At 71.4% G+C, this 56,346-nt stretch carries 56 protein-coding genes (1 of these 56 only partly in view); 20 read left to right on the forward strand and 36 right to left on the reverse strand.

Going from position 1 to position 56,346, the window contains the following annotated elements:
• Window positions 1-94: 94 nt before the first annotated feature.
• The 22 genes from ABT160_RS26610 to ABT160_RS26715 form a co-directional block, all read right to left on the reverse strand.
• Window positions 95-892 (reverse strand): peptidoglycan-binding protein, encoded by a 798-nt coding sequence (locus ABT160_RS26610; RefSeq protein ID WP_351650328.1) that lies wholly within the window; start codon window positions 890-892, stop codon window positions 95-97.
• Between the two features lie 81 nt (window positions 893-973).
• The gene (locus tag ABT160_RS26615) at window positions 974-3,043 is read right to left on the reverse strand and encodes a hypothetical protein (protein WP_502984304.1); all 2,070 of its coding nucleotides are present in this window, start codon (window positions 3,041-3,043) and stop codon (window positions 974-976) included.
• 42 nt (window positions 3,044-3,085) lie between these two features.
• Window positions 3,086-3,955, reverse strand: a complete 870-nt coding sequence (locus tag ABT160_RS26620; RefSeq protein ID WP_351650329.1) for a hypothetical protein — start codon at window positions 3,953-3,955, stop codon at window positions 3,086-3,088.
• Window positions 3,955-5,061, reverse strand: coding sequence for a hypothetical protein (locus ABT160_RS26625; protein WP_351650330.1), 1,107 nt, complete (start codon window positions 5,059-5,061; stop codon window positions 3,955-3,957). Before ABT160_RS26625 ends, ABT160_RS26620 begins: the two co-directional genes overlap by 1 nt.
• 12 nt (window positions 5,062-5,073) lie before the next feature.
• Window positions 5,074-6,057, reverse strand: coding sequence for a hypothetical protein (locus ABT160_RS26630; RefSeq protein ID WP_351650331.1), 984 nt, complete (start codon window positions 6,055-6,057; stop codon window positions 5,074-5,076).
• A 13-nt stretch (window positions 6,058-6,070) separates the two neighbouring features.
• The gene (locus ABT160_RS26635; RefSeq protein ID WP_351650332.1) at window positions 6,071-6,976 is read right to left on the reverse strand and encodes a phage distal tail protein; all 906 of its coding nucleotides are present in this window, start codon (window positions 6,974-6,976) and stop codon (window positions 6,071-6,073) included.
• Between the two features lie 3 nt (window positions 6,977-6,979).
• Window positions 6,980-9,391: a phage tail tape measure protein gene (locus ABT160_RS26640; protein WP_351650400.1), complete on the reverse strand. Its 2,412-nt coding sequence runs from the start codon at window positions 9,389-9,391 to the stop codon at window positions 6,980-6,982.
• A 232-nt stretch (window positions 9,392-9,623) separates the two neighbouring features.
• A complete protein-coding gene (locus tag ABT160_RS26645) occupies window positions 9,624-10,112 on the reverse strand; it encodes a DUF7426 family protein (RefSeq protein ID WP_351650333.1) in 489 nt (162 codons plus the stop codon).
• A complete protein-coding gene (locus ABT160_RS26650) occupies window positions 10,112-10,654 on the reverse strand; it encodes a phage tail tube protein (protein WP_351650334.1) in 543 nt (180 codons plus the stop codon). The genes ABT160_RS26645 and ABT160_RS26650 overlap by 1 nt, the downstream gene beginning before the upstream one ends.
• A gap of 12 nt (window positions 10,655-10,666) precedes the next feature.
• On the reverse strand, window positions 10,667-11,098 hold the full coding sequence (locus tag ABT160_RS26655; protein ID WP_351650335.1) for a minor capsid protein: 432 nt from the start codon (window positions 11,096-11,098) through the stop codon (window positions 10,667-10,669).
• The gene (locus ABT160_RS26660) at window positions 11,095-11,442 is read right to left on the reverse strand and encodes a hypothetical protein (RefSeq protein WP_267829502.1); all 348 of its coding nucleotides are present in this window, start codon (window positions 11,440-11,442) and stop codon (window positions 11,095-11,097) included. The genes ABT160_RS26655 and ABT160_RS26660 overlap by 4 nt, the downstream gene beginning before the upstream one ends.
• Complete coding sequence (locus ABT160_RS26665) at window positions 11,439-11,759, reverse strand: hypothetical protein (protein WP_351650336.1); 321 nt, start codon at window positions 11,757-11,759, stop codon at window positions 11,439-11,441. The genes ABT160_RS26660 and ABT160_RS26665 overlap by 4 nt, the downstream gene beginning before the upstream one ends.
• The gene (locus ABT160_RS26670; protein ID WP_351650337.1) at window positions 11,753-12,151 is read right to left on the reverse strand and encodes a hypothetical protein; all 399 of its coding nucleotides are present in this window, start codon (window positions 12,149-12,151) and stop codon (window positions 11,753-11,755) included. The genes ABT160_RS26665 and ABT160_RS26670 overlap by 7 nt, the downstream gene beginning before the upstream one ends.
• Window positions 12,152-12,153: 2 nt before the next feature.
• Complete coding sequence (locus ABT160_RS26675; RefSeq protein ID WP_351650338.1) at window positions 12,154-12,381, reverse strand: hypothetical protein; 228 nt, start codon at window positions 12,379-12,381, stop codon at window positions 12,154-12,156.
• The gene (locus ABT160_RS26680) at window positions 12,381-13,391 is read right to left on the reverse strand and encodes a major capsid protein (RefSeq protein WP_351650339.1); all 1,011 of its coding nucleotides are present in this window, start codon (window positions 13,389-13,391) and stop codon (window positions 12,381-12,383) included. The genes ABT160_RS26675 and ABT160_RS26680 overlap by 1 nt, the downstream gene beginning before the upstream one ends.
• Before the next feature lie 18 nt (window positions 13,392-13,409).
• A complete protein-coding gene (locus ABT160_RS26685) occupies window positions 13,410-14,108 on the reverse strand; it encodes a hypothetical protein (RefSeq protein ID WP_351650340.1) in 699 nt (232 codons plus the stop codon).
• A 244-nt stretch (window positions 14,109-14,352) separates the two neighbouring features.
• Entirely contained in the window at window positions 14,353-16,608 is a 2,256-nt protein-coding gene (locus ABT160_RS26690) for a phage minor capsid protein (RefSeq protein WP_351650341.1), read from the reverse strand.
• 16 nt (window positions 16,609-16,624) lie between these two features.
• Entirely contained in the window at window positions 16,625-18,106 is a 1,482-nt protein-coding gene (locus tag ABT160_RS26695) for a phage portal protein (RefSeq protein WP_351650342.1), read from the reverse strand.
• Window positions 18,090-18,527, reverse strand: a complete 438-nt coding sequence (locus tag ABT160_RS26700) for an HNH endonuclease signature motif containing protein (RefSeq protein ID WP_351650343.1) — start codon at window positions 18,525-18,527, stop codon at window positions 18,090-18,092. Before ABT160_RS26700 ends, ABT160_RS26695 begins: the two co-directional genes overlap by 17 nt.
• Before the next feature lie 66 nt (window positions 18,528-18,593).
• Entirely contained in the window at window positions 18,594-19,829 is a 1,236-nt protein-coding gene (locus ABT160_RS26705) for a PBSX family phage terminase large subunit (RefSeq protein ID WP_351650344.1), read from the reverse strand.
• Window positions 19,826-20,272 carry a helix-turn-helix domain-containing protein gene (locus ABT160_RS26710; protein WP_351650345.1) on the reverse strand — a complete coding sequence of 149 codons (447 nt, stop codon included), beginning with the start codon at window positions 20,270-20,272 and terminating at the stop codon, window positions 19,826-19,828. The genes ABT160_RS26705 and ABT160_RS26710 overlap by 4 nt, the downstream gene beginning before the upstream one ends.
• A 138-nt stretch (window positions 20,273-20,410) precedes the next feature.
• A complete protein-coding gene (locus tag ABT160_RS26715; protein ID WP_351650346.1) occupies window positions 20,411-21,814 on the reverse strand; it encodes a hypothetical protein in 1,404 nt (467 codons plus the stop codon).
• A 131-nt stretch (window positions 21,815-21,945) separates the two neighbouring features.
• Between ABT160_RS26715 and ABT160_RS26720 the strand changes: the two genes are divergently transcribed.
• Window positions 21,946-22,239, forward strand: coding sequence for a hypothetical protein (locus ABT160_RS26720; RefSeq protein ID WP_351650347.1), 294 nt, complete (start codon window positions 21,946-21,948; stop codon window positions 22,237-22,239).
• Window positions 22,240-22,282: 43 nt separating this feature from the next.
• Here ABT160_RS26720 and ABT160_RS26725 read toward each other — a convergent pair whose 3' ends face one another.
• The 6 genes from ABT160_RS26725 to ABT160_RS26750 all read right to left on the reverse strand — a co-directional run bounded on the left by ABT160_RS26725 (window position 22,283) and on the right by ABT160_RS26750 (window position 25,892).
• Window positions 22,283-23,059, reverse strand: a complete 777-nt coding sequence (locus tag ABT160_RS26725) for a hypothetical protein (protein ID WP_351650348.1) — start codon at window positions 23,057-23,059, stop codon at window positions 22,283-22,285.
• The gene (locus ABT160_RS26730; protein WP_351650349.1) at window positions 23,056-23,397 is read right to left on the reverse strand and encodes a hypothetical protein; all 342 of its coding nucleotides are present in this window, start codon (window positions 23,395-23,397) and stop codon (window positions 23,056-23,058) included. The genes ABT160_RS26725 and ABT160_RS26730 overlap by 4 nt, the downstream gene beginning before the upstream one ends.
• Window positions 23,394-23,579 carry a hypothetical protein gene (locus ABT160_RS26735; RefSeq protein ID WP_351650350.1) on the reverse strand — a complete coding sequence of 62 codons (186 nt, stop codon included), beginning with the start codon at window positions 23,577-23,579 and terminating at the stop codon, window positions 23,394-23,396. Before ABT160_RS26735 ends, ABT160_RS26730 begins: the two co-directional genes overlap by 4 nt.
• Before the next feature lie 238 nt (window positions 23,580-23,817).
• Window positions 23,818-24,636, reverse strand: coding sequence for a zinc finger domain-containing protein (locus tag ABT160_RS26740; protein ID WP_351650351.1), 819 nt, complete (start codon window positions 24,634-24,636; stop codon window positions 23,818-23,820).
• Window positions 24,633-25,025 carry a hypothetical protein gene (locus tag ABT160_RS26745; RefSeq protein ID WP_351650352.1) on the reverse strand — a complete coding sequence of 131 codons (393 nt, stop codon included), beginning with the start codon at window positions 25,023-25,025 and terminating at the stop codon, window positions 24,633-24,635. Before ABT160_RS26745 ends, ABT160_RS26740 begins: the two co-directional genes overlap by 4 nt.
• 579 nt (window positions 25,026-25,604) lie before the next feature.
• Entirely contained in the window at window positions 25,605-25,892 is a 288-nt protein-coding gene (locus ABT160_RS26750; RefSeq protein ID WP_351650353.1) for a hypothetical protein, read from the reverse strand.
• Window positions 25,893-26,087: 195 nt separating this feature from the next.
• Here ABT160_RS26750 and ABT160_RS26755 point away from each other — a divergent pair, with 195 nt between their 5' ends.
• Window positions 26,088-26,513 (forward strand): hypothetical protein, encoded by a 426-nt coding sequence (locus tag ABT160_RS26755; protein WP_351650354.1) that lies wholly within the window; start codon window positions 26,088-26,090, stop codon window positions 26,511-26,513.
• A gap of 1,679 nt (window positions 26,514-28,192) precedes the next feature.
• On the opposite strand, the gene ABT160_RS26760 is transcribed toward ABT160_RS26755, so the two are convergent.
• A complete protein-coding gene (locus ABT160_RS26760; protein WP_351650355.1) occupies window positions 28,193-28,411 on the reverse strand; it encodes a hypothetical protein in 219 nt (72 codons plus the stop codon).
• Window positions 28,412-28,419: 8 nt separating this feature from the next.
• Window positions 28,420-28,878: a hypothetical protein gene (locus tag ABT160_RS26765; protein WP_351650356.1), complete on the reverse strand. Its 459-nt coding sequence runs from the start codon at window positions 28,876-28,878 to the stop codon at window positions 28,420-28,422.
• Between the two features lie 176 nt (window positions 28,879-29,054).
• On the opposite strand from ABT160_RS26765, the gene ABT160_RS26770 reads away from it, so the two are divergent.
• From ABT160_RS26770 to ABT160_RS26780, 3 genes are all read left to right on the forward strand, one after another.
• Window positions 29,055-29,591 carry a hypothetical protein gene (locus tag ABT160_RS26770; protein WP_351650357.1) on the forward strand — a complete coding sequence of 179 codons (537 nt, stop codon included), beginning with the start codon at window positions 29,055-29,057 and terminating at the stop codon, window positions 29,589-29,591.
• A 206-nt stretch (window positions 29,592-29,797) separates the two neighbouring features.
• Complete coding sequence (locus ABT160_RS26775; RefSeq protein WP_351650358.1) at window positions 29,798-30,307, forward strand: SigE family RNA polymerase sigma factor; 510 nt, start codon at window positions 29,798-29,800, stop codon at window positions 30,305-30,307.
• A gap of 215 nt (window positions 30,308-30,522) precedes the next feature.
• Window positions 30,523-31,740, forward strand: coding sequence for a hypothetical protein (locus ABT160_RS26780; RefSeq protein WP_351650359.1), 1,218 nt, complete (start codon window positions 30,523-30,525; stop codon window positions 31,738-31,740).
• Between the two features lie 26 nt (window positions 31,741-31,766).
• Here ABT160_RS26780 and ABT160_RS26785 read toward each other — a convergent pair whose 3' ends face one another.
• Window positions 31,767-33,521, reverse strand: coding sequence for a bifunctional 3'-5' exonuclease/DNA polymerase (locus ABT160_RS26785; protein ID WP_351650360.1), 1,755 nt, complete (start codon window positions 33,519-33,521; stop codon window positions 31,767-31,769).
• Window positions 33,522-33,943: 422 nt separating this feature from the next.
• Between ABT160_RS26785 and ABT160_RS26790 the strand changes: the two genes are divergently transcribed.
• The 3 genes from ABT160_RS26790 (at window position 33,944) to ABT160_RS26800 (ending at window position 37,971) form a co-directional block, all read left to right on the forward strand.
• On the forward strand, window positions 33,944-35,098 hold the full coding sequence (locus ABT160_RS26790) for a DUF2786 domain-containing protein (RefSeq protein WP_351650361.1): 1,155 nt from the start codon (window positions 33,944-33,946) through the stop codon (window positions 35,096-35,098).
• Window positions 35,099-35,273: 175 nt separating this feature from the next.
• Complete coding sequence (locus ABT160_RS26795) at window positions 35,274-37,373, forward strand: FUSC family protein (RefSeq protein WP_351650362.1); 2,100 nt, start codon at window positions 35,274-35,276, stop codon at window positions 37,371-37,373.
• A gap of 358 nt (window positions 37,374-37,731) precedes the next feature.
• Entirely contained in the window at window positions 37,732-37,971 is a 240-nt protein-coding gene (locus tag ABT160_RS26800) for a DUF397 domain-containing protein (protein WP_351650401.1), read from the forward strand.
• Window positions 37,972-38,114: 143 nt separating this feature from the next.
• On the opposite strand, the gene ABT160_RS26805 is transcribed toward ABT160_RS26800, so the two are convergent.
• Entirely contained in the window at window positions 38,115-38,633 is a 519-nt protein-coding gene (locus ABT160_RS26805; RefSeq protein WP_351650363.1) for an ATP-binding protein, read from the reverse strand.
• A gap of 296 nt (window positions 38,634-38,929) precedes the next feature.
• On the opposite strand from ABT160_RS26805, the gene ABT160_RS26810 reads away from it, so the two are divergent.
• The 3 genes from ABT160_RS26810 (at window position 38,930) to ABT160_RS26820 (ending at window position 42,094) form a co-directional block, all read left to right on the forward strand.
• Window positions 38,930-39,820, forward strand: coding sequence for a Sco1979 family transcriptional regulator (locus ABT160_RS26810; protein ID WP_351650364.1), 891 nt, complete (start codon window positions 38,930-38,932; stop codon window positions 39,818-39,820).
• A 57-nt stretch (window positions 39,821-39,877) separates the two neighbouring features.
• Window positions 39,878-41,335, forward strand: coding sequence for an aldehyde dehydrogenase family protein (locus ABT160_RS26815; RefSeq protein ID WP_351650365.1), 1,458 nt, complete (start codon window positions 39,878-39,880; stop codon window positions 41,333-41,335).
• 210 nt (window positions 41,336-41,545) lie between these two features.
• Window positions 41,546-42,094: a DinB family protein gene (locus ABT160_RS26820; protein ID WP_351650366.1), complete on the forward strand. Its 549-nt coding sequence runs from the start codon at window positions 41,546-41,548 to the stop codon at window positions 42,092-42,094.
• Window positions 42,095-42,244: 150 nt separating this feature from the next.
• On the opposite strand, the gene ABT160_RS26825 is transcribed toward ABT160_RS26820, so the two are convergent.
• Entirely contained in the window at window positions 42,245-42,886 is a 642-nt protein-coding gene (locus tag ABT160_RS26825; protein ID WP_351650367.1) for a PadR family transcriptional regulator, read from the reverse strand.
• Between the two features lie 185 nt (window positions 42,887-43,071).
• Here ABT160_RS26825 and ABT160_RS26830 point away from each other — a divergent pair, with 185 nt between their 5' ends.
• The 3 genes from ABT160_RS26830 to ABT160_RS26840 all read left to right on the forward strand — a co-directional run bounded on the left by ABT160_RS26830 (window position 43,072) and on the right by ABT160_RS26840 (window position 46,314).
• Window positions 43,072-44,091, forward strand: a complete 1,020-nt coding sequence (locus ABT160_RS26830; RefSeq protein ID WP_351650368.1) for an ATP-binding cassette domain-containing protein — start codon at window positions 43,072-43,074, stop codon at window positions 44,089-44,091.
• 29 nt (window positions 44,092-44,120) lie between these two features.
• Window positions 44,121-44,849 (forward strand): ABC transporter permease, encoded by a 729-nt coding sequence (locus tag ABT160_RS26835; protein ID WP_502984306.1) that lies wholly within the window; start codon window positions 44,121-44,123, stop codon window positions 44,847-44,849.
• A gap of 286 nt (window positions 44,850-45,135) precedes the next feature.
• Window positions 45,136-46,314 (forward strand): sialidase family protein, encoded by a 1,179-nt coding sequence (locus ABT160_RS26840; RefSeq protein ID WP_351650370.1) that lies wholly within the window; start codon window positions 45,136-45,138, stop codon window positions 46,312-46,314.
• A 170-nt stretch (window positions 46,315-46,484) separates the two neighbouring features.
• Here ABT160_RS26840 and ABT160_RS26845 read toward each other — a convergent pair whose 3' ends face one another.
• Window positions 46,485-46,853: a YbjQ family protein gene (locus ABT160_RS26845; RefSeq protein ID WP_351650371.1), complete on the reverse strand. Its 369-nt coding sequence runs from the start codon at window positions 46,851-46,853 to the stop codon at window positions 46,485-46,487.
• A 127-nt stretch (window positions 46,854-46,980) separates the two neighbouring features.
• Between ABT160_RS26845 and ABT160_RS26850 the strand changes: the two genes are divergently transcribed.
• A complete protein-coding gene (locus ABT160_RS26850; RefSeq protein WP_502984305.1) occupies window positions 46,981-47,676 on the forward strand; it encodes a VTT domain-containing protein in 696 nt (231 codons plus the stop codon).
• 113 nt (window positions 47,677-47,789) lie between these two features.
• Here the strand turns inward: ABT160_RS26850 and ABT160_RS26855 are convergent, their stop codons facing one another.
• Window positions 47,790-49,433 carry a threonine/serine exporter family protein gene (locus tag ABT160_RS26855; RefSeq protein ID WP_351650372.1) on the reverse strand — a complete coding sequence of 548 codons (1,644 nt, stop codon included), beginning with the start codon at window positions 49,431-49,433 and terminating at the stop codon, window positions 47,790-47,792.
• A gap of 124 nt (window positions 49,434-49,557) precedes the next feature.
• Entirely contained in the window at window positions 49,558-50,052 is a 495-nt protein-coding gene (locus tag ABT160_RS26860; RefSeq protein ID WP_073789594.1) for an inorganic diphosphatase, read from the reverse strand.
• A 112-nt stretch (window positions 50,053-50,164) separates the two neighbouring features.
• Here ABT160_RS26860 and dacB point away from each other — a divergent pair, with 112 nt between their 5' ends.
• The 5 genes from dacB to ftsH form a co-directional block, all read left to right on the forward strand.
• The gene (gene dacB / locus ABT160_RS26865; RefSeq protein WP_351650373.1) at window positions 50,165-51,541 is read left to right on the forward strand and encodes a D-alanyl-D-alanine carboxypeptidase/D-alanyl-D-alanine endopeptidase; all 1,377 of its coding nucleotides are present in this window, start codon (window positions 50,165-50,167) and stop codon (window positions 51,539-51,541) included.
• 115 nt (window positions 51,542-51,656) lie between these two features.
• Window positions 51,657-52,793: an Rv3626c family coenzyme F420 biosynthesis-associated protein gene (locus tag ABT160_RS26870; protein ID WP_351650374.1), complete on the forward strand. Its 1,137-nt coding sequence runs from the start codon at window positions 51,657-51,659 to the stop codon at window positions 52,791-52,793.
• 196 nt (window positions 52,794-52,989) lie between these two features.
• Window positions 52,990-54,003 (forward strand): tRNA lysidine(34) synthetase TilS, encoded by a 1,014-nt coding sequence (gene tilS / locus ABT160_RS26875; RefSeq protein ID WP_351650375.1) that lies wholly within the window; start codon window positions 52,990-52,992, stop codon window positions 54,001-54,003.
• A 64-nt stretch (window positions 54,004-54,067) separates the two neighbouring features.
• The gene (gene hpt, locus ABT160_RS26880; RefSeq protein WP_351650402.1) at window positions 54,068-54,607 is read left to right on the forward strand and encodes a hypoxanthine phosphoribosyltransferase; all 540 of its coding nucleotides are present in this window, start codon (window positions 54,068-54,070) and stop codon (window positions 54,605-54,607) included.
• Between the two features lie 171 nt (window positions 54,608-54,778).
• Window positions 54,779-56,346 carry the 5' portion of an ATP-dependent zinc metalloprotease FtsH gene (ftsH, locus tag ABT160_RS26885; protein WP_351650376.1) on the forward strand. The gene runs 460 nt beyond the window's last position, so the window shows 1,568 of its 2,028 coding nt (coding positions 1-1,568); the start codon lies at window positions 54,779-54,781; its stop codon lies off the right edge, out of view.

The raw sequence follows: 56,346 nt of genomic DNA on the forward strand, positions 1-56,346 counted from the left end.
CGAGGTCCATCTGCTCGCGCGGGTCCTGCGGGAAGTCCCGGCCGGCCTCGTCGGCGACGATCTTCTTGAACTGCTTGGCGGGCGCGCTCGGGGGTCAGACCTTGGGGACCTTGAGAGCGGCCCACGACGACGGACCGGGCCACCCGTCGGCGTCGTCTCCGGAGTAGCCGAGGTGGCGCTGCCACCGGGCGTAGCTCTGCCGGTCGGACTCGGTCCACTGCGGGCCGGGGCCCGAGCGGTACGCCGAGCACTTGACGGCGACGAGACGGCGGCCCATGGCGGTGACGATCGGCGAGCGCGGGTTGGCCTTGAACCATCCGACGCCGGGGAACGGCTCGTACGCCGGCGGCTTGGGCTTGCTTGGTGTGGTGCCGCCGGGGCGGGGGGCACCCTTCTGCACCCATGCGTAGAGCGGCCCGCCGGGGCAGGCGGTCGCGAATCCATCGCGGTGCCCCTTGATCTCCGATCCGGCGCCGCCGCTCGCACGCAGCCACTCGACGGCATCACGCAGCCCGGCGAGCTGCTTGTCGGTGGGCGTGGTCAGTCCCGAGTCGCCGACCATGGCGCACACCGCGTAGTGGTTGGCGTTCAGCGTCTGGTTCCCGTTCGCACCGGTCTTTCGGTGCGAGCCGCGGCCCTCGTAGACGTAGCCGTGCGGGCACACCATCGCGGTGTACGCGATGTCGCTGTAGTCCTCCTGCCGGTTGGCGAGGTGGCTCGCCTGGATCGCGCGAACGCGTCCGGCACAACTCGTGTGGTTCTCGTCCTTGGCAAGCGCCGCCGGTACGGCGGTGCCCTCGTAATGGATCTTCACTCCGCGCGTGCTGCCGATGTAAACGAGGTCGTAGCGCGAGGGGCGAGCGCCCCACTGTGAGCGGGTTACGAACTGCAAGGTTGGCCCTCCTTGGGGCATGAAAAAACGCCCTGCGCGAGAGCGCGAGGGCGTGAAGACGGTTGGGGGCGTCGCGGTGGCCTACGCGAGCGCGGCCCAGAATCTGTTACTGCCGTTCTCCATCGAGCCGAGGGTGATCGAGGCGGGGGCGGTCGCTGCGCCGGTGGCGTACGAGCCGAACCGGCGGACGTTGTTCAGTCCGAACACGTTGGGCGGCGCGCTGAACGAGCTTTCGGCGACGAGCATCATCGGGCCGTCGCCCGTGCCGGTGTTGTACTGGAATCGCCACGCGATGTAGTAGAGACCGGCGGGGGCGGAGTAGGCGGCGGTGAGCGGGACCGAGACGGTCGCGCCACCCGTGTTGTGCACCTCGGCAGGCTCGGCCGCGGCGGTCGACAGGTCGGCGGTCTGCGCCACCCTGGCACCGGTGGAGCTGTAGAGGGCGGCCCATGAGCCGGTGGCGAGCCCGCCGGCGTACCCGCCGAAGTGCCACACGACCTTGGTCACGGACGCCGCCGACCGGAGGTAGACAGCGGCGACCCGAATCGGACCCGCCCCCGGGTACAGCGGGGCGGAGTGCCCACACGCCGGATCGAACGCCCACGTCAGCAGGCCGAAGTCGGACGCGCGCCACTCGCCCCCGCCGAGTGCGTCAACGTAGCTCTTGCGGGCGAGGTGGTTGTCGGTGGTCGGCGCGACCGAGCTCGACGGCACGCTGCTGAACGTCTTGGCCCCGGCAACGGTCTGCGTGCCGGTCAGCAGGACAGCGGTCCCGGCGGCCTCGGCAGGCGCGAGGGTGACCCGCGTACCGTCCGCCTGAACGACCTTGAACAAGCCTCCCTCGCTGTACGCGACGGCGGCGCCGACGTCGGCCGGGGGCGGCGTGGTGTTCTTGAGTGCCGCCGCGCCTGCAACGGACAACTTGGCACCCGGGACTAGGGAGTTGGTACCGATGCCGACGTTCCCGGTCGCGCGCTGTCCGAACAGGACAGCAGACTTCCACGCGCCGGTGTCGGACCAGTTCGCGAGCTCGAAATTCGAGCCGGCGTCCGCGCCCGCCTCGGCCGTGTTGTCGACTTGGTAGACCCACCTGTTCACGCCTGCCGTGGTGAACGAAAGACCTCGGTAGTCGACGGTCGCCGTATTGAGGATCAGATTCCCGCCCCCGACGAACCCGGACTCGGGGAGCGCGCCCACGTCGGGTGCTGCGAGCACGACCGCCCCAGTCTTGCCGTTGACGGATGCGACGGCACCCCCGCCCGAGCTCGTCGGGAGCTGCGCGGCGGGAACCTTCCCGTCGGCGCCGAGGGTGGCGACACCGGACGCTGCGCCGGCGGCGGCCGTCGCGAGGGCGCCGACGTCGGCGGCGGTGAGGGTGATCGCCGCCGAGCTCTTGCCATTGACGGACTGAACGACGCCAGCCGGGCCCGTGGCTCCCGCGCTTCCGCCGTCGCCCTTGTCTCCCTTCGGACCCTTGAGGTTGCCGACGGCGGTCCCCCAACCGCTCCCGGTGCGCTGCCAGATGTCGCCGGTGTCGGTGCGCAGCAGCAGATCACCGGGGCGCGTCGAGGTGCTCGCCGTGGTCGCGTTGTTCAGGTACCACGCCGCGCCCCTGACCTCGCCGCCGAGCTGCGTCCACACGCCGGCGGATCGCTGCCACGTCGAGACGGTGGTCGAGGTGACCCCGAGGAAGGTCGTCGACTCGTACCGCACGTAGAGGTCGCCGTCGACGCCGAGGCCCGCGCCCGGGGCGGTGGCGCCGCTGTAGATGCGCGATCCCGGGGGACCGGTCGGGCCTCGGTCGCCCTGCGGTCCGGGCACGCCGACGTAGTTCGGTTTCGCGGGATCGGTGGGGGCGATGTCGGCGAGGTCGACCTCGGGCTGCACCCGGGGCAAGAGGACGTTGTACGAGCGGCCCACGGGGATTCCCGAGAGCTGCTCGGTCACGATGTACGCCCACCCGGTCGGGTCCATGTCGGGGGCGTCGGTGGCGGGCAGGGTGACCTCGATCGCGCCCTGCGCGTCGAGCTGGACGGTCACCGGTCCGCCGAGGATGACGTCGGCGGCCGGGAACGTGAGGGTGGCGGGTGCCCGGAAGACGAGCGATCCGGACAGGGGGTGCCCGGATGGGTCGAGGAAGCGCCCGCGCACGGTCACTGTGGGTATGGATTCGGGCAGCAGGGGACGCCCTCCTTAGTCGTCGATGATGTGCAGCCCCGCCCCGTGGGGAGCAGGGGACGGCCCCGGGGCGCGCGCATCGTTCGAGGGCGCGGCGGGTGCGCCGAGGAACTGCTGCGCTTCGGCCTCGGCGGTTCGCGCCGACGGCGGGTCGGGTGCCTCGGCCGCCGTGTACGTGTTGCGGGTGTACGCGTTGAAGACGCGCGTCTCGATTCCCGAGCCGCTGGCCTTGACCCGGTGCTGAATGTTCCAACCGACGTATTCGAGGAACCCGACGCCGTTCAGTGGCTGCGTGATGGTCTTGTTGACCCACGTACCGCCGGCGGGGATGTCGTACTCGGCGACGACGACCTCGCCGTCCGAGGGGTGAATCATGTTGATCCGGACCTGTCCGCCCGCAGGGGCGGCGATGCTCGACAGGTTGAGGGAAGCAACGGCGTTGTGCGCGGCGGCACCGCCGACCCATCCGTATTGGTAGGTCGTGCTTTCGGTGCCCTGCTGCTTGGTCGGGAAGAGTTGGATGGGCATCCACGGGCGGCCGAGGAACTCGGGCGAGTAGTAGTCATCCATCAGGATCACGGAGCCCGAGCGAGAGAACGTCCGCACCATGTTGGAGCCCTCGCCCGAGCCGCCGACTTGGTACGCGAGCGTGCCGTCGGAACGCTGGATCTGAACGCCGTAGGCGCCGTCCCACAGGGCGCCTACGCCGAAAATCCCCGTGCCGTCCGGTGCCCAGACTTCGAGCGAGCCGCCCTCGGCGATCTTCACGGGGCCGTTGGTGATCTCGTTCAGGGCGGGCCGGATGTTCGCCCGACCGGTGAGGGTGCGCACCTCGCGCTCAAGAGCTCGGATGCGGTCGAGGATGTCTTGCGGGATCGCTGCCACTAGGCGGCCTCCAAGAGCAGGCGTGCGGATTCGGAGCGGCCCCGGAGGGGCGGGGAGATGGCGAGCCCGATCACCCGGTACCGGTGGTCGAGTCCCTCGGCCCACCAGTCGTCACGGATGCGCACGCGGATGGTGGCACCGAGCAGAGCGGGCGACAGGGGCGTGCGGTCGAGCGCGACGGTTACCTCGGGGATCGTCTGCGGGTGCAGGGCGGCGGCCAGGTCGGCGCGTGCGTGCGCGTCGAGGGTGGCCTGCTCGGTCACGGTGGAGTAGTCCGAGGTGCCGTCCAACCGTGGCCATCCTGCGGCGAGCTGCTCGTCGTCGACGAGTAGCTCGCTCATCAGGGGCAGGGACTCTTTCGTCTGGTTCTGGTTGTCGGACGCGCCGCGGCCCTGCCATGTGTTGGCCTGCACGGTGGCGTCGATGGGCCACCCGTAGGAAAGGATCGGCCCCGGGTGGTCGAGGACGACCTCGCTCGCGCCGGTCCGGATCACCGGTGAGCCGAGCTGCAACTGCTTGACGCGCCGGCCGCTGCTCGGGTCACGGAAAGATCCGATCCGCCACTCGAACCCGCCCTCGACTGCGCCGAGTTGGTCGATCACCTCGCGGATTCGCGATACGTCATAGCGGCGAAAGAGGCGGTCACGCTTGACGTTCGAGAGCTGCTCGGCGTCGTACTCGATGCCGATGTCGCCGCCGGGGAGACTGGCCGAGTAGTCGAGCAGTCCCCGCACGATGTCGTATTGGTCAACCTGCGTGGCCTGCTGTGTGTGCAGGATCGCGCGATGGTCGAGGTACGACGCCCATCCGCCCGCTTGTACCTGTAGGCCGAGGAATCCTCGCGCGTTGCTGGTCAGGTTGGCGGTCCACAGGATGCCGCCCCACCAGACTTCCGAGCCGCGCTCGATCCACATCGCGGTTCGGCCGGGTTCGACGGCGGCGCGTGCGCGTGCGGCGACCGCGCGGTTCGGGAGGGGGATCGTTGCCGAGGCGCTGCCGATTTTGCCGATGTAGTCGTCGAGCGAGACGTCGGTGATCGGCAGGACGTCGAGGACTTGGTCTGTGCGTAGGTCGCACAGGACCACGCGGTACGTGGGGGCGATCAAGCGATCACCCCCTCACGCGTCGAGCGGGTATTGCACGCCGCCGAATGCCGCCCATGTGGTCAGTCCGGTACTGGCGATGAGCCGTAGCTGCCCGCTCGTTTGGGCGTCGAGCTTGATGTCGACGCCACCGGCGGCGATCGGTAGCGAGGTGAGCGCGACCGGTCGGCAGTTCGCCGGCAGTACGGAGGTGAGCAGGTTCCCGCTGTTCGGCACCGTGCCGGACGTCGTCCAGGAGACGCCGCCCCGTAGCTGGAGGTGCGGAACGCCGCCGTGCATGATCCGCCGGTACCGGACGGTTCCTTGGGCGTTGCCGTTGTTGGTGTAGCCCGTGGCGAGGGTGACGGGCGTCCAGCCGATGACCGGGTCGAGGGTCTGCCACGCCGCGCCGTCCCACCGATCGAGGCCCGAGCCGTTGTCCCGGTACTGGCCCGGGTAAGCGCCGGTGAACGAGAGGCCCCAACCACGGGGGGTGATCCCGCCGTACGCCGAGGTGTAGCGGCGTCGGTCGGCGAGCGCGCTCGACCATGTGATGCCGCCGGTCCCGGCGGACACCCCGGCGGGAACGGTGATCTCCCACAGCCTGAGTGCGGTCGGGGGCAGCGTGGGCGGTGTCGGCGTCGCGCTCGCGGCGCCCGTGACGAGCTCGACGCGAGCGAGCGTCTGCCCGGTCGTGTCGTACAGCTCGTCGCACACCCGCAGAACGACGACGTCGATACGGGGATTGGTGGCGTTGCCGTCCGTGACGGTGAGGGTCTCGGGTGCGGTAACGGCCACGGGGTAGGCGCCCTGCGCCTCGGTGCCCTGCACCAGGGCGCGACCGACGGCGATCTGTACCTGCATGGCACCGGCACCGGTCGCGTTCAGGGCGGAACCGCCGGCGATCACGCCGTCGCGAGTGGTCATCGCCGACTCGGGCGCCATCGTGCCGAGGGGGGACAATCGGGTGTCCTCGCGGGTCTGCCCGCTGGGGAGCAGCCATCCGGCGCGCACGGTCAAGGGAGTGTCCTCCTTACCAAAGGGCGGAGCGCCATCGGACCGAGGCCGCGGCGCGGGAATCGTTGGAGCCCGGGGCGGCACGGAAGAGAAGCGAGGTCGCGCCCGGGTCGAGGGCGAGGGACTGCTCGGGCACGCTGCGGGCCGTCGCGGTGTAGAGGCGCGAGGCGCTGTTGTTGAGCGTCACCGTGCCCTCGCGGGTGTCGACGAGCAGCTCGTCGTCGGCGGCGAGGTCGAGGTCGTACTCGATCACCTCGCCCGTACGGAGGTTGGTCACGGACGGCCGGGAGACCGGGCCGCGAAAGGTGATCACCGGATGCGACGGCGCGTCGCCGTCGTTGACGGCGAGCATGGTCCCGGTGCTCCCCGGGGTTCCGAAACTGAGCGGGTAGGTCAACCGTTCCGGGCCCGGGGTCACCTGCCAGTCGAGGCCGGGCTCGGGCGAGGGGAGCCCTGTCGCGACCTGCTGCTCGATCACGCTGTACCGGCGAGGGTCGGTTGCCTCCCACTGGAGAGCGGCCCCGGTGACAACGCCGATCGCGTACCCACCTGTCCCGACCGGCACGGCGCGGCGAATACACCGGGCCCACGACAACAGGGGTGGCGCGTCGTCGAGTTGAATCACGAGTGGCAGCTCGTCGTCGCGCAGCGCGGTCGCCGCCGACAGGGTGCGCACGGCGACGCTCATCCGGCCGGGGTCGGTGCGGATGACGACGCCGTCGAGCGTGATCGTCCGGGGGCCGGCGAGCAGCCGTCCCGGGTAGGCGCCGTGGGCGTCGGATCGGTTGACGGTTCCGGAGTCGTACCCGGGCGTGTCCTCCCACCCGGTCAGGGACTGCCACCCGTAGGCGGTGCGGGGGCCGAGCAGCAGGTCGCCGAACTGCACATGCCCGGGGAGGGTGACCAGATCACCGGGGGCCACTGATCACCCCCTCGCCTTGGCGTGCCACGCGAGCGCGGACGCCGTCTGATCGGCGGTCGCGTCGCCGGCGTTCCAGTTCTCGATGTGGAGGGTCGGGCCACCCCAACCCCCGCCCGCACCAGCGCTGTTGGCGGGTGCCCCGGCGGTGGCGAACTGCGGGGCGGCGGGAACCGAGACGAGCCTGCGCATCGTGCGGTCGACGGCGGGCGAGCCCGCCTTGATTCCCTCGACGATGCCGGCGGGAATGAACTTGCCGATCTTGTCTCGCATGAGACGCGACGGGGAGTGAATTCCAAGCGCCTTTGCGATCGGGCCGGGTATCAAATTCTTGGCCCATGACATAAGAGTCGACTTGAGCCACGAGCCCATGGACTTGATGCCCGACCACAGGCCGGTGATCAAGTCCTTTCCCTTGCTGTAAAGCATCGATCCGAAGTCGCCGAAATATCCGGCGATCGTGCGCGGGAGCCCTCGGACCCACGAGAGCATTTCTCCGGCCTTGCGGACGGTTCCCGACTTGATCGAGTCCCAATGCTTGATTATCAGGCCGACCAAAGTCCAGTTGAGGAAGAAGTCGACGATCCGGCCCGGTATCCCCTTGACCCAATCGACCGTGGCATTCCAGACCCGCAGAGTTCCGGCCTTGATCGAGTCCCAATGCTTGATGATGAGGCCGACCAAAGTCCAGTTGAGAAAGAACTGAAGGATCGCGTTTCCGATTCCCTTTAGCTTTCCCCACACCCAATCCCACGCCGCTTTCGTGGCGGATACGATCGTGTCCCAGTTGGCGACGATCAGGGCGACGATGCCGATCACGGCGGCGATCACGAGCGCGATCGGGCCCATGGCGAGCAGCCATGCCGCGGCCATCCGGGCACCCTGGATCAGGGACTGCGTCCCCATGAGCACCCATGCGCCCACCACTCGCAGAGCGGTCGCGCCGGCGCTCACGCCCTGCGCCACCCAACCGGCCAACATGGTGGCGTTGAGCACCACGAACCGGGCTGCTGCGGTCACGCCTGCTGCGGTCTGCGCGGCCCATCCGGTGACGACTGCGGTCGTCGTCGTTACTGCCGTGACGCCGAGTGCGACGAGCGTCGGCAGCATCAGAACAGTGATCACCCCGGCGGCGATCGAGAGCGCCGTCGAGTGCTCCGAGATCCAGCCGACGGACGCGCGGAACGCCCCGCCGAGCCCCTTCTCGCCGAGCCAATCAGCCGCCGTTTCGAGGGCGGGCACCACGTAGGTACCGAGTACGCCGACAACCTTGTCGATCGCGCCCCGCTTGAATTGCTCGAACTTGGTCGCGGCGTTGTCGCGCATCGCGTCACCGGCCGAGTCCGTCGCGCCCTTTACGTCGCCGAGCGCCTTAACGGCGGTCGCCGGATTGAGCTTGAAAAGGGCGGCCTGCAAATCCTCGGCCTTGGTGCCGAACAGTGCGACGGCGGTCGCATTCCTCTCGGCGGGGTCCTTGATGGCCTTGATCCGCTCAAGGACAGTGCCGAGAGCTTTCGATGCTTCCGGCCCGCCCTTGGTAAAGACTTTCGCCATCTGGTCGCCGTTGAGGCCGATCGACGCGAAAGCCTCGACGGACGTTTTACTCATGTCCTTCGAGCGGATCGCGAATTCCTTTAGGGCGTCGGCGACCGTATCGGCGTCGCGCGCACCGCCCTGTAGACCCTGCTGCATCAGACCCATTGCGGTCTGTGCGTCGAGCCCCAAGTCGCGGAATTGAGTCGGGTACTCGGAGAAAGTATCCAACAGGTCTTCGGCGGAATTCGTGCCGTTCTGTGTCCCCCTGACGAGGACGTCCATCGCCTCTTCGGCGTTCTTCGCGATGCCGGATTTCAGCATCACGCCGACGGCGCGGGACACCTTGCCGACGTCCTCGCCCATCACGGACGCCGTATCGGCGACCTGCGTCGCCATGCTCTTGATCTGGCCCTGCGTCGCCTCGGGGGGCAAGAGCCCCTGCTGCGCAATGCCCTTGAGGATCTCGGCACCGTCGGCGACGTTGTCGACGATCGCGCCCGAGTAGAGCTGTCCGGCGACGGCGCCGTACTCCTTCGCGACGGCGCCGCTCGTGCCGAGCTGCGCCTGCAACTTCCCGGCGATCTTCTGCCGGTCCATGGCCTCACCGACACCGGCCATGAGTGCCGCGCCGATGCCCGCGCCGATCGCCGCAGCAGCAAAGCCCTTGAGCGCGGTCCCCATGCCCGAGGAAGCGCGGTCGGCGCCGTCGGCCGCCCCCTCGGCGAGCCCGTCGCCGAGGCTGTCGCCGGCCCGCTCGCCGGCTCGGTCCGCCGCGGCGGCGATCTGATCGCCGCCCGCCTGCACCGCCGCGCGGGCGCGGTCCATACCCGCGCCCGCCCCCGAGTCGTCGATGACGACCGTCGCGGCGAGCTCGCCCACCATGAGCGCCAAATGGCTCACCTCCTGGTGGTCGTGCCTCCCGTCGGGGAGGCGTCAGGCGGAGGTGTGAGCACCCGCGCGAGGCGGGATTCAGCGCTGAGCAGGGCGAGGACGCGCACGCGCAGCCATCGCCACGACCGGGATTGCAGCAGGCCCGGGGTGCCTAGATCGATTCCGTAGACCTCGTGCAGATCGGCCTCGACGAGCGGCCACTCGGCGAGGATCTGCGCCCATGTCAGTGAGGCTTGCGGCCCTTCTTGCCCTTTCCTCGGGCGGGTGCCGGGCGGGTACTCGTACCACTCGTAGAGCCCCGACTCGACGTCGAGCTCGCCGCACCCGATCGGTTCCGGCGAGCTGCTCGGTTCGGGGCCAGACGAGAAGGGTCGCCGGCCGCATTCCAGTACCGCTCTGCGGCGGTCTTGTCCTGCGCGATCCACACCATGGCGGTGATCGCGGCGTGCTTGAGGGCGGGCCACTTCACGCCGTCGCCGACCAACTCATCGTGTGCGGCGCCGAGTACCTCGCGGTACAGGTCGCGCTCGGCGGCGTCGCCGAGCACCTGCTCGTCGGCGCGACCGCCGTCGGCCGCAACTGCGGCGGCGTTGATCAGGGCCTGCGTCCGCAGACCGATCTCGGCGGACGGCGCGGGCACGGTGTAGATCTTCCCGCCGATGGGGAGTTCGAGCCGCTCGTCGAGCAGCTCGTCGAGAGCCTCGAACCCCACTACGCATCACCCCCTGCCTTGAGCGTCTTGGACTCGGCGGCGGCGAACGTGCCCCCGCCGGCGACCGGGTTCGTGATCTCTTCCAGAGGGCCGGACCCGGTCAAGGTGACCTTGATCGTGTCGACCTCGTCGGGGCCGCCCCCGTCCGGCTCCCACGTCACGAGCGCCGTACCTTCCTGGGCGTCGTCGGCGCCGTTGCGGTCGTAGTACCGCACCCGTACGTAGCTCTTGGCACCGAACGCGCGGCTCGCCTTCCTGAGCGCTTCCTGCGCGGCGTTGAACACACCGGTCGTCGGGTGTGCTCGGTGCGCGAGGGTGGCCTCGATCGACCACGCGAGCATGGTCACGGCCTGCTCGCTCCACCCCTCGGCGTCGTAGGTGGTCACCTCCTGCTGAGTCGGTTCGATCTTCGGAGTGAACTCGGTGATCCCGGGGACCAGCGTCCACACCGGGGTTGCGGGGACTGTGCCCGTATCCAGTTCGAGGCGGTACCGGCGCGCGAGCGCGGTCACTGTCTCGGCCGGGGGCGTCGGGGTGCTCAACGGCGCCTCCTTCTATTCGAGATGGGGGGCCGCGCGATGCGCGCGGGCGTAGTAGTTGGCGCTCCGCTCCCAGCGGCCCGAGGCGTCCGTGCCGATCGGGGCGGCCGAGACGCGATAGACGAGCTGGACCGACACGGCCCCGAACCGGTGCGGGCCGCTGCCTTGCAGCAGCTCGTGCACCTGGTCGTCGAGGGCGTCGACCTGGCGGGGGTCAGCGCCCGCGCGGGTGCGGACCTGAATCCCGGTGGTCGTGTCGGTCAGCACCGACGAGTCGGCGACCGGATAGGCGGCCAGACAGATGCACCGGTCGGGAGCAGGGGGAAGCGCTGCGATCGTGATCGCGGTCTCGTCGGCGGCGTACGTGCCGTCGGGGCGGTAGATGCCGACGCCAGCGGAGTGCAGCAGGCGGGCGAGACCGTCGAGCAGGTCGACGGTGTAGGTCATCGCAGCGCGCGCCGGACCTGCGCGGCGATCAGGGCCTGCACCTCGGGGGCCGTCTCGGGCAGAACGCCCTCAAGGAACTTCGCGGTCCGCCCGGGGGCGTGGCGCGCGGTCATGTCCTCGTGGACCCTGCGCGCGTACGGGGTGTCGTAGCTGACGGCGGCGGTCATCTGCTGCTCGTCGACCGAGGTCGCCCCGCTCCGTTCGAGGGTGCCCTCGGCGATCGGCACGCGCTGCCTGCTCGCGGCGAGGACGTGCTCGGCACCGAGGAGTAGGCCCCGGGTCGCGGCGGCGCGGATCGCGGCAGTTGCGGCGTCACCGTTCCACCGGAGTCGGGCGCGGCTCATTCACACACCACCTCCGTTGAAGCGGGGACCGGCAGGCCCGGGGCGGTGTGCGCAGCGGTGGTGATCGCCGTTGTGATCCGGCCCCCGGGCAGCGTCACGCGCGAGCCCGGAGGACAGTCCAGAGCGGGGGCGGCGATGATCTGCACGGTGCTCATGACCTCGCGGCCGTCCGTCGCACGGACCATGCGGGCCGCCTCGCCGACGAGCGCGGGGTGCTCGACGAGCGGCCCGTACGTCGGCCCGTACGCGCCGTCGCCGAGGTAGGGCTCGACGCCGATCCGGTGCCGTAGCAGGGACGGCGGAACTCGGGTCACCACGTCATCACCCGCCCCGGGGTCAGACCGGCACGGCGCAGCGCGCGGGCGGCGCGGGGGGCGAGCTCGACGCCGGACGCTCCGGACGTCGAGGCGGCGCGGCCGGACAGGCTCACGGGGCCGATCGAGACCGAGTCCCACTTGCCCGCCGCGCCCGTGCCGTCGTCGCCGGCGGCGAGCCAGTATTCGACCTGCGCGCAGGTCGCCGAGCCGAGGGCGACGGCGATCTGCGGGTCGGTCGGGTCGCCGTCCTCGTCGACGGGGTAGATCGCGGTCAGCAGCGCCGAGTCGATGTCCTCACCCGCCCGCGCGAGCAGGTGCTCGGCCTCGGCCGGTGCGGGAGCGCCGAGCCATGCGGCGAGCTGTTCCGGGGTGGCGTAGGGCTGTCGGGCCAAGGTCACCCCCTCGCGCGTCGAGGACCGGAACGGCCCGCCGACTTGGTGTCTGGCGGGCCGTCCGGTTCGGCGTCGTCGTCGAGCAGCTCGACGTCGTACCCGGCACCCTGGCAGTACCCGATGATCGCGACATCGCTCGTCGTGGCCGTGCCGTTGATGAAGTGGAGACCGCCGGGGCCGTCGCCGGTGAAGTCTCCGAGAGGGGCGGTGAGGCGCACGTTCATGGGCATCACGCGCTCTTGATGTTGCGCAGGACCGCCGCGGCGCGGGTGGCCTTGAGGACCGGGGCGAGCGGCCCCATCTCGACCTCGCCGAGCTTGACCGCACCGGCGCTGTTGAAGTCGGGAAGCCACGTCTGTACGAGCGGGACTGACGCGACCGAGGCCCCGTGGAACCCGTCGAGCCCGTACCGGATCGCGTAGAGGTCGCCGAGGCCGGTCACGTTGCCACCGGTCGCGGCGCCGTCCGGATCGCGGGTGACGAGCCCGATCACCGGGGCGTTGCTGCCCGCCTTGCTCTTGAGGTCGATCAAGGGGATTCCGTTGTACGCCGTGATCGGGCGGCCGAACGCGTCCGTGGACTTGTCGATCTGGTCCGTCCACGCCGCCACGGTCTTGAACAGCGCGAGCGTCTTCGCGTTGCCGTAGATCACATCGGGGGTGTCATCCATGCTGGCGAGCCACGCGTCGATGTGCCGCTGCGCGGCGAGCGCGCTCGCCTTGTCGCCGATCGTGGTCCAGTCGAGGTAACCGGACGCGACCCCGTTCGAGAGCGGCAGGTACTCGGTGTCGGTCCCGGTGAGGATCTTCGACAGACCGTCGAACCCGTTCGTCTCGGTGGCCTTGTCACCGTTGATCACGGCGTCGGCGAACTTCGCGCGCGACGCCTTGATCTTCTGCGACATGTTCAGCGCGACCGCCCCGGAGGCGGCCGGACCGATGCGAGAGATCACACGGTCGATCCGGAAGCTACCGCCGAGCGGCGAGAGGTCGACCGTGTACCGCTGCGAGGTGACCTCGGCCGGGGTGTACTCGGTGTTCAGGGCTCGGAACTCGGCGTTCGCCTGCGTGATCAGACGCCGGTATCCGTAGGTCAGGGTGTCGCCGCCACCGGTGGGGTTCACGGTGTCGTCGAATGTGAGGCGGTCGAGGATGTCCGAGGACTTGCGGAACTCGTCGATGACGTTCAGGTCGACGTCGTCGACCGCGTTGTTCCGGGCCTCGGCGAGAGAGGTAGGCAAAGGTTTCTCCTGGGAAGGTCAGCCGCTGCTCAGGCGGGCGGCGACGGCGTCGTGCAGGGTGGTCGCGCGGCGCTCGCCGGCGGGCGGGCCGTTGAACTCCCCACCCCCGCGTGGCGGCCCGCTCGGGGCAGCGCGGTACAGGTCGGGGTCGGCGTCCACGGCCGCTTTGATCGCGGCGGTGAGCTTGTCTCCGAACTTCGCGTCGAGCGGGTCGAGGTCGGCGACCGAGGCGAGGAACGAGCGGGAGTTCAGCAGGCGGTCGCCTCGCGCGCCCTGGTCGGCGGCGACTCGCGCGACGGCGAGTTCGACGCGTGCGGACCGCAGCTCGGTCGCGTGCTCGGACAGCAGCCGGTCGCGCTCGGCGACGGCGGCGGCCAGGGCGGCGGGGTCCTGCTCGGTCGCGCCGCCGGGGTTGAGCGCCTTGGTCACGGCATCGAGGGCGACGCGTAGTTCGTCGCGCTCGGCCGCGGCCTGCTCGGCGCGGGTGGTCGCTTCGGCGAGCTGCTGCTCGGCGGCGGGATCGGCGGCCGGCGGAGCGGCCGGGTTCGGTGCGGGGGCGGGGTCGCCGGTAGGCGCGGGCGGCGCGGCGGGGTCGCCGCCCTCGCCCGAGCCGCCCCGGATGGGCCAGATCGGACGGCCGTCCTGGCGGCGGCCGAGGGCGCGGTCGCCGGTACGCGGATGGACCGGCAGGGAGTCATCGAGGGTGTGCTCGGTCATGAGTGCTCGGCCCTCCGGGGGCGTGGTGCGAACATGGGAATGGGCCGCCCGAGGGCGGCCCTGCGTGGTGGTGTGGGTTACGCCTTGGCCTGCTCGGCGGTGGCGTATCCACGGACCCAAGCGGCGGTCAGGCGGGGGTCGTTGAAGCGGGGGCAGACTGTCGGCGGGTGACCGGCACGCGCGGCGGCGAGCCCGTCCCGGCGGGCGCGTATCGCGTCCTCGCGGAATCCCAAGCGATCACCCCCTAGAACTTGCGGCGTTGGTTCTCGCGGGCGTTGCGGGCGGTCTCGCCCGCGCCGTTGCGGACGCCGGTCACCTGCTCGGTGAACTCGGCGAGGGTGAGGCGCGGCGAGGTGTCTTCCCAAAACCTGATCAGGTCCTCGCTCGCCCGTGCGTACGCGACGTGGGAGGGGCCCGAGAACAGGCTGCGCGGGTCGACGCCGGCGGACTCGGCGCGGCGGTTCAGCATGTGGCCTCGGGTCGCGTCCTCGGCGGCGAGCCACTGAACGTAGATGTGCTCGTCGTACATCTCGCGTATCTCGGCGCGGCTGTACGCCTCGCGCGCCGATCGCGCTTCGAGCTCGCGCTCGTACACCCATCGCTCGGTGGCGGACATGTGCTCGGTGCCGTCCGGGCCGCGCTCGACGTCGGAGCCGTACGGCCCCCACTCGTCGGGATCGGCGGGCGGTGGATCGTCGAGGCGGACCGGATGCATCGCTTCGTCGAGGGCGTCCCGCGCGGCGAGAGTGTCGGTGACCGTGGCCCCTGCCGGTGGCGGAGGTGGTACGGGTGGGTGCCGCCGGTCGATCTCCGCGGCGATCCGGGCCGAGTCCTCCGGGCTCGCGTAGCGGATGCCCCACACGAGCAGCTCGTCGTCGAGCCCCGACATGTCGGCGGTGAGCCGACCGCCGGGGAACAGCTCGTCGAGGGCGCGGCGGCGGTGCACCTCGGCGCCGATCGCCGGCCGGTCCTCGGGGACGTTGCGCGCGCGGGCGGCGAGGTCCCGCTCGGACATGCCGAGGAGATCGCGCCGGATCTCGGGCATGGCGGCGTCGAGGTCGCGCCGGTCCGCCTCGGCCATGACGCGCAGCATCTGCTCGTCGTCGAGGTGGGTCGCGATCCGGGCGAGCTCGTCGTCGCTGAACGGGGTAAGACTGTCGACCATGCGCCCGCCGGGGCGGATGCGGTCGAGCAGGTCTTGCTCGTCGCGGCGGTCGCCCTCGGCTCGGATGCGGTCGAGGTCTCGGCCGTCGAGCACTCCGGGCCGGATCGCTGCGCCGAGCTCGGCGTCGGTCATCTCGGGCAGGGTGCGGTCGTCGCCCGCCCGTACGCGCGCGGCCTCGACCGCATCGCGCTGCGGGACCGGCGCGGTCGAGGGGAGGTTGCTCGCCCCGGGCTGCTCGCGCTCGCGCCGGCGGATGAGCTCGGGGTGCGCGGCCAGGTGCTCGCGCATCTTGCCTTGGTAGGCGCGCACGCGTGCCTCGGCCGCGCGCTTGCCCTCGGGTGTGAGGGCCGAGGCGCTGCGGTTCTTCCACTTCCTGATGGCGCGCTCGATCGCCCGCTGACGTTGGGATGCGGCGTATCCGTCGGGGTCCTCGGAGTGCTCGACCGGGGCACGGGTCACCCCGGGCAGGTAGGCGCTCGTCGAGTGACGACAGTTGGGGTGTTGCAGTCCGTGCCGCCGGGCGTCGTCCAGCGATCCGGCGACGTCCACCCGCACGGTGCGGTCGTCGTCGGTCGCGTGCTCCATCTCCACGGTTCGGGCGCCGCCCGGTCCGTCGAGGCTCAACACCTTGCCCTCGAACGGGGCGCAGAGCGGGCACTCGTGCGGAGCGTTAGAGACGATCACCAACGAGATACCGGCGGCGCGCAGCTTGTCGCCGTGCGCCTCGACCGCAGCGCGACCGACGGCCGTCCGCACGGCCATCTCGGCGTAAGAGGTCATCTGCCACGACCGGCCGCGGCGGTCGACAAAGCTGCGCAGCCCCCGGTCGGCGAACCGTGCCATCGCCGATTGGGTGGCCTGCCGGCGGGTGTCGACCCCGAGGAGCGGCGTCGCCGCCGACTCGGCGATCACCTGTCGGTATCCGTCCTCGACACCGCGCAGAATCCCGCGATGCGTCTCGGTGACGAGCTCGATCGTCTCGGCTGCGAGCCGGTCAACGGCTCGGGCGCCCGGGGTGCTCTCGGCGATCCGGCGCGCATCGGCGTCGGACAGCGCGCCGAGCTCGGCGAGCCCAGCGCGGGCGCCGACGTCGTACGCCTCGGTCACGGCCGAGAAGACCTCAAGCTGCATGGCCGAGCCGAGAGCATCGACGACGCCCTGCGCCGCACGGCGTAGCGGTTGGATGTCGCGCAGCTTGGCGACCGCCCACCCCGGGGCCTCGAACCCGCCGTCGAGTTGCCGGGCGACGAGCGCGAGCAGCCGCTGCTCGGCGTCCCCGTAGAGATCGCGGACGGCGGCCGAGAGATCCTCGGCCATGGCGGGTTGAATCGGCATGACACCCCCGCCCGAGCTACAGCAGCGCCCCGGATTGCATGGGATCGGGGACGGCGGCGCCGCTCTCCAAGAGGATGCGGTCGGTCTCTTCCTTCACGGCGACCAAGTCCCACTCGGGATGCAGCATCCGAACCTTGGTCAACACCGAAACGGCTTGCGCCTGTTGGAGCAGGGACAGTGTCTGTGCGAGCGAGGAAGCGTCCTCGCTGATCGAGTCCCCGAACGCCACCGTCGGCCGCTCGGGCACGATGCGAGAGGCGAAGAACTGCCGGTCGAGCAGCAGCATCACGAGCAGCATGTCGACGACCGGCGGCGACCAGTAACGCACCTTCTTTCCGCGCGTGGTCATGGACCGACGCTCGCGCGCCTTGACCTCGGTCGCAGTGACCGCGCCGCTCTGGTCACCGAGGCCGAACGTCGCCACCGAATAGCCGGCGCTCTGTACGGCCTGTCGCGTGATCGCCGTCGAGGTCCGCTCGTGCTCGTCGACCCTGATCGCGAACTGCGAGAGGGTGATCTGATTCGCGCCCGCCTCGGTCGGCGGGATGTTCAAGAGCTGCCAGATTTCGCGATCTTCGTCGAACGACGATCCCTGTCCGGGGCCGTGATCGCGCAGGTATCCATCGGGCACGAGCAGCCGCGCGCGGGCGAGCCGCAGGTCGCGAATCCATGACGTCCATGTCGTGTCGAGTGAGTCGAACAAGTCGTAGACCGGTGCGGCGTAGTCCGAGCGTCCGAACACCGAGCCGCGGTTCTTCCGGTTGGGCCGGATGTTGGGGCAGTAGGCGGCGGTGAGCTGCTCGATCCCCGTCTCGATCGCGTCGCCCTCGGGGCCGAGGGAAGCGGCCAGGTCGGCGACCTCGACGTGCTCGGTAAGCGGAACCCGTACGCCGAGGTTGTCCGCCGACCCCTGATAGAGACCGTGCAGGATGCGCCCCGACTCGTGCCGTTCGAGGTGTCGCCACACGGTGGCCGAGGTCGAGGCAAGCTCACGCCAGAACGTCACGGCGGCGAGGTGCCCCCACCGGAATTCCGGCACGGCGGCGTCGGGGTGGACGCTGGTTAGCAGCGGCCGATCGGCAAGGGACCGATCCCATGTGACGCGCAGGTACACCGAGCCGAGAGCGGCGGCGACCTCGGCCGCTTCGAGAAGCGTGTTCGCGATGCCGTCGGACTCGGCGAGTTCATCGAGGCGGCCCTGCGTGGCAGTGTCCGTCACGGTGAGCTCGGGCGGTTCGCTGAATAGCAGGTCGGCCGAGGCGCCGGCGATGTCGCCGGGCAGGGGGATGTGCAGCCGCTGCTCACGGATGCCGGGCCGCTGCTGTCGGTCGCGTCCCCACAGACGGCGACGGCCGTCGCGGCGAATGGGGGCGTCGCGGTAGACGGCGGTCAGCTTGTCGTGATCACCGGAGTACCAAGCGTCGTCGACCTTGATCTCGGCGTAGTGGCGTGCGAGGTTCTGCGGCGGCCAAACGGCGCCGCTATCGGGCAGGGGCACAGTGCACCCCCCGCCGTCGTCGTGTCCGTGCGCGCGCCGCCGAGCAGCGGCGGCAGTGCCGTGTGCCGTTCGGGGCGATGTAGGTCGTCGCCGGGTCGAACGCGTGCCCTCGGGCGCAATGCGTCTGTCGGGCACGGCGTGCCGCCGGGCTCACACCGCGCAGGATGTTGGTTCGGTGGGAGACCACTTCGAGGTGGTCGGGGTTCACGCAGTGCCGCCGGCGGCACAGGTGGTCGATCACCAGTCCCTCGGGGATCGCCCCGCGCGTGAGGGTGTAGGCCACCCGGTGCGCGTACTGCGGGCGGCCCTCGACCTTGAACTGCCCGTATCCGTTGGGCTTGACGTGTCCGTTCCAGTCCCAGCAGCCGAGAGGGCCGTCGACGATCTTCGCGAGGAACCGGTCGGTCAGCGCAGGGGGCACGCGATCACCCCCTCGGCGTTCGGGCCCGGGGCGCGGCGAGGCGACCCGGGCGGGTCGGGGGGAGGGTCAGGCGGCGGTCGTCAGCAGGCCGCGCCACTCGTGCGCGGTGCTGTGCACGACGTACCGCAGCGCATCGACCGAGTGATCGTTCAGCTTCACCGGCCGGTCTTCACCACGGGCCGCCGCTTCGTCCGACCACACGTATTCGGGGAGCTCGGCGAGCAGCCCCTCGCATGACTCGTGGATGAACAGCAGGCCGGCGTCGAGCGCGGTCGCCACACTGCGGATTCCGTCGAGCACGTCGTTCTTTGCTCGGGTCACGCCGGGGTGTCCGTCCGCCCACAACTGCGTGGAGAAGCTCGACGCCGAGGGGTCGACGAACGTCCACTCGGCCTCGACGTCCTGCTCGGCGAGCCACGCGCGAACCGCCTTGCTGTACTGCGCGTCGGTCAACTGTCGATGCTTCGCGCGGGAGTCGTGACGCCACTCGCTCGTGACGTACAGGCGCCCGTCGTCGCCGAGCCCTAGCAGCAATGCCGCGAACGGGTTCACGGTGCCGTAGTCCACCCCGGTCCAGTACCGGCGCATCGGAGGAAGCTCGGTCACGACGTGGCGCTGCTCGTCGTACATGTCGAACACCGAGCCCTCGGCGATCACCCATGCGCCGTCGATCATCCGACGCCGCCACAGGCCCGAGTATTCGGCGGCCAGGGCGGCGACGTACGCCGGGCTCAAGCTCGGGTTGTCGGCGAGCCGGAAGTGCCACGACGCGAGGTCGAGCTCGGCCTGCCGGTCCAGATAGTTGACCTTGAGCCAGTGTCTCGGCGAGTCGGGGTTCGTCGTCCCGAGCAGTCGCGCCCCGGGCACGGACAGTCGGGCGAGCAACTGAACAAAGAAGCCCTCGGGGAGCAGGGTCACCTCGTCGCAGTAGGCGAGCGAGGCGGTCAGTCCGCGCAGCCTGCCCTCGGCCCGAGCGTCGCTCGCGCCCACAAGGTGCACAACGCGACCGAGGATGACCGCCGTCGTCGCCCCGCGCGTGTGGCGCACCTCCGCCGCGGCGGGCCCGAACAGGGCCGGGTCCGCCAAGGGTTCGAGGCAGTTCCGTTCGATCGTCTGGAGACTGCGCCCCACGATCAGGATCAGTCCGGACGCCGGCGCGCGGCGCACGGCGAGCAGGAAGGCCAGCAACGACGCGATCGTCTTCCCCGAGCGCACGCTGCCGTGCCACAGGGAGATACGGGCGGTGGCCTCGCGGATCGAGCGAACTTGCTTGTCGGACAGGGGCGGCGGCGAGGCGCTCACCCCCCGTCGGCGTCGTCTCCCGTAGGCCCGAGCAGGGCGTCGGCGAGGCGGTCGAGCATCGAGCCCCCGGTGCTCCCGGTGCCTGTCTGGCGGGCGAGCTCGGCGACCTTGGCGTGTACCTCGGTCAGCGCGCGGGCGGCCGTCGCGTAGTCGCGTGCGTCGCGCGCCGAGTCGGCCTCGCCGACCCGCTCAACCTGATTCAGGGCACCGTCGAGGGCGGTGTCGGCGAGCTGCTCGCGTCGTGCGGCGGCGTCGGCGCGACGAGCCTCGGTGGCGGCGGCGACACGTGCCCCGCCGCTGAACGCGAGGCCGAGGTCGGCGGCGATCTTCGAGACGGTGGCGGCACTGCGCCCGGTCGTCCGGGCGATGGCGTTGCGGGACTTGCCCTCGGAGTGCAGGCGGCGGACCGCCTCGCGGTCGGCGTCCGTGATCGGGTCGGCCACGGGGTCACCTCCCGGACGTGCGAACGCCCCGCCACCGGGGGGATGGTGGCGGGGCGTGAGAGCGGGGGTTGTTTCCGGGCACGCCGGAGGCGCTCCCGACTCTAGGTCACGAATGCATAACGGCGCAACCCTGATCGCTCACTCGACACGTGCGCTCTGTGCGACCGCCTCGGCTTGCTCGGCGGCGTCGCACTCGTCGCACTCGTCGATCTGCTGCGCGTTGTCGCGGTGGTCGGGGCAAAGCAGGTCCCACATGTGCGCCGGGTCGGTGGGGTCGGCGTCGTCGTCCTCGGCGTTCCACTCGGCGGCGCGATTCGCGGCCTGCACGGCGCAGTCGTACGCCTCGATACAGCCCTCGTTGTTGAACACGCCGGCTTCCTGGTTGGGCTGCTTGCGGTCGCACGCCTTGATCGGGTCGCCGGAGACGTCCGGGCGGACGGCGATCCGGTGCAGGCACTCGGGCGCGGCCGGCTCGACGACGGCCGGTGCCGCGGCGGGCGTGAGGGTGCTTGCCGGGTGCCGGAGCCACGTCCACGGGTCGACCAGGAAACCCGAGGCGGCCGGGGCCTGCTCCTCGACGACGGCCGGCTCGACCGCGGCGGGCGCGGCGTCCTCGGTCGGGCGGTGGGCGAACACGCACTGCGAGGAACGCAGCAGCTTCTCGACGGTCCAGCCTGCGCGCTCCATCGTCCACGCGAGGCAGTCAAGGCTCGCCCCGTACCCCTTGTCGTCGCGGCGGACGATGCGGCCCTCTTCGAGCCAGTACAGGGCGACGCGGCCCTGCCCCCGCGGGTCGACTAGGTACCCGCGCACGGTGCGCTCGGTCTCGGTCGGCTCGGTCACGTCGTGGTGATCGGTCATGGTCGCCGCGGCAAGGCGGGTGAGGGGGACGCGCGCGGCGGCGACGTCGGGGTGTGAGGCGTTGCTCGGGGTGCTGCCCTCGGCGGTGCCGGCGTGCTCGACGACGACGCCCTCGACGACGACCTGCTCGACCACGGCGTCAACTTCGGCGCCGAACTGCGCCACGTCGGCGGTGAACTGGTCGACCGCGGTGCGAATCTCGGCGATGTCGGCGAGCAGGCTGTCGGCCTCGACGTGCTGCTGCGCGACAGTGGCGGCGAGGGCGTCGAGCCGCGCGGCGCGGTCGGCGAACAAGGCGCCCTGCTCGGTGTCGCGCTCGATGGGGAACAGTGCGTCATCGTCCTGTGAGCCGATCCACTCGCCGCGCCACGTTCCGTCAGTCGCGGCCTGCTCGGCGTCGGCCTGCTCGATGGTGTCGACGAGGTCGACAACCGCGGCGGCGAGGGGGGATGCAGCGGCGAGCCGGCGGGCCTCGGCGCGCTTCTCGGCGGCGCGGTGGCAGGGCGCGCACAGTTCGTGTCCCTTGCCGAACTGCTCGGCGGCGTCGGAGACGTCGAGGTACTCCGTGATGGCACGGCCACACAGGCTGTCGTCGTTACCGGGCGAGTAGTGCACGCGCTTGCCCTTACCGATCACCGCGTACGTGACGCCGGCCTGCTTGGTGAACGTCTGCTGCTCCATGGCGGGTGCTCCCTCTCGGTGCCTTGATCACCGGAGGGTGTCCGGTGACGCACTCCATTTATAGGGGGTCTAGAAGAGATATTTCAAGGGGGTCTATAAAAGAATCTTGATTGAACCCGTACGCTGCTCCCATGAACACGACCGACGACGCCGAGCGGCAGCGGGCCGAGCTGCGCGCCCGCATGGCTGAGCACCTCGACGCCGCTCTCGCCCTGCTCGACGGCATCGCCGATCCCGTCGAGCGCGAGTTCACGGCGCGGCTACTCGCTGACGACCTGCTGCCCCATGCGGTGAAGCGGGTCAAGGCAGTGCGGACCGGTGCGGCCGTCGAGTTGCGGACGGATCGAGGGTTGAAGCTGCGCGAGGTCGCCGAGCTGTACGGGCTCACGACCGGGCGCGTCGATCAGATCGCGAAAGGCAAGTAGCGCGCGGCCCGGGGGAGTCTCGGGCCGCGCGCTGTCCCGTGGCCTACGCCGCGGCGGCGATGTCCACCCCGAGCGCTGCGATCAGCTCGGGCAAGTCGTCCCACTCCCACACCCGCGCCCGTTCCCCGCTGTCGAGGGGGACGGGCGCGGCGCATGTCCGCCCGCCCGAGCAGGTCACGCTCGGCGGCCCGTCGGGGGCGCTGTGCAGGGTGAGGTCGCCCGCACACCACGGGCACGGCTCGGGCAGGGGAGTGTCGCGCCGGTCGAGGCCGAGAGCGCGCAGCACGCGAGCCTCGGCGATCCGTGCGGTACGCCTCGCTTCGTGCAGCAGATAGAGCGGCAGCACCTCGAACGGCGGCGCGGCGAGCGCCCCGTCGGGCTCGCGCTCGGGCGCGGTGTCCTCGTCGAGCACACGGCCCTCGACCCACACGCACGCCCAATGCAGCCCGTGCCGCCTGCTGCCCGCCGCGCGGTGGCTGTCGGGTGCGCTCGGCTCGGCGGCCAACCATGCGCGGGGGTCGCCCGCCTCGGTGCGTTGCGTCGCCGCGGCGAGGGTGTCGGCGAGATCGAAGATCAGCCGCTCGACCGCCCGCCCGGTGTCGAGGGCGGCGAGGTTGAGGGGCGCGGGGTGCTCGCGCAGCACGAGCGGCGCCCGGTCCTCGACGAGCTGCTCGTCGTCCTCGCGCATGGTGTGTGCGAGCTGCCTCGGCGGCCAGTGGTCCGCCGGCGGTGTCTCGATCGCGAGCAGCAGGTCACCCCACCGGCCCCGGATCGTCCGCAGTGCGCGCGCGGTCTCGTACACAGCCTGTGCGTAAGTCATCGCTTCCCCTCCCCGGCGGCTCGCCGCATGGCCTCGGCCTCGGCGGCGTACTGGTCGCGCTCGGCCTCGATCTCTTGCATGGCCTGCTCGGCGGCGTCGATCCGGTGGCGCAGCTTGAGCGCCGCCGTCTGCTGTCCGCCCGCCGACCGGCGGAACGTCTCGCACTCGGCGATCTCGGCCTCGGCCAGGTCGCGGAGTTGGTTCGCATCCCCCGGGGTGAGAGCGCCTCGGTCGGCGCGGGCGAGCAGCACTCGCAGCGCCGTGCGCCGCTGCTCTCGGATGCCCTCTCGGGCGAGGGTCCGGCCGCGCCGGGACCGGGTACGGGTGTTGTCGTTCACGGGGTCTCTCCGTTCTCGGCTCGGCGCGTCGTCGAGCAGGCGGTGCAGGTGGTCGAGCAGGTGTGGCGGCCGAGGCGGCGCAGTTCACGGTCGAGGCGGTCGTCGATCCGGACCGAGTAGGCCAGGGAGGCGCCGAGCGCGAGGGCGAGCACGACGGCGAGGGCGAGCAGGGCCGGGCTCATGGGGTTCTCTCTTCGTTCGTTCGGGCACGGCCGAGCAGCCGGGCGAGGGAGCGCCGAGCGCGCGGGGTCTCCCGCGCGCGAGGCGCGACCGGTCGCGCGGGGAACGTGTCGGTCATGTGCCATCCATCGATGGCGAGGCGGTCGGCGAGGGCGGCAACGACGACGGTCGCGCGGTGCGGTGGTACGCCGAGCTCGTCGGTCAGGTGGGCGGTGATCACTGCCCGTGCGGCGGCGGGAATCATCGGGCCTCGCCTCCGCCGCTGGTGTGGCGGGCGCGGGCATCTCGTCGAGGTGCCGGCGGTTGGCACATGATCCGGGCGAGCCTCGCCTGCTCGGCGTCGGCCTGCTCGTCGCCGAACTCGGCGATCAGCGCGTCGACACGCGAGGGGTGAACGCCCGAGAGGGGTCGGCGCCCCTTGCCCCGGTTGCGGAAGGACGATCGGCATTGCTCGTCGACGGCGGCAAGGCAGTAAGGGCACTTGACGCCGAGCGGGTCCGGGACGCCCTCGGCGACGAGCTGCTCGCGATGGGCCCGAGCCTTCCGGAACGGGCGCAGCTCGGCGGCGACGTGCGCGGGCATGTACCGGCGCCGCCCGTCACCGACACCCGACATGAGAGCAGCGAGACGTTTCTGCCCCGCCGGGTTGATCTCGGCGCGGTACTGCGCGGGTGCAGCGTGGCCGAGGGCAACAGCGGTTCGGGTTCCGAGCAGCTCGTCGCGCCATGCGGCGACGTTGTCGGGGTCCACGTTGGGCACCGGGTCGGTGTGGCGGTTCATGAGCTCGGCCCGGAGCGGCCCCCATGCGGCGAGCAGGTCGTGCGGCTCGATCGGCCGGTACTGCGAGCTGCGGTTGCCTCCCTGCTGCTCGTAGTACCGGCGGGTGGCGCGGGCGGCGTCCCACCCGACTTCCGACATGGCGGCCGGGACGTCGGCGACGGCGGCGGTCCACTCCGCGATGGTGCGGGCGGACTGCTGCGGGTCGGCGAGGGCGCGGCGCACCCGGGAGTCGAGCGTTCCGGCGAACGCCAACAGGGCGGCGATCTGCTGCTCGTTCATGGGGTGCCCTCCTTCTGTGCATTGAGCAGGGCGAGACCAGCGGCCAAGTTGTCGGCGTAGCCGGCGGTCGTCGCCTGCTGTCGAGGCGTTGAGCTCGTCGGGCGGTCGAGGTCGGACCAGACCTTGAGCCAGTAGCGGGCCGCTTTCGGGGCCTCGCCCGGGACGGTGCGGCGGGCGGCGAGGCCGACCAGGGCCTCGACGCCGTGCCGCTGCATCAACCGGTTGACGTCGCGCTGCTCCCCGAGGCCGAGCGACCACCGGACGGTGATCGAGGCCGCGGCGAGGGCGTCGTCGAGCGGGCGCAGTTCGGGAATCAGAGCGGCCGAGCTTCCGCGCGGCTGCTGCTCTTGTGGTGGTGAGTAAGTAGGTACGTTCTGGGGGCTGCTCACCGGCCCCCCGGGGGCCGACCCTCGGCCCTCCCCCGGACCGGTGTCCGGTCCCCCCGGGGCCGGTCCTCGGCCCTCCCCGGGGCTGCTCACCGGCCCCCCGGGGGCCGACTCCCGCCCCGGGCCGAAATCCGGTCCGGGCCGATTCTCGGCCCCCTGCTCGTCGAGGAGCGGGAGACGATAGACGGTCTCGCCCCCGGGACCGGTCCGGCCAACGACGATGGCGAGCTCACCGGACGCGAGCAGGGAGTCGACCCCGTTCCGGACGGTGGAGCGGGCGGCGCACGTTCGCTGAATGAGTGCGGCCGTACCGGCGTAGGCGACACCGTCAGCGCCGGCGCGGTCAGCTATCGCGAGCAGGACCAGACGAGCGGCGCCTCGGGCGCGGGACCGGGTCCATACCCAATCCGTCGCGGCGAGGCTCAACGGAACGTCTCCTTACGGGATTTGGATCACCGGGCGGTTCGGGGCGTCCGGCAAGGGCGGCGGGTGTGTGGAGCGGGCAGCGGTTGCCGACGACGTATCGGCGCGTACCGATCGCGTGGCAGTAGGTACCGGCGGCGCCGTCCCAGAATTCGCAGATCAAGCCGCGGGCTCGGTGCCGATGTACCGGGCGTAAACCCGGTGCTCGACGCGACCCTGCTCGACGACAGATCGGGCGACCGCCTCGAACTCGCCGCCGGGGTACGCGGCCAGTCGGCCACTTCGGATGGCCTGAGCGGCAGACGACGCTCGGGCGATCGAGGCGAGCCGCTGCACGATCGCCCACTCGCCCCGATGCTCGGCGAGCTCCATCGCGATCAACGCGTGCTTGGTGTTCCGGCTGCGCGGCGGCGGGCCAGCAAAGACAACACTCACAAGATCCCCCATGTGTTCCTGAGCACGAACAGCAGCAGGCAGGACCTACCCCGTACAGGGTGTTTGTCCGTTGCTGTTCTCGAACAAGAACAAACGTAAGCGTGATCGATTCGGCACGTCAACGCAGTTCAGGGGTGTGCAATCCGGGGCGATGGCTGCTTATATAAGATCGTTCGCGTTCTGCGACAAGAACGGAGATGAGAACCCGTGTCCCCCATAGGCGGCGAGAGCTCGACGCCCTTCACCGACATGGTTCGCGAGGTGCTCGCCGTCAGTGGCGCGACCCTGCGGAACGTGGCCGAGCGAGCGGTCGACCCCGAGACGGGTAAGCGGCTCCAGTGGACCACCCTCGCCAAGATCAAGAACGGCGAGAGCTATCGGCACGACCGATGGATCGTCGGCGCCATCGCTGCGGCGACTGGCCTACCGCTGGTCGACGTCAAGCGCGCGGCGGCGGCCGAGTGGGTCGGGCTCACCGCCGACGACATCCTCGGCCTGTCGACTCCCGAGGTCTCGGTCGTCGTGGCCTACAAGCCCGGAACTCGGCCGGACGAACTGACGTTGGTCAAAGAGGCGCTCAGGAAACTTGATCTTGAAGACGCAACGATCAAGGTGCTGGGTGAACCTAACTGAGGGTTGTAAGCGCGTGACCTGCGGCGATATGAGCGCTAATGTGGACTGGGCCTTGACTCGGGCATATGTTCGAATCAGGCTCTCGCCCATGCCACGAGGGGGGCATCTTGTACCGCGTCCGCCGTACCCGACTCGACGACAAAGCACCCGCAGCAGGTCGCGCCACTGCTGATAAGCGCGACATCCTGCTCGACGACAGACACATCACCGACACCGGGGCCATCGCTCTTGAGGCGGTCCTGAACGCCCTGCCCCCCACCGCCGGCGTTCAGGAGCGAGCTCCAAAGTGTCCATCGTCGAGCCCCGAGCGGGGCACGGTGTAGCAGCGCAGAAGGGGCCGCCCGACGCGAGTCGGGCGGCCCCTTCTGTGTGTCAGGGGTTCGGTGTAGCGTGAGCGTTCGAGGTCATCGTTTGTGCAGGTCAGACCCCGTTTCCTGCGTGCCCAATGCGTGCCCAATGCGTGCCCGAACTGCTGTGAACCGGTTGGCACGGGTTGACACGAGAAGCGCCGCCGCAGGGCGTTGACCTGCGGTTTCCACCATGCGGCGGCACTCGATGGACCTATTCGTCAGGACCCATCTCGGGCTCGTAATGCGTAGGTCTCGGGTTCGAATCCCGAAGGCGGCTCAGAGAGAGCCCAGGTCAGATAGACACTGACCTGGGCTTTTTTCATGCCCTGGCCGTGCGGAGGCGGGGCGCCCGGGCTCGTCGGGCGGCTCGGACTTGGGCGGAGACGCTGGGGTAGGGCCGCGAAAGCAATCGCCCCGAGGTGTAACGAGCCTCGATCCGGACGCAAGGATCGCGGACATGTGGATGACCCTGCGCATGACCCTGATAGGCGCCTTCAACCTGCTGGACAACCAGCGTCAGCAGGGCTGAAGGCAGCCCCGGCCGTAGCACCGGGGGACCGGTTTCCCCGCCGCAGGCTCGAGCGCCGACGGATGCCGCGCTCCCTCTATTGGGCCATGGCGATCAAGGGATGACGGGGCGTAGGGTCGCAGGCGAGATGACTGAGCGTGTTTCGGAAGCGCACGCCAGTAACCGAGTTGCTTCCGATGAATCGGCGGGGGTCCCTGGGCGGGCCTCTCAGTCAGAGGTTCTTCGCTGATCATCAGCTCAACCGGCGCCGGAGACGGCGCCACGCCCGGTTCGACCACCGTGGGAATGGTGGTCGGCCGAGGCGTTCCCGAGGCCGATCACCTGAGATGAAGGGATCGGCTCATGAGGGCCTCTCCGCAGGCGGTAGCTGTCTTGCTGCTACTCGTGGCGTTCTTCGGTTCACTGTGTCTCGGCGGCGTGGCAGGCGCCCTCTCATATGCCGAGAAGCACAACGTGCCAGGCGCACTCCTCTATGGAGGAGGCGCGTTCGTTCTGTTCATGTCGCTGGCCGTCACCGTGCTCGCGGCGTGCGGGCTGCTCACTCCGCTTGGCGCTACCGACATGAGCGGCTCCCGGAGCGGACGATGAGCGGTTGGAGGCCCAGGGAGCCGTGTCACGGTGCCGGAGCCGACCACATGACCTCTTGGGCGGGCGCCGCACGAGCGAAGCCGATGCGGCATCCGACGCGTAGGTGTCAGGTTTGAGTCCCGAAGGCAGCTCAGAGGGGGCCCAGAATCAGATATCACCGGCCTGGGCTCTTCTCGTGCTCTACAGCTCTACAGCTCTACAGCTCTACAGCTCTAGGGGGCAGGCTTCTGTTTCTTGGTCAGGTGGGACTGGTGTGCCCAGCGGCACAGGGTGCCGACGGCCAGTGACATGAGGATCGATCCGGTGTCGATGACGTGGGGCAGGCCCGGGAAGAAGGCGATGAAGATCAGCGTCGCGGCCGCACCGCCTGCGAAGGCGGCGATGCCGGAGTGGCGGAAGCGGGCTTGTGCGGTGGGGTCCTCGGGGGGCAAGGGAGCGCTCACTTCGTGATGTGGTGGCACTGGCTGACCCGTCGTACACCGTTGACGTGCAGATGCGCGCACGCCTTGCCGTAGTGGGGGAGGCGCTGCGGTGAGTTGTTGCGCATGGGATCGATCTTGCACGCGGCGTGCGTGCTGCCGCGCGACCTGCGGTAGACGTGGTTGTCCATGTCCGCGTAGGTGAAGTCGATGCGCCAGTTGCAGAATCCGCTGCTGAGCGCGCCGACGAAGCCGCAGTCGACGCCGGCGTTCTGGTAGGTGATGCGCCGTCCGCCGCCGCGTACGAGGTGGGTGAACACGCACCCAGTCGGGATCCGCACTGTCGCACCGCCGACTTGGTAGTCGAACGTCGTCACCGGGGTCGAGCCGATCGCTGTGGCGTGGGCCGGCGTGAGGGGTAAGAGGGCGAGGGCCGCGGCTGTGGTGAGCACTGTGGCGAGTCTTGTGGTCTTGGTCATCGGACTCTCTCTGGAGGCAGGTGTGTCCGGTGAACTGTGCGGTGACGTGCGGGGTTTCGGGGTGGTGGGGGTGCCAGTCGCTTGGGTGATCCACCTTCGTGTGACGTGACCCGGGGCTATACGGGGCGGACTTCGGCGTTTATTCGATGTTGAGGTGCGGCGGGCAGGGTGGGGGCATGGGACTGTTCCAGAGCTTCTCTTCCGCGACCGCCGCCGCTGGTGGTGCGACCGCCACCGCCACCCTCAAGCCCGTCGAGCAGGTGCTCGCGCAGCGGGCCATACATGACGACGCGATGCGGCTCAGCGTGCTGCTGACCTCGTTGTCCGTGGGCGGGGGGCCGGTGGGGGAGCGGCGGTCGCTGGCGCTCGCCGGGTACGTGCAGGCGTACTTCCGGTCCGTGCGCGGGTTCGGGGTGAGCGTGTCGGGGATGGCCCGGTGCGAGGACCTGGCGGTGCGGTACGGGTTCGACCCGGCCGGCACCGTGCGCGAACTGGCCGCCGCCATGCGGGCGGTGTGCGAGCCGCTGGGGGATGCGGCCGGGTTCGCGGAGAGCGGGGGGTGGGAGCTGGAGCCGTGGACGGTCGCCTGGCTGGCGCGGCGTGCCGGGGAGGCGGAGCGGGAGCGGCTCGGGGCGCGGGTGGACCGGACGCAGTGCGAGGCGTACGTGCGGCAGGAGGCCCTGGTGTTCGGGGGCGGCGCCGGGCGCGGGTGAGGCCGCGGCGGGCTGGTTTATCGGGTCCGGCCACGGCGGCCCACTCCCCCGAGTGCGGCGTTGCGCGCCGAGCGCCGGCGGACCGGACCCGATGACCTGATCCAATCAGGTCCCATCAACATCTCGCCAACAGGTGTGAAACATCCCCACCGGTTCATCGCGTCAAGAAAGTGAGACGGCGAAATCGGGTCGGGGGAGGCTCATCGATGAAGCGGTCGCGCGCAGAGGAGTTCTTGGAGTTCGCTTCGGGGCGTACGGGTCATCTGTACCGTTCCGCGTGTCTACTGACCAGCGGCGATACACATTCCGCCGAGGATCTGGTGCAGGAGACGCTCGGGCGGATGTATGCGGTGTGGGGACGCGTCGCGAGGCTGGACAATCCAGCGGCGTACGCCCAGACCGTGCTCGTACGCACCTTCCTCAGCCAGAGACGCAGACGGTCGGCAACCGAGCGTCCCCTGGGGGACGTGCCGGACATCGCCGCGGACGTGAGAGGGGACCCCGCGCTGCGGGTCGCCCTGCTCGACGCCCTTGCCGAACTACCGCCCAAGGACCGGGCCGTGGTCGTCCTGCGCTATTGGGAGGACCGCAGTATCGAGGAGACCGCCGAGGTCATGCGCGTCAGCTCCGCTGCCGTGCGCACCCGGTCGGTGCGTGCCCTCGCCCGGCTACGGGAGCGGTTGGGGGGCAGCGTCGTTGCGTTCGTGGGGTGTTGAGCCCGTGCGGGCCACCGAGGTGGTGGCGCTCGCGTGGCCTTCCGAGTGCGTGGAGCTCACTGCTTTTGCGGGGTCCGCCGAGTGCGTGGAGCCCAGCGCGTTTGCGGAGCCCGTGGGGCTTGCTGCGTCTACGGATCCCGTGGGGCTTGCCGAGTCCGCTGTGCCCGTACTGGCCGTCGATGGCAATCATGAGAGTGCAGAGAGGGTGGGGTTCCGTGTCGTTCGAAGAGCAGCTTGGTGACGCGCTGAGGCGCAGTGGTGAGGAGTTCGCGCCCGGTGACCGGCGGGCCCTGGTGGAAGGCGGGCTCGTCCGGGGCCGGCGGCGGGAGGCGCGTCGGCGGGCCGGTGCCGTGAGTGGCAGCGTGCTCGCGCTCGCCCTGATAGGCGGAGGCGCCGCCTTCGCCGGCGGGCTGGTGGGTGGTGAGCAGCCGCTCGCCGCCTCTCCGGCGGCCAGCGGGCAGGCGGCCGTCGCGTCCAAGGACCTGCGGGCCGGTGACATCGCACAGGTGATGAAGCGGCACACGCCCAAGGGGAAGTGGACCTTCTCCGGTCTGAACGAGAAGGCGCAGAGCGCCCTCGGGGTGTACGACGACGGGAAGGGGAAGGCTGCCGTCTCCGTCGGGCTCTACCGGGCGTCGGACACCGGTGAGGGCGGCCTCGACCAGGTGACCTGCCCGTCCTGGGACGACGTCCCCTATGACGACTGCCGCAGCCGGGCGCTGCCCGACGGCTCCCGGCTGATGGTGTTCAAGGGGTACGTCTACCCGGACAAGCGGGAGGAGACCAAGGACTGGCGCGCCGTGCTCCTCACCCGGGACGGCTTGCTCGTCGACGTGAACGAGTACAACGCGCCCGCCGAGAAGGGCGAGCCGGTCAGTCGGCTCAACCCGCCCTTCACGGACGTGCAGTTGGAGGCACTCGCCCGGACTCCCGACTGGCGTCCGCTGCTGAAGAAGCTGCCCACGGTGACGGACGGCAGCGCGGCCGCGCAGGACAAGAGCGCGGCGACCGCCGGGAAGGGTGTGCAGGACGTACTGCGGTCCCTGCTGCCGACGGCACTGAAGGTGAACAAGGCCGGCGGCGAGGGCGAGTACGGGTACCTGGTCGTCAACGACGGCAAGGGCGGCAGCTTGGTCGAGGTCAACGTCCAGCCGGACATGCGGGGCGCTGAGGGTGACCTCTTCCCGCCGGGGACCTACACGAAGCTGTCCGACGGCACCAAGGTGCGCGTCCTGAAGCGGCCCGGTGAGAAGGGCGGCAAGGGCGTGGTGTGGTGGACGGTCGACACCATGCGGCCCAACGGCTTCCGGGTGGTCCTCTCCGCCTTCAACGCCGTCAAGCAGGACGGCACCGCGACCCGGAGCGAGCCCGCTCTGAGCATCGAGCAGATGAGGGGCATAGCCACCAGCCCCGACTGGCGCAAGGTCAAGTAGGGGCACTCGGGACCGTGGTGGGGCGCCTACTTGGCGTCCGAGTAGCGCTCCACCGCGGCCGTGGTGAACGGGAACCTCACCGGGGTCTCTCCAAAGGCGATCCGCCCGGCCAGGTCCCCGGCGTCGCGGATCGCCGCCGTCACCGCCTCCGCCTCCTCCGCGGGGCAGTGCACCATCACCTCGTCGTGCTGGAAGAACACCAGCTCCGCCCGCATTCCGGCGGTACGGATCGACTGGCGCAGGGCCGCCAGCATCAGCAGGGCCCAGTCGGCGGCGCTGCCCTGGACGACGAAGTTGCGGGTGAAGCGGCCCCGGGCACGGGAGTTGGACGAGGCGTAACCGGGGGTGAAGCCGTACTCCTCGGAGCCGGAGCCGGAGTTGTGACCGGAAGCGGAGCCGTCGTTGGAGAAGGTGGCGGTCGGGTCGGGGGACTCCTGGGGGATGCCTGCCTCGTCGTCCTCCGTGGAGCCGGCGGCGCGGGGGCTGGTGCGGCCCAGCCAGGTCCGTACGAGACGGCCCTCTTCGCCAGCCTTCGCGGCGTCGTCGACATAGGCGACCGCCCGGGGGAATCGGCGGCGCAGGTCGGCCAGGTTCTTCAGGCCGTCGCCGCTGGTCTGGCCGTAGATCGCGCCGAGCAGGGCCAGCTTGGCCTGGTCGCGGTCGCCGGAGAAGGCCCGGGCCGACAGGCGGGTGTACAGGTCGTCGGGGTGGCCCGCGACCTCCATCAGGCCGGGGTCGCGGGAGATGGCGGCGAGGACGCGCGGCTCCATCTGGTCGGCGTCCGCGACGACCAGTCGCCAGCCCGGGTCGGCGACGACGGCGCGGCGGATGACCTTGGGGATCTGCAGGGCCCCGCCGCCGTTGGTGGTCCAGCGGCCGGTGACGGTGCCGCCAGGGGTGAACTCCGGGCGGAAGCGCCCGTCGCGCACCCAGTCCTGGAGCCAGCTCCAGCCGTGGGCGGTCCAGATCCGGTACAGCTTCTTGTACGCGATGAGAGGCTCGACCGCCGGGTGGTCCAGCTCCGCCAGCTCCCAGCGGCGGGTGGAGCGGATCCTGATCCCGGCCTGGGCGAAGGCCTTGATCACGTCGGCGGGCAGATCGGGGCGGACGCGGCGGCCGAAGGCGGTGGAGATCTGGTCGGCGAGTTCGGCGAGGCGGCGGGGCTCCCCGCCTCCGGCGTACCGCTCGCCGAGCAACTCGTGCAGGACCTCGCGGTGGACGTCGGCGCGCCAGGGGATGCCGGACCGGTTCATCTCGGCGGCCACCAGCATCCCCGCCGACTCGGCCGCGGTGAGCAGGCGCATCCGTCCCGGGTGCTCGGCGTCGTCGTGTCGCCGCTGCTGGTCGGCGTACACCTCCAGGAGGCCCTGCACGGGGACGGCGCTGGGGGCCGGTTCGAAGAGGGAGTCCTGGGCGCCGCGTTCGGCGGTGCGCGGGGGCGGGTCGGGCGGTACGGGGAGGTTGCGCAGACGGGCCCAGGCGGCGGTGGCGGAGCGGGGTTCGCCGAGGCGGCCCTCGTGGCCGAGGAGGAGGAGTTCGGCGGTCTCGATGTCGTAGCACCGCTCGACGGGGACCCCGGCGGAGAGGAGGCGGGGGTAGACGGCGGGGTCGGTGGTGGAGCGCCAGACCCAGCGGGTCACCTCGGGCCGTGACCGTACGGCCTCGACGAGGTCGGGCTCGGTCAGCACCGGACCGGCGGGGGTTCCGTCGTCCGCGAGGGGGACCAGGTGGGCGCCCCTGCCACCGTCCTCGGTGCTGGTCAGGAGCCATTTCTGGGGCATAGGGGGGAGTGTGACAGGGGGGTCTGACATTGGCGGTGAGGCGGGAGGGGGCAGAGGGATGAGAGGGGAGGGGGAAGAGGGGAGAGGGGAGGAGTGCGGATCTGGTGCCCGAATCTTGTCCACAGGCTGTGGATGAGTGAGGGGCTGGCAGCACCGAGGGGCGTGCCGGTCGGTCGGCGTGTGCCGGGCGAGGGCGCGACAAAGCTACCGGTGGGGGAGGGCGGCGGACGGGTGGCCCGGCCGGTGTGAGGGGGTGGGTGTGCCTTCGATTCGTGTATCCGTCCGTTGCTTGCGACCATCCTGGGAGCAATGACCACTGATCAGCGACAGCCGTTGATCAGCGACAGCCACTGATCAACGGCGACCGCTGATCAACGACGACGATCAGCCGACGACCGCCAACCATCGATCACTGAGGCCCCATGTCCGCCGACTCCGTCACCGCCCGAGCCCTTGCCGCCGCCCTGCACGTCGACGGTGACGGTGGTCTCGACACGGGGGCCTCCCTGCTCGCCGCCGATCCCGGGTCCGATGGTGAACTCGCGCTGCGCGTGGACGAGTTCGTGCGTAGGGCCTGGGAGCGCGGGTGGCAGCCCGCCGATGTCGTGCGGCTGGTCCGGCGCGACCTCGACGAGCACCATGTGCTGCTCGTGGCCGCGGCGATCGTCCGGCAGACCGGCACGTACAAGGTGCTGCCGCCTCGCTGGGTCGGGCAGCTCGACGCGTTGCCCCGGGAGGTGTACGCGGCGGACCGGTTCTCGTACGCCACTGCCGTCCTCGAACTCCTCCGGCTGCTCGCCCGGCTTCCCGCCCTCGAACCCGTCGGGCCGGTGCCGGGTGCGCCTCTCACCGCCGCCCCCGTGCACGGCGAGCCGCGCATGCTCAGTCGGATCCGGGCCCTGCTCGCCAAGGCGGAGGCGACCAACTATCCGGAGGAAGCCGAGGCGTTGACGGCCAAGGCGCAGGAGTTGATGGCCCGGCACTCCGTCGACGAGGCGCTGCTCGCGGCGCGTACCCACCACCCGGACGCGCCCGCGGCCGTGCGGATCGGTGTGGACGCTCCGTACGAGACGACCAAGGCGATCCTGCTCGATGCCGTCGCCTCGGCGAACCACTGCCGCGCGGTGTGGAACGAGGGCCTCGGCTTCTCCACCGTCGTCGGCTTCGAGCCGGACCTGGAGGTGGTCGAGCTGCTCTACACCTCGCTGCTCGTCCAGGGCACCGCGGCGATGACCAGGGCGGAGGCGGGTGCGCGGAAGGGTGGGCGCAAGCGGACCAAGACGTTCCGGCAGTCCTTCCTGATGGCGTACGCGTCCCGGATCGGCGACCGGCTCGCCGCCGCCGCGCGCGAGGCCACTCCGGACGACGCCGACCTGTTGCCGGTGCTGGCCTCCCGGGACGTGGCGGTCAGCGGGCGTACGGAGCAGATGTTCCCGCACACCACGAGCACCCGGGTGCGCGGCGTCAGCGACCTGGCCGGCTGGCAGGACGGTACGGCGGCGGCCGAGGGCGCCCGCATCGGAGGGGGTGCCGGGGGCGCGGGGAAGGGCCGGGGGAGCCTGCCGCCGACTTCCTGAGGTCGGCTGATTCCGGGCGGGGAGGGTGAGGTGCGTGGGCGGAGCTGGGTGGGGGTGCGCGTACGGGGCCGGGCCCCCACGGTCACCCCCACCCAGCTCCGCCCCCGCTCGCCCCTTTCCGTCCCGTACGCCCTCTAAGCCCCAATAACCCCCTACCTCCCGCTAAGCTCTCCCCATGACCTGGCTCCGGGCCCTGAAGGACACCGCCCGCAGTGGGCTCCGGATCGAGCGGAGGCGCCTGGAACCGCTGATCGCGTTGCGCGGTGCCGTGGGGCTGGCCCTGGTCATCGGCCTCTCGCTGGCCCTCTTCGACGCCGCCACCGCGGCGAGCTCGGCCTTCGGAGCCTTCCAGGCCGCCATCGCGACCTTCCAGCGCAGCTGGCGGCCCCGGCCGGTGCTCGCCCTGATCTCCGGCGGCAGCCTCGCCGCCTCCACCTTCCTGGGCTACCTCACCGGGACCGGCGGCACCCTGGCCCACCACACGGCGTTCCTGGCGCTGCTCTGTCTGTGGACGTTCCTGGCCGGGGCGGCCTGGGCCGCGGGGCCGACCGCCGGGATCATCGCCTCCTCCAACGTGGCGATCATGCTGGTGACCGTGACGCTGCCCAGCTCGGTCGCGGAGGCCGCGGGGCACGCCGCGATGATCGCGTTCGGCGGTCTGGTGCAGGCCGCGCTGATCGTGCTGTTCCCGGTACGCCGCTGGGGCGCGCAGCGCGACGCGCTCGCCGACGCCCTGGCCGCCGAGGCGGACTACGCGCGGAGGCTGCGCCACGACCCGGTGGCGCCCTTCGACCCCGTACCGCTGATGACGGCCCGCAGCGCGGCCGCCGTCACCCCGCGCCAGGCCCGCCGCCGGCCCGGCGAGCTGCACGGCGCCCGGGGCCTGGCCGAGCGCATCCGCCCGGTGCTGGCCTCGCTCGCCGACCCCGCGGTCGGCGCGTCCGCGGAGGGCCCCGAGCGCGACCGGGTCCGCGAGCTCCTGGCCGCCGCGGGCACCGTCCTGGACGCCGCCGCCCGCGCCATCCGCACCGGCGGCGAGGTGGTGATCCCGGCCCCGGCGCTGGCCGCCCTGCGCACCCCGGACACCGGCGCGATCCTCTCCGGGCCGCCGCGCCGGGCCGCGGTGCGGCTGGTCTCGCTGCTCGACGACGTCGTGGAGACGGCGGGCCCGAGCGAGAACGCCGCACCGGCCGAGGCCCGCTCCCGCCCGACCCTGGTGCGGCTCGCCCCGCTGGTGGTGCGGGCGATGGCCAAGGAGCTGCGCAGGGACGGGCCGGTGCGGCGGCACGCGGTGCGGGTGACCGCGGTGGCGGCGGTGGGCTACCTGCTGGGGACGGCCCTGCCGTTCGGGCACGGCTACTGGTGCCCGATGGCCGCGGTCATGATCATGCGCCCGGACTTCTCGCAGACGTACTCCCGCTCGGTGGCGCGCTTCGGAGGCACCCTGGTCGGAGTGGCGCTGGCGACGGGGATCGTGGAGGCGGCCCGCCCGGACACGTACCTGTCGGCCGGGCTGGCCGTGGTCTGCGCCTTCGGGATGTACCTGGTGATGCGCACGGGGTACGCGGCGTCCAACGTCTGCGTCTCCGCGTACGTCGTGTTCCTGCTCGGTATGGGCGGCCTGCAGTGGAACCAGACCGTCCCCGACCGGGTCGTGCTCACCCTGCTGGGCGGCCTGCTCGCCATGCTCGGCTACGCCCTCTACCCGGCCTGGGAGACGCCCCGGCTGCGCAACCGGCTGGCCGACTGGCTGAGCGCCGACGGCCGGTACGCGGCGGCGGTCGTCGACCACTACGCCCACCCCGGCGGCGCCTCCTGCCCCGACGTCCGCGAGGCCCTGCTGGCCGCCCGGGACGCGCGCGTCGCCTGGCAGGACGCCCTGACCAAGGCCACCCACGAGCCGGTCCGCCACCGCGGCCTGTCCCGGGCCAAGGCCGATGACGCCGCGCGGTCGCTGGCCCAGCTCGGGCGGGTGGCGATGCTCCTGGAGGCCCATCTGCCGGACCGTGGCGCCACGCCCGTCCCGGCGGCGGCGGCCTTCGCCGAGGCCCTGCGCACCGCCACCGAGGAGGCGGCCCGGGCGGTGCGCGAGCGCCGGGTGCCGAGCTGGGACGGGGTGCGCGGGGCGCTGGAGCGGTGGGAGGTGGCGGACGCCCCGGACCCGGTGGTGCGCAAGGGCGCGGGAATGCTCCTGGACACCCTGGAGGAGCTGACCGGGGCGCTGGCGGACGAGGCCCCGCGGGCGCGCCCGGAGAGCACGGCCCGTACGGTGTGACAGCGCGCTGGAAGCGCTTCCGGGAATCTTGGCCCGCGAGGGATCCGGAACGGGCCCGCGTGCGTCTCCTACAAACGCGACGACAGACGCGACAGACGTGGCGACAGGTGTGGCGACGGGCGACCCGGCAGACGCGGCGACAGGTGCCTCGGACGGGACGACAGGCGCCACCGGTCACCACGCATGACGGGCGACATCTACGGCGAACGGCGCCCACGACGGACGGGATGGGCGCACGGGGGGCGCGTAATCGTTCCGGCACCCCGCGTGCACGTGCATCTGCTCATGCAGCCGCATGTGAACACAGCTATGATCCGGGACAGTTGACACCTGCACCATGCAACTCGGGGAGCGTCTTGTGCACCACGTGTACAACGGCATGGCGGCCACGGAGCTTCACGGGGTCGTCTGGCAGAAGAGCAGGCACAGCAACTCCCAAGGTTCGTGCGTGGAGTTCGCCAAGCTGCCCGGTGGGAGCGTCGCGGTGCGCAATTCGCGCTTCCCCGACGGGCCCGCCCTGGTCTACACGCCCGCCGAGATAGAAGCGCTGCTCCTCGGCGTCAAGGACGGGGAGTTCGACCACCTCGTGGACGGCTGACCGCCCGGGCGCCTCGCGCTCCGGGCGGTTCCCCTCCGCCGTCCGTCCCGTTGTCCGTTCCGCCATCAGTCCGGGCATCGGTCCGGCCATCAGCGCCATCCGTCCAGCCCCCCGCGGCCCGGCCCGGTCCGGCTCAGTCCGGCTCAGTCCGCCGGCCCCAGTCGGAACAGCGCCCACACGACCTTGCCGCGCAGGGTCCCGGCCAGCGGGTGCCAGCCCCAGCCGTCGCTGAAGGAGTCCACCAGGAAGAGCCCGCGGCCCGACTCCGCGGAGAAGTCCTCCCCGGAGGCCTCGCGCTCCTCGGGGCTGTCCTGGCTGGGGTCGCGCACGGCGCACACCAGCCGGCTCGTCCAGCGCATCAGGTGCAGCCGCACGGGCGGCTCCTGCGGCGCGCGGGCTCCCTCGCAGGCCTCCGAGGGGCCGCCGGGCAGCGCGTGCCGCAGGGCGTTGGTGACGAGTTCGGAGACGACCAGCGCGACGTCGTCGAAGCGGTCGCACAGTTCCCACTGGGTGAGCGTGGCGCGGGTGAACTGCCGTGCGCCGCGCACCGCTTCGTACCGCGGGGGGAGGGCGCACGAGGCCGAACTCGACACGGACGCGGGATCGATCGGGGGAAGACCCTGCCGTAACGGTTCGAGCATGGTCGATCCATTCGTCCCCATGCGAGGCACTCCCGGTCAATCGCGGCTGTGGCGCTACAACACGAACGAGTACGCAGGTGCGCGGCCCCCATCGTTCCGAATGCGTGAGGCTGATGCAAGGGCAGATGCACGTGCACGCGCCGGACCTGTCCACAGCCGTGCCGTTTGTTGCTCATTTCTTCCCCGGACTACTTTCGCGCCCTGACGCGCCCTTGCCCAAGTCTTCCCATTTCCGTAATCGAATGAGTACGGGCTGAAGCGTTTTGATGGCAGAATCCGGGGCTCGGGGTTCGGGGGCTCCGTGGCACTGACAGGCGATGGGGAGGGTTGGGGACGTGACCGCAGGAGCCGCAGGGGAGTCCAGCGGGTCGGTGGTGCGACGCATCCTGCTCGGCTCGCAGCTGAGGCGGCTGCGCGAGTCGCGCGGTATCACGCGCGAGGCAGCCGGCTACTCGATCCGTGCATCCGAATCAAAGATCAGCCGTATGGAGTTGGGAAGGGTGAGCTTCAAGGCCAGGGACGTCGAGGACCTTCTCACGCTGTACGGAGTCACCGACGACAGCGAGCGCGACTCGCTGCTCGGCCTGGCCCGGGAGGCCAACGTCGCGGGCTGGTGGCACAGTTACGGCGACGTGCTGCCCGGCTGGTTCCAGACGTACATCGGCCTCGAGGGCGCCGCCTCCCTCATCCGCATCTACGAAGTCCAGTTCGTCCACGGCCTGTTGCAGACCGAGGCGTACGCGCACGCGGTCGTCACCCGTGGCATCCCCGACGCCCCGCGCGCCGAGATCGACCGCCGCGTGGCCCTGCGCCTGGAGCGCCAGAAGGTGCTCGTCTCCGAGCGTGCCCCGCGCTTCCACGCCGTCCTGGACGAGGCCGCGCTGCGCCGTCCGTACGGCGACCGCGAGGTGATGCGGGGCCAGTTGAGGCATCTGATCGACGTCTCGGAGCAGCCCAACGTCACGCTCCAGGTGATGCCGTTCAGCTTCGGCGGGCACGCGGGCGAGTCCGGCGCCTTCACCATGCTGCGCTTCCCGGAGTCGGACCTCTCGGACATCGTCTACCTGGAACAGCTGACCAGCGCCCTGTACCTCGACAAGCGCGAGGAGGTCGGTCAGTACGAACGGGTCATGGAGCGGCTCCAGGACGACAGTCCCGGCCCGGAGGAGAGCCGCGATCTGCTCCGCGGACTCCTCCAACTCACGTAAGACAACAGTACGATGACACTGCATCAGGAGCCTGCGAGACCTGCAGTAAGGGATGGCATGTCCTTCTTCACCGACCTGGCCCACCAGTACATCGACGGCGAGTGGCGGACCGGTAGCGGCTCGTGGGACATCATCGACTTCAACCCGTACAACGGGGAGAAGCTCGCCGTCATCACCGTCGCCACCCGCGACGAGGTCGACCAGGCCTACCGCGCCGCCGAACGGGCGCAGCGCACCTGGGCGGAGACCAACCCGTACGCCCGCAGGCTCGTCTTCGAGCGCGCCCTGCGCATCATCGAGGCGCGCGAGGACGAGATAGCCGAGGCCATCATCGACGAGCTGGGCGGCACCCGGCTCAAGGCCCGCTACGAGGTGCACCTGGCCATGGAGTTCATGCGCGAGGCCATCCAGCTCGCGGTGCGGCCCGAGGGACGGATCCTGCCTTCGCCGGTGGACGGCAAGGAGAACCGGGTCTACCGGCTCCCCGTCGGGGTCGTCGGCGTCATCACCCCGTACAACTTCCCCTTCCTGGTCACCCTGAAGTCCGTCGCCCCCGCGCTGGCCCTGGGCAACGCGGTCGTCGTCAAGCCCAACCAGAACACCCCGGTCGTCGGCGGCGGGCTGATCGCCAAGGTCTTCGAGGACGCCGGACTGCCCGCAGGCCTGCTGAACGTCCTGGTGACCGACATCGCCGAGATCGGCGACGCGCTCATCGAGCACCCCGTGCCGCGCGTCATCTCCTTCGCGGGCTCCGACCGCGTGGGCCGCCACGTCGGCGCCGTCGCCGGCTCGCACTTCAAGCGCGCCGTCCTCGAACTCAGCGGCAACAGCGCCCTGGTGGTCCTCGACGACGCCGACATCGACTACGCGGTGGAGGCGGCGGTCTTCAGCCGCTTCGTCTACCAGGGCCAGGTCTGCATGGCCGCCAACCGCATCCTGGTGGACCGCTCGGTCGAGGCCGAGTTCACCGAGAAGTTCACCGCGCGCGTGGCGTCCCTGGTCACCGGCGACCCGCGCGACCCGGCCACCCACATCGGCCCGGTGATCAACAACTTCCAGGCGGAGGCCCTGACCAACCTGGTCGACCAGGCCGTCGCCGAGGGCGCCAAGGCGCTCGTACGCGGCCGTACGCGCGGCAACCTGGTGGAGCCGACCGTGCTCGCGGGCCTGCCGGAGGACTCGCCGGTGCTGCGCCAGGAGATCTTCGGCCCGGTGGTGCTGCTGATGGCCTTCGACGGCGAGGAAGAGGCCGTACGGCTGGCCAACGACAGCCCCTACGGGCTCAGCGGCGCCGTGCACAGCGCGGACGTGGAGCGCGGCGTGCGCTTCGCGCGGCGCGTGGTCACCGGGATGATCCACGTCAACGACTCGACGATCCAGGACGAGCCGCTGGTGGCGTTCGGCGGCGAGAAGTACTCGGGTCTCGGGCGGCTGAACGGGGACGCGACGGTGGAGGCGTTCACCACGCAGAAGTGGATCTCGGTGCAGCACGGGCGGACGCGGTTCCCGTTCTGAGGCCAGCGGGTTCCTCCTCGTGGTTCCGGGGCCGGGGGTTCCGCGTTCGCGTTCCGAGGCCGGCGGTTCCGGGTTCCCGTTCCGAGGGCCGTCGGGACCCGCGCGAACCCGTGTCGTGTTGCGGACCGTAGCTGTCCGCAAGGGTCCCTAGCGTGGGGGTTGTCAGGACGACCTCCCGTACCGGGTACGGGACTGTGAAAGGCGGACCCCATGGTTGCTCTCGTTCCGGTCGAGGCGCACGGCGACGAACGCGGCGCCCTCGTCAACTTCATCCGGGTCCAGCGCGCGGCCGTGCGCCGCTCGCTGCTCGGGCTCACCGACGAGCAGGCCGCCACCCGCACCACCGCCAGCGAGCTGACCCTCTCCGGCCTGCTCAAGCACGTCGCCGAGGTCGAGCTGAACTGGCTGCGGCTGGCCCAGCAGCGGCCCAACGAGAAGCAGCGCGAGCCCGGCACCTGGGACGAGGGCTTCCGGCTCGTCGGCGACGAGACGGTGGCGGGGGTGATGGAGTTCTGGACCTCGGTCGCCAAGCAGACCGACGACTTCCTGGCCACTGTCCCCGACCTGTCCGACACCTTCCCGCTGCCCGAGGCGCCCTGGTTCCCCAAGGACGGGCAGGTCTCGATGCGCTGGATGGCGCTGCACCTGGTGCAGGAGATGGGGCGGCACGCGGGCCACGCGGACATCCTGCGCGAGTCCCTGGACGGCAAGACGTCCTTCGAGCTGATCGGGCAGGAGTCGGGGGAGTCGTGGGGGTGAGCCCGTCCGGGGCGGCCCGGGCGCTCCGAGCCCGGGCCTGAGCCCCAGGTGGGGCCTGGTCCCGGGCCCCAGTGGCTCGGTCCCGGTCGCCCGCGTGCGGTTCGTGCGGGGGCTCAGTCCGGGTCGCCCGCGTGCGGTTCGTGCGGGGGCTCAGTCCCGGTCGCCCACGTGCGGTTCGCCCGTCGCGTACGGGTTCTCCTGGCCCTCGGCGAGCACGCCCACGAACGGCTCGCCCTCCCCGGCGAAGGTGTACGCCCCGCCCTCGATCCGGTCGATGAGCCCGCGCGTCCAGGTGGCGCCGAACTCCGCCGAGTCGACCCACATCCGCATGATCTCGCCGATGTGGCCGAGGCTCTCGGGCCCTTCGACGGGCGTGTAGTAGCCGGTGACCGTGGCGCGCCACTCCTCCATGCCGCGCACGCGCTCGCGCAGCAGCGTCACGGCCTCGGCGCGCGGCAGGTCGACGATGAAGCCGAGGGCGGCCGACAGGACGTCCGTGCGCTGGTCGTGGACGGTCAGGGCCCGGCGCAGGAGTGCCAGGTACTCCTCGGTGCCGTCGGCGGTGATCTCGTACTCGGTGCGGGGCGGGCCGCCGGCGGTGGAGGGGGCGATCTCGTGCGCGACCAGCAGTCCTTGCTTCGCCATCTGCTTGAGCGCGTGGTAGATCGAGCCCGGCTTGGCGTTGGACCACTCGTGGGCGCCCCAGAACTCCAGGTCGTTGCGGACCTGGTAGCCGTGGGCGCGGCCGTGCTGGCGCACGGCGCCGAGGACCAGCAGTCGGATCGCTGACATGGGCCGGGTCCCTCCTGTTCACGTGTGACCGCTGTTCAAGTTTGACCACGTTACCCGGCGGGGGCGCGGGGAGGGCCGCCGGACCGTCCCGGGAAAGTTCGAGTAATCAAGTTTGACTAACGACGGATCGGGCATTACCTTCGCCGAGCCAGTAATCAAGTTTGACTAATGGGGAAGGGTGGCGCATGGCTGACGCGATCACGGTCGAGGGCGCACGCAAGCGGTACGGGGAGAAGCGCGCCCTGGACGGACTGGACCTGGCAGTCGGGAGCGGCACGGTCCACGGGGTGCTCGGCCCCAACGGCGCGGGCAAGACCACCCTGGTGCGGGTGCTGGCCACCTTGCTGAGGCCCGACGCGGGCACGGTCCGGGTCGCCGGGTACGACGTACGGGAACGGGCCGCACAGGTGCGCGCCAGGATCGGACTGCTCGGGCAGCACGCGGCCCTGGACGAGGAGCTCGGCGGGCGGCAGAACCTGGAGATGTTCGGCCGGCTCTACCACCTGGGCGCCCGGCACGCGCGCGTGCGGGCCGGTGAACTGCTGGAGCGCTTCGGCCTCGCGGACACCGGGCGCAAGGCCGTGCGGCTCTACAGCGGAGGGATGCGCAGGCGGCTGGACCTCGCGGCGTCGCTGATCACCGACCCGGAGGTGCTGTTCCTGGACGAGCCCACGACCGGGCTCGACCCGCGCGGCCGGACCGAGGTGTGGCGTGCGGTGCGCTCCCTGGTGGGCGGCGGCACGACCGTACTGCTGACCACGCAGTACCTGGAGGAGGCCGACCAGTTGGCGGACCGCATCTCGCTGGTGGACCGGGGCCGGGTCGTCGCGGACGGCACGCCCGACGCCCTCAAGGCCCGTACGGGCGGGGCGCGGATCGACGTGGTGGTGCGGCACGCGGACGAGGTGGAGCGGACCGGACGGCTGCTGGCTGACGTCCTGGGAGCGGCGGAAGGGGACGCGGAGGTGGTGGTCGACGCGGACCGGCGGCTGGCGAGCGTCCCGGTGGGCGACCGGATGGCGGCGCTGGCCCGGACCGTACGGGTGCTGGAGGAGGCCGGGATCGAGGCGGAGGACATCGCGGTGCGCAGGCCCACCCTGGACGAGGTGTTCCTGCGTCTGACGGGCGGGCCGGAGGACGCGCCGGAGGGGGCGCGGGAGCCGGTCGGCGAGGAGCGGAAGCGGAAGGCGGGGGCCGGGGCGTGAGCGCGTACGTGGTGAGTGACTGCTGGACCATGACCCGGCGCGAACTGGCGCACTGGGCGCGGCAGCCCGTGCAGGTCGTCGTCGGGCTGGTGTTCCCGGTGATGATGCTGCTGATGTTCGGCTACCTGGTCGGCGGGGGCCGCGCGGTCGAGGGGCGGTACGTCGACTTCCTGGTGCCCGGCATGCTGGCGATGACCATGGCGTTCGGCCTCGAGAGCACGATGGTCGCCGTGACCAGGGACCTGGACAAGGGCGTGGTGGACCGCTTCAGGTCGATGCCGATGGCCAACGCGGCCGTCCTGGTGGGGCGTTCGGCGGCCGACATGCTCCAGTCCGTGGTCGGCCTCGCGGTGATGATCGGGGCCGGGTACGCGCTGGGCTGGCGGGCCGGGGCCGGCGCGGGAGCGTTCCTGGGGGCGGTGGGGCTGCTGCTCCTGCTGCGGTTCGCGATGCTGTGGGTCGGGATCTACCTGGCCCTGGTGGCGGGGCGCCCGGAGATGGTCCAGACGGTGCAGGTCCTGGTCTGGCCGGTGACGTTCCTGTCCAACGCGTTCGCGACGCCCGAGGCGATGCCGGGCTGGCTGGGCGCAGCCGTGGAGTGGAACCCGATGTCGCCGACGGTGACGGCGGTACGCGACCTGTTCGGCGGCCCCGGCGGCGAACCCGGGCACGTGGGGGCGGCGGTGGCCTGGTCGGTGGCGCTGCTCGCGGTGTTCTTCCCGCTGGCGGTACGGCGGTTCGGGAGGCTGGGGCGGTAGTTCGGGGGCTGGTGGCGTGGGTGGGGCCGGTGTTTTGGTCCGCAGCTTCCTGGTCCGGGGTTTCCTGATCCGCAGTTTTTGGTCCGCAGTTTTTTGGTCCGCCGGAAAGGGGAACCCCCGGGCGCCGGGCGGTGTATCAGAAGCAGGAGGCCCGGACCGGGCCGGCGGGGCGGGGGACTCGATGGTCACTGCGGGGGAGCGGAGACGGGGAGCGGGGAGACGGGGAGAGGCGAGGCGGATACGGGGACGGGCGGCGCTCGTCGCGGGCGTCCTCGCGCTGGTACCGGTGCTGCTCGCGGGCTGCACGGGCAGGGGCGGCACCGCTTCCGGCGGGAGGCCCGGCGGGGCGTCCCAGGTGGCCGGCGGGGCGTCGGGGGCGGCGACGCCGGTGCCGTTCGGCTGGGACCTGCCGGGGGCGTCGTACGAGGCGGAACTGGCGGCCGACGGCAGCGGGTTCGGGGTGCTGGTGGAGTGCGTGGAGGGCGTACCGGGCGGCCCCGAGGGCTTCTGCAGGCAGCACGTCGCCGTGCTCGACCGGGGCGCCTCCCACTGGGCGCTGCGCAAGTCCCCGCTGCCCGAGCTGGCGGCCTCCCAGGGGTCGACCACCCGCCTGGTGGTGTTCGGGGGCGGGCGGGCCTGGCTGGAGGAGGGCGGCGCGGCGGATCCGGGGCGGGACGGGGAGGCGGGTGCGCGGGCGGGGCGGACCTGGTTCACCTCGGACGGCGGCCGGTCCTGGAGCGAGGGCCGGGCGCGGGGCGAGGTGGCGGCGATACCCGGGGGCGGGGTGCTGGGCGCCGAGTGTGCCGAGCCGCCGGGGCCGGACACGGGAGGCTGCCGCACGGCCCGCCTGGTGGTGCTCTCGCCCGTCGACGGGAGCCTGAGGGCACTGGCCCGGGGTCCGGCGCTGGCGGCGGACGGGCTGCGCGCCGCCGAGCGGGCCGAGCCGGACGGCTCCTGGTGGGTGACGGGCCGCGACCCGGTGACCGGGCGGGCGGCGGTGGCCTCCTCCCGGGACGGGGGCCGGAGCTGGACCGTGGCCCGGCTGCCCGGGGCGGCCTGGGACGCGCGGGGAGTGGTGGTGACGGCGGGCCGGGACGCGGTGTACGCGGCGGAGCTGGGGCCGGTGGCGGGCGCCGAGGCCGCGAAGAACCCGCTGCGGGCGCTGTACCGCTCGGCCGACGGGGGCCGGAGCTGGCAGCGGGTGTACGCCACCCGGCCGGGGACGGGCCCGCAGACGCTGCTGGGGCGGGTGGTGGTCCGGGCGGACGGCAGCCTGCTGCTCAGCGGGGAGGGGAGGTCGTACGAGAGCCGGGACGGCGGGCGGACGTTCACCGGGACGGCCGGCCACGGCTGGGTGCGCCGCACACCGGCCGGCTACCAGGCGGCCGGCAGCGAGTGCGCGCACTCGGTGTCGCGGGACGGGGAGACCTGGGACGAGTTCGTGCTGGGCTGCGGCCCGGAGTGAGCGGGGGCCGGGGCTCCCGGGGCCGGGGCGCTTGCGGGCCCCCGGGGTCCCGGGCTTCCGGAATCCCGCCCCCGGGCTTCCGGAACCCGGCGGCCCGCTCACTCCTGGCCGCCCCGGGCCCCCGGCCGCCCTCGCCCCTGGCCGCCCCGGGCCCCAGGCCGTCCCCGGTGTCAGGTGGCGGGAGTGATCACGCAGGCCGTGCCGTAGGCGCAGACCTCGGTGCCGACGTCGGCGGCCTCGGTGACGTCGAAGCGGAACATCAGCACCGCGTTGGCGCCGCGCGCCCTGGCCTGCTCGATCAGCCGCTCCATGGCCTGGTTGCGGGTCTCCACCAGGGTCTTCGTCAGGCCCTTGAGCTCGCCGCCGATCATGGACTTGAGCCCGGCGCCGATCTGGCTGCCCAGGTGGCGCGAGCGCACGGTGAGGCCGAAGACCTCGCCGATGACGCGCTCCACCCGGTAGCCGGGTACGTCGTTCGTGGTGACCACCAGCACGTCGGACTGCGGGCCCTGCCCGCCTCCGTACTCCTCGATACCCATGGGCACAGCTTGGTACGGGACGGGCCCGGGCGCATCCCGTACGGCCGTGGAACCCGGCGGGGTCCGGCAGCGTTGATACTTTTGGGCAGTCGTCCCGCCCGACCGAACCCCAGGAGCCCGGAATCCCGTGACTACGCTTGCGCTCGGCCCGGAGTGGATCAGTCCGGACTACCTGATCTCGCACTTCGGCCTGATCGGCATCCTCGTCATCGTCTTCGCCGAATCGGGGCTCTTCGCCTTCCTCCCCGGAGACTCGCTGCTGTTCACGGCGGGTCTGCTGGTCGCCGAGGGGAACTACATCAAGCAGCCCCTCTGGCTGGTCTGCACCCTGATCGTGGCCGCCGCGATCATCGGTGACCAGGTGGGTTACGTGATCGGCAAGTTCTTCGGCCCGAAGCTCTTCAACCGGCCCAACTCCAAGATCTTCAAGAAGGAGAACCTGGACAAGGCCCACGAGTTCGTCGACAAGTACGGCCCGAAGGCCATCGTGCTCGCCCGCTTCGTGCCGATCGTGCGGACCTTCGCGCCAATCGTGGCGGGCGCGGGCAGCATGAAGTACCGCACGTTCATCGCGTACAACGTGCTCGGCGGCGCCATGTGGGGCGCGGGCGTGACCATCGCCGGGTACTTCCTGGGCCAGATCTCGGTCATCAAGAACAACGTCGAGGCGATCCTCGTCCTGATCGTGCTGGTCTCCGTGGTGCCGATCGCGATCGAGGTCCTGCGGGCCCGCTCGAAGGCGAAGAAGGAGGCCCTGGCCTCCGGCACCCCCGCGGGCGCCGCGAGCCCGCCCCCGCAGCGCGGCCGCCACGCCAAGCGCTGACGTTCCTCCGCGGTACGAGCCGCGCGGTGACGGAAGGGCCCGCACCCCGGGAAACCGGGGTGCGGGCCCTTCCGCACGTCCGCGTACCGATCCCGCGGGAGCCGACGGGAGCCTCAGAACCCCCGGGTCCGCTTCGCCGCCCGGCGTCCCGCGCCCGAGCCCGGCGCCCGCATGAACAGCCGCGCCAGCTCACCGCCCAGGTTCACCCCGATGGCGATCGCCAGGGCCAGGGCCGCCGCCTTGGCCAGCGAGGCGAAGCCGGAGTCCATGTTGTTCTGCGCGATGTTCAGCACGCCGAAGTAGGTGGCGCTACCGGGCAGCAGCGGCCCGATCGCCGCGGTGACGTACGGCAGCGAGGAGGTGTTCTCCCAGCGCGCGATCAGCTGCCCGAACAGGCCCACCAGCCCGGCCGCGATCGCCGTCGCCATCACGGCGGAGCCCTTGGCGGTCACCGCGATCGCCGCGTACACCACCCAGGCCACGCCGCCGTTCAGGGTCGCGAACAGCACGGTCGCCCGGTCCTGCTGGAGCAGCACCGCGAAGGTCAGGCACAGCGCCATCGACGCCACGATCTGCACGATCGGTCTCTCGACCGGGCTCAGCGTGCCCTCGGGGTTCAGCTTGGCCCCGAACTGCAGCCCGACGTACAGCGCGGAGAGCACGCCGACCACGATGGCGACGAAGAAGTACATGACTTCGAGGAGCCGCGCCGAGGCGGTGATGTAGAAGCCGGTCAGGCCGTCCTGCACGGCCGCCACCAGCGCCCGCCCCGGGATCAGCGCGAAGAGCCCACCGGTGATCACGGCGTTGGGCCGCAGGTCCGAGTGGAGCAGGCTGAGCAGCACCCCGAGCGCGGCCGGCGGGATCGCCGCCACCAGGAACTGATAGAACTCCGGCAGCCCGCGCCCGGCGCACAGCCAGGCGAGGCGGTCGCCGAGCACCGCACCGAGCGCGGCCACCGCGAACACCGCGGGACCACCGCCGAGCAGCACCGAGGCCGCGCCCGCGAGGACGCCGGTGGCCATGGTGAGGACCCAGCTGGGGTACGGGTGCCGGTTGCGCCGGATGATCGCCAGGCGCCGGTAGGCCTCCTCCAGGGAGACGTCGTGCTCGGGCGCGTTGATGTCCGCGACCAGCTGGTAGACGGCGGCGAGGCGGGTGTAGTCGGTGCCCCGGCGGCGTACCGTCCGGTTGGCCGTGACCGGGTCGTCCACCAGCGAGGGCTGGTACGTGATGGACAGCAGGGTGAAGGTGACCGTCGGCTCGCAGCGGTCCAGGCCGTACGAGCGCGTGATCGCGAACATCGCGGCCTCGACGTCCTCGGCGCCCTCACCGCCCGCGAGCAGCAGCTCGCCGATGCGCAGGGTCAGGTCGAGCACGCGCGGCACGGCGGGCCCGGCGTCGTCCTGCTTCTGCACCGGCTCCGGCACGGGCCGCTCGCTGACCGGCAGCCGCAGCATGGTGCGCATCTGGTCCTGCCAGGGCGCGTTCTGCGACAGCTTGATCATCGGGATGCCGTGCGCGGGCGTGAAGGCCGGTGGCGAGTGCCGTGCCGCGTACGTGGACGGCGTCGCGAACGCCGAGCCCTCGGGCTCGGCCGCCGGCTCGGGGGCGAACCCCTTCGGCACCGCGAACTCCGAGGTGGGCGACTCTTCCTCGACCACGACGGGCTGGTCCACCCCGAGGGGGGGCGTGAAGGCGCTGCGCGCTTCGTCCGACTGCGGTTTCCGGTCCTCGGGCGCGTCCGTCTCCGCCACCTCTCGCCTCCCTCCAGTGACTGGATCTTTCCCTGCCCAGTATGTGGGTGATCATGACTTCATACGACAACGGGCGGTGCTCCCCGAGGGGAACACCGCCCGTCGGCGACGAGGCGGGGGCGCGTCAGTGGGCGCCGCCCTGCGCCTCCAGGCGCTTGTAGGAGGCCTCGATCTCGGCCTCGGCCTCGGTGCGGCCGACCCAGTCGGCGCCCTCGACGGACTTGCCGGGCTCCAGGTCCTTGTAGACCTCGAAGAAGTGCTGGATCTCCAGGCGGTCGAACTCGGAGACGTGGTGGATGTCGCGCAGGTGCTCCACGCGCGGGTCGGACGCGGGCACGCACAGGAGCTTGTCGTCGCCGCCGGCCTCGTCGGTCATGCGGAACATGCCGATGGCGCGGCACTTGATCAGGCAGCCCGGGAAGGTCGGCTCGTCGAGCAGGACCAGCGCGTCCAGCGGGTCGCCGTCCTCGCCGAGGGTGTTCTCGACGAAGCCGTAGTCGGCCGGGTAGCTGGTGGAGGTGAAGAGACGACGGTCCAGACGGATGCGACCCGTCTCGTGGTCCACCTCGTACTTGTTACGCGACCCCTTCGGGATCTCGATGGTGACGTCGAACTCCACGGGTGGCTCCTCCAAGATCAAACAAAACGTCCGGTGTGCCGTGCTCGGGGCATGGCGCAGTGGTTAAGTGTCCCCCACGCACCACTGTGATCGCGAAAGGGGCTGGTCAACCGTGCCCGACCCGAGAACGTGGCGGTACGCGGGCCTCTCCGCCGTGCTGGGTCTCGCCGTGGCCGCCGGGTCCGTCGCCGTCGCCGGACCGTGGGACACGGGTCAGCGTAAGGCCGAGCGCGACCGGGTGGCCGCCTCGCGCACGACGGGTGGCGCACATCACGACGCGACGGCCCCCGAAGGTCCCGCCCCGGCCCCCAGCGCCCCCGGCGTGCTCGCCGCGCTCGGTGCCCCGGCGGCCGCGCCCGCCCCCCTCGCGCGCACCCTGGACCCGCTGCTCGCCGACCCCGCGCTCGGCACCCGGCAGGCCGCCTCGGTCGTCGACGTGGCGAGCGGCCGGACGCTGTACGCGAGCGGGGCCGGGGACCTGATGACCCCCGCCTCCACCGTCAAGATCGCCACCGCGGCCGCCGCCCTGACCGCCCTCGGCCCGGACCACCGCTTCGCCACCACCGCCACCGCCACCCCCGACGGCCGCACCGTCACCCTGGTCGGCGGCGGCGACACCACCCTCGACGGCGCCCGGCTGCGCCGCCTGGCCCGGGACGCCGCCCGCGCGCTGCGCGACCTCGGCGCCGGGCCGGTCCGGGTCGCGTACGACACCTCCCTGTTCACCGGGCCCGAGCTGCACCCCATCAGCCCCAACGAGAACATCGCCGCCGTCACCGCCCTGATGGTCGACGAAGGCCGGCTCGACGGCTCGTACAGCGGCCCGGCGGCCCGCACCGGGACCCCCGCGAAGGACGCGGCCCTCGCCTTCGCCCGCGCGCTCGCCACCGCGGGCGTGCCCGTCCAGGGCGACCCCGTGCCCGCCCGGTCGCCCCGGGGGGCGAAGCCGCTGGCCCGTACCCTCTCCGCGCCGCTGTCCGCCGTCGTCGAGCGCATGCTGACCCACAGCGACAACGACATCGCCGAGGCCCTCACCCGCCACACCGCCCTCGCGAGCGGCCGCCCCGCCAGCTTCACCGGCGGCGAGCTCGCCGTCCGCACCCGCCTGGCCTCCCTCGGCGCCCCCGTCGCCGGCGCCCGGTTCGCCGACGGCAGCGGCCTGGACCGTACGGACAAGGTGTCCGCGACCCTGCTGACCACCCTGCTCGCGCGCGCCGCCGACCCCGGCCACCCCGAGCTGCGCCCGATCCTCACCGGCCTGCCCGTCGCCGGCTTCAGCGGCACCCTGCGCACCCGCTCCGACCAGGCGTCCGGCGGACTCGTCCGGGCCAAGACCGGCACCCTCAGCAGCGTCGACACCCTCGCGGGCACCGCCGTCACCCCCGAGGGCCGCCTCGTCGCCTTCGCCTTCCTCGCCTCCGGCACCCGCTCCGCCGACACGGCCCGCCCGGCCCTGGACCGCCTCACCCGGGCCCTCGTCACGCACTAGACCGGGCCCGGTCCCACCCCCGTCCCCTAGGGGCCGCCCCTGGTCCTGCCCCCCTTCCCCGCCCCGCTCCCGAACAGCAGGTCGCAACCCGGCCCCCAGCACGTACGGTTGACACATGACTGGCATCGGTGGTTCAGCCTCTTCGGAGATGGTCGACTGGAACCTCGCGGTCGCGACCGCGACCCGCCTCGTGAAGCCCGGCCCCGACGTGAGCCGGGACGAGGCCCGCGCCGTCGTCGCGGAGCTGCGCAGGCACGCCAAGGCCTCCGAGGAACACGTCCGCTCCTACACCCGGATGGTCCCCGAGGGCCTCGAACCCGAGGACACCCCCGTCCTCGTCGTCGACCGGGCCGGCTGGGTCCGGGCCAACGTGGAGGGCTTCCGCGAACTGCTCAAGCCGCTCCTGGACAAGATGCAGGAGCGCCGCTCCGCCACCCCCGGCGGCGCCGTCCTCGGCGCCGTGGGCGGCAAGGTCACCGGCGTCGAGCTGGGCATGCTGCTCAGCTTCCTGTCCTCGCGCGTCCTCGGACAGTACGAGACCTTCGCCCCCGGCGGCCGCGGCCTGCCCGCCGGTGACGGCGGCGGCGGCCGGCTGCTGCTCGTCGCCCCCAACATCGTCCAGGTCGAGCGCGAGCTCGACGTCGACCCGCACGACTTCCGGCTCTGGGTCTGCCTGCACGAGGAGACCCACCGCACCCAGTTCACCGGCGTGCCCTGGCTGCGCGCCCACCTGGAGGGCGAGATCCAGTCGTTCCTCCAGGCCACCGAGGTCGACCCGATGACCGTCCTGGAGCGGCTGCGCGAGGCCGCCCAGTCGCTCGCGGGCAACCGCCCCGAGGGCGAGGACTCCGAGGGCCGCTCCCTGGTCGAGCTGGTCCAGACGCCCGAGCAGCGCGACATCCTGGGCCGCCTCACCGCCGTGATGTCCCTGCTCGAGGGCCACGCGGACTACGTGATGGACGGCGTCGGCCCCCAGGTGGTGCCCTCGGTCGCCGAGATCCGGGAGAAGTTCAAGGAGCGGCGCGCCCGCGGCGCCTCCCGGCTCGACCTGGCCCTGCGCAAGCTGCTCGGCCTGGACGCCAAGCTGCGCCAGTACCGCGACGGCGAGCGGTTCGTCCGCGCCGTCGTCGACGAGGTCGGCATGGACGGCTTCAACCGGGTGTGGACCTCGCCGAACACGCTGCCCACCAAGGCCGAGATCGCCAAACCCGCGGACTGGGTCGCGAGGGTGCACCGTAAGCCAGAGGCGTGAGCCGTCAGCGGACGTCGGCAGGTTAACGCCACCGTAATCACCCATCCGAGGGACCGTGACCCATGGGTAGGCGTGCAATGCTCGGGGAATGGCCGGGTTCTGTCACCATCGACGCACTCTGAGTGACCGAACCCCCCGTTACGACCGTTAAGACTCCGACCGAGGCACCCCCCAACTTCCACGAAGGGCACCGGACATGGGTCCCCATCCTGCGGTCGCGGCGATACGCCTGGCGGTCCGCCGCGTACTCCACGACGTCCTGAACGAGCACCAGACCGAACCCCGCGCCACCGACGAGCCGCCGCTCGTCCTCGTCGCCTGCTCCGGAGGCGCCGACTCCATGGCGCTCGCCTCCGCCCTCGCCTTCGAGGCCCGCAAACTCGCCGTCCGCGCCGGCGCCGTCACCGTCGACCACGGCCTGCAGGAAGGCTCCGACCTGCGCGCCGCCGAGGTCGCCGCCCGCCTCACCGCCATGAACCTCGACCCCGTCGAGGCCGTCGCCGTCACCGTCGGCCGCGAAGGCGGCCCCGAAGCCGCCGCCCGCGACGCCCGGTACGCCGCCCTGGACGAAGCCTGCGAGCGCCTCGGCGCCCGGGCCGTCCTCCTCGGCCACACCCGCGACGACCAGGCCGAGACCGTCCTCCTCGGCCTCGCCCGCGGCTCCGGCATCCGCTCCCTGTCCGGCATGGCCGCCGTCTCCGGCACCCGCCGCCGCTACCGGCGCCCCTTCCTCGAGCTCGACCGGCACACCGCCCGCAAGGCCTGCCTGGTCCAGCACCTGCCGGTGTGGGACGACCCGATGAACGCCGACCCGGCCTACACCCGCTCCCGACTGCGCCACGAGGGCCTGCCCGCGCTGGAGAAGGCCCTCGGCAAAGGAGTCGTCGAGGCCCTCGCCCGGACGGCCCAGCTGTCCCGGGACGACGCCGACGCACTCGACTCCTGGGCGGCCGACGCCGACGCGACCGTACGGGACGAGCGCGGCCTGCTCGAATGCGCCAAGCTCTACGCCCTCCCGACCGCCGTGCGCCGCCGCGTCCTGCGCCGCGCGGTCATCGCCGAGGGCTCTCCCGCCGGTTCCCTGTTCGCCCGGCACATCGAAGAGGTCGACAAGCTGATCACCGGCTGGAGGGGCCAGGGCACCATCAATCTGCCGGGCCGCGTCGAGGCGCGGCGGCAGGGTGGCAGACTGGTGATTCGGCAAGGCTGAATCCCATCGGCCGGGCCGGCCGAGGCGCAAGCTAGCGAAAGTGACGCGGGTGAACGAGAAGGACATGGGCACCGACCTCAAGTCGGTGCTCATCACCAAGGAAGAGATCGACGCGAAGCTGGCAGAGCTGGCCGCGCAGATCGACGAGGAGTACGCGGGCAAGGACCTGCTCATCGTCGGCGTCCTCAAGGGCGCGGTGATGGTGATGGCGGACCTGGCGCGCGCGCTGTCCACCCCCGTCACGATGGACTGGATGGCCGTGTCGTCGTACGGCGCGGGCACCCAGTCCTCCGGCGTGGTCCGGATCCTCAAGGACCTCGACACCGACATCAAGGGCAAGCACGTCCTGATCGTCGAGGACATCATCGACTCCGGCCTGACGCTGTCGTGGCTGCTGTCCAACCTGGGCTCGCGCGAGCCGGCCTCCCTGGAGGTCTGCACCCTGCTGCGCAAGCCCGACGCGGCGAAGGTCGCGATCGACGTGAAGTGGATCGGCTTCGACATCCCCAACGAGTTCGTCGTCGGCTACGGCCTCGACTACGCCGAGAAGTACCGCAACCTCCCGTTCGTCGGAACGCTCGCCCCGCACGTCTACGGCGGCTGAACGGCGGTACCAGTCGAGGGAACCACGGCCTTCTTCCCGCCGTTGGAGCTAGGGAAGACGGTCGCGGGTGACAAAGCTGGGGTACCGTCCGAAGAACAGCTTTTCCCATAGCAGTACTCACAGCGCATTTACCTACGGGCAGGAGGGACGGGGCGGCACCGCTCCGTATGGATGGACGTGAAGCGATACTTCCGTGGGCCGGTCATGTGGATCGTGCTGGCCGTCCTCGCCGTGGTCGTGTTGATGCAGGTCGTCGGCTCGTCCGGCGGCTACAAGACGGTGGACACCAGCAAGGTCGTCCAGGCGATCGAGGACAAGCAGGCGCAGCAGGTCAAGCTGACGACCGGCGACGAGCAGATCATCAAGGTCGAGCTGAAGGACGGCGCCGACCAGAAGAAGTACGGCGGCAGCGACAAGATCCAGGCCAGCTACATCGGCGACCAGGGATCCAACCTGACCGACAAGCTGCAGCAGCAGTCCGACTCGGGCGACCTGGAGAAGGGCTACACCGTCTCCCCGTCGAAGCAGAGCCCGTTCGTCTCGGTCCTGCTCTCCCTGCTGCCGTTCGTCCTCATCGTCGTCGTCTTCCTGTTCCTGATGAACCAGATGCAGGGCGGCGGCTCCCGAGTCATGAACTTCGGGAAGTCCAAGGCCAAGCTCATCACCAAGGACACCCCGAAGACGACCTTCGCCGACGTGGCGGGGTCCGACGAGGCCGTCGAGGAACTCCACGAGATCAAGGAGTTCCTGCAGGAGCCGGCCAAGTTCCAGGCCGTCGGCGCCAAGATCCCGAAGGGCGTGCTGCTGTACGGCCCGCCCGGAACCGGCAAGACCCTGCTCGCCCGCGCCGTCGCGGGTGAGGCGGGCGTGCCGTTCTACTCGATCTCCGGCTCCGACTTCGTCGAGATGTTCGTCGGCGTGGGTGCCTCCCGCGTCCGCGACCTCTTCGAACAGGCCAAGGCGAACGCCCCGGCGATCGTCTTCGTCGACGAGATCGACGCCGTCGGCCGCCACCGCGGTGCCGGCCTCGGCGGCGGGCACGACGAGCGCGAGCAGACCCTCAACCAGCTGCTGGTCGAGATGGACGGCTTCGACGTGAAGGGCGGCGTCATCCTGATCGCCGCCACGAACCGGCCCGACATCCTCGACCCGGCCCTCCTGCGCCCCGGCCGCTTCGACCGGCAGATCGCCGTCGACCGCCCGGACATGCAGGGCCGTCTGGAGATCCTCAAGGTCCACCAGAAGGGCAAGCCGGTCGCGCCGGACGTCGACCTGGCCGCCGTCGCGCGCCGTACCCCGGGCTTCACCGGCGCGGACCTGAGCAACGTCCTCAACGAGGCCGCGCTGCTCACGGCCCGCTCGGACAAGAAGCTCATCGACAACCACATGCTGGACGAGGCGATCGACCGCGTGGTCGCGGGCCCGCAGAAGCGGACCCGGATCATGTCGGACAAGGAGAAGAAGATCACCGCGTACCACGAGGGCGGACACGCCCTGGTCGCGGCGGCTTCCCCCAACTCCGACCCGGTCCACAAGATCACGATCCTGTCCCGCGGCCGGGCCCTGGGCTACACCATGGTCCTGCCCGACGAGGACAAGTACTCCACCACGCGCAACGAGATGCTCGACCAGCTGGCCTACATGCTGGGCGGGCGCGCGGCGGAGGAGCTGGTCTTCCACGACCCGACCACCGGTGCGGCCAACGACATCGAGAAGGCCACCGCCACGGCCCGCGCGAT

Source organism: Streptomyces sp. NPDC001941 (assembly GCF_040296945.1).
Classification (GTDB): Bacteria; Actinomycetota; Actinomycetes; order Streptomycetales; family Streptomycetaceae; genus Streptomyces.

Coding starts and splice junctions, on each gene's coding strand:
- ABT160_RS26640 (WP_351650400.1), bottom strand. CDS start 9,391: ATGGTGGGCGAGCTCGCCGCGACGGTCGTCATCGACGACTCGGGGGCG.
- ABT160_RS26655 (WP_351650335.1), bottom strand. CDS start 11,098: ATGACCTACACCGTCGACCTGCTCGACGGTCTCGCCCGCCTGCTGCAC.
- ABT160_RS26660 (WP_267829502.1), bottom strand. CDS start 11,442: ATGAGCCGCGCCCGACTCCGGTGGAACGGTGACGCCGCAACTGCCGCG.
- ABT160_RS26675 (WP_351650338.1), bottom strand. CDS start 12,381: ATGCCCATGAACGTGCGCCTCACCGCCCCTCTCGGAGACTTCACCGGC.
- ABT160_RS26685 (WP_351650340.1), bottom strand. CDS start 14,108: ATGACCGAGCACACCCTCGATGACTCCCTGCCGGTCCATCCGCGTACC.
- ABT160_RS26690 (WP_351650341.1), bottom strand. CDS start 16,608: ATGCCGATTCAACCCGCCATGGCCGAGGATCTCTCGGCCGCCGTCCGC.
- ABT160_RS26715 (WP_351650346.1), bottom strand. CDS start 21,814: ATGGAGCAGCAGACGTTCACCAAGCAGGCCGGCGTCACGTACGCGGTG.
- ABT160_RS26720 (WP_351650347.1), top strand. CDS start 21,946: ATGAACACGACCGACGACGCCGAGCGGCAGCGGGCCGAGCTGCGCGCC.
- ABT160_RS26725 (WP_351650348.1), bottom strand. CDS start 23,059: ATGACTTACGCACAGGCTGTGTACGAGACCGCGCGCGCACTGCGGACG.
- ABT160_RS26735 (WP_351650350.1), bottom strand. CDS start 23,579: ATGAGCCCGGCCCTGCTCGCCCTCGCCGTCGTGCTCGCCCTCGCGCTC.
- ABT160_RS26740 (WP_351650351.1), bottom strand. CDS start 24,636: ATGAACGAGCAGCAGATCGCCGCCCTGTTGGCGTTCGCCGGAACGCTC.
- ABT160_RS26750 (WP_351650353.1), bottom strand. CDS start 25,892: ATGGGGGATCTTGTGAGTGTTGTCTTTGCTGGCCCGCCGCCGCGCAGC.
- ABT160_RS26765 (WP_351650356.1), bottom strand. CDS start 28,878: ATGACCAAGACCACAAGACTCGCCACAGTGCTCACCACAGCCGCGGCC.
- ABT160_RS26770 (WP_351650357.1), top strand. CDS start 29,055: ATGGGACTGTTCCAGAGCTTCTCTTCCGCGACCGCCGCCGCTGGTGGT.
- ABT160_RS26775 (WP_351650358.1), top strand. CDS start 29,798: ATGAAGCGGTCGCGCGCAGAGGAGTTCTTGGAGTTCGCTTCGGGGCGT.
- ABT160_RS26785 (WP_351650360.1), bottom strand. CDS start 33,521: ATGCCCCAGAAATGGCTCCTGACCAGCACCGAGGACGGTGGCAGGGGC.
- ABT160_RS26790 (WP_351650361.1), top strand. CDS start 33,944: ATGTCCGCCGACTCCGTCACCGCCCGAGCCCTTGCCGCCGCCCTGCAC.
- ABT160_RS26795 (WP_351650362.1), top strand. CDS start 35,274: ATGACCTGGCTCCGGGCCCTGAAGGACACCGCCCGCAGTGGGCTCCGG.
- ABT160_RS26805 (WP_351650363.1), bottom strand. CDS start 38,633: ATGGGGACGAATGGATCGACCATGCTCGAACCGTTACGGCAGGGTCTT.
- ABT160_RS26810 (WP_351650364.1), top strand. CDS start 38,930: ATGGGGAGGGTTGGGGACGTGACCGCAGGAGCCGCAGGGGAGTCCAGC.
- ABT160_RS26815 (WP_351650365.1), top strand. CDS start 39,878: ATGTCCTTCTTCACCGACCTGGCCCACCAGTACATCGACGGCGAGTGG.
- ABT160_RS26820 (WP_351650366.1), top strand. CDS start 41,546: ATGGTTGCTCTCGTTCCGGTCGAGGCGCACGGCGACGAACGCGGCGCC.
- ABT160_RS26825 (WP_351650367.1), bottom strand. CDS start 42,886: ATGTCAGCGATCCGACTGCTGGTCCTCGGCGCCGTGCGCCAGCACGGC.
- ABT160_RS26830 (WP_351650368.1), top strand. CDS start 43,072: ATGGCTGACGCGATCACGGTCGAGGGCGCACGCAAGCGGTACGGGGAG.
- ABT160_RS26835 (WP_502984306.1), top strand. CDS start 44,121: ATGACCCGGCGCGAACTGGCGCACTGGGCGCGGCAGCCCGTGCAGGTC.
- ABT160_RS26845 (WP_351650371.1), bottom strand. CDS start 46,853: ATGGGTATCGAGGAGTACGGAGGCGGGCAGGGCCCGCAGTCCGACGTG.
- ABT160_RS26870 (WP_351650374.1), top strand. CDS start 51,657: ATGACTGGCATCGGTGGTTCAGCCTCTTCGGAGATGGTCGACTGGAAC.
- tilS (WP_351650375.1), top strand. CDS start 52,990: ATGGGTCCCCATCCTGCGGTCGCGGCGATACGCCTGGCGGTCCGCCGC.
- hpt (WP_351650402.1), top strand. CDS start 54,068: ATGGGCACCGACCTCAAGTCGGTGCTCATCACCAAGGAAGAGATCGAC.